We start from the raw sequence: 40,792 nt of genomic DNA, 5'->3' as shown, positions 1-40,792 counted from the left end.
GATGCCTCTGAGACGAAGAGGTTGATAGGTCCGGTGTGGAAGCGTGGCGACACGTGCAGCAGACGGATACTAATCCATCGAGATCTTCTCTATACAGTTGGTCGACTGTTTCTTATCCAGTTTTGAAGGGTCACCCTTCATTCGATGTGGTGGCGATAGCGAAGAGGTCACACCTGTTCCCATGCCGAACACAGCAGTTAAGCTCTTCCGCGCCGATGGTAGTCGGGGTTACCCCCCGCGAGAGTAGGGCGCTGCCACATTGTGAGAGCCCAGAGGCCACCCCCTCTGGGCTTTTTTTGTGTATTTTTTTCTGTGCACGAGACCCTGAGCGTCCTTTTCTTTGGTATGATTAAGTCACATAAGAAAGGAAGATACGGTATGAGTAGACAACACATCGCTCCTCTATGGAACGCTCTGGATGCGTACAGACGTAAAGATGAAGGAAGCTATCATGTGCCGGGACATAAAAATGGAACGATTTTTGAATCAAAAGCACAGGGAACTTTCCGTTCAACTCTCGAAATCGATGCCACAGAAATACAGAGGCTCGATGATCTACATTTTGCTACGGGGGTGATCAAGGAAGCAGAACAATTGGCAAGTCTCCATTTTGGCAGTGGTAAAACTCATTTTCTCGTAAATGGAAGTACGTCCGGAAACCTTGCTATGATTCTTGCTGTATGCCGGAGGGGGGAGCGGGTGCTTGTCCAAAGAAATGTTCACAAGTCCATCATTCACGGGCTGGAACTTGCCGGGGCCGAGCCCGTCTTTTTGGCTCCGGAGCAGGGAGTGGAGACAGAAAGGTTCGACACTCTCACTGTCGATCGTGTACGGGAAGGATTTCACCAGTATCCGGATGCCACTGCGCTCCTTCTGACTTATCCGGACTATTTCGGACATACTTTCGATCTTTCTTCCATCACTTCTTTTGCCCATGAGAAAGGGCTTCCGGTACTCGTCGACGAAGCGCATGGTGTTCATTTTTCGCTGGATGATCACTTTCCTGATTCAGCACTGAGTTGCGGGGCGGATGTAGTCGTTCAGTCTGCCCATAAAATGGCTCCTGCGATGACGATGGGCGCATACTTACATATGAAGGGGGACCTCGTTTCTCGGGAGCGTCTGACTTATATGCTTCAGGTTGTTCAGTCGAGCAGCCCTTCTTATCCGATTATGGCGAGTCTTGACCTATGTCGGAAATATTTAGCTGAATGGAAAGACGAGGGGCTTTTTTCTTTTCTTGCTGAACTCAGGGAAGAAATGGACTCTTTTACCGAGGCATGGGAGGTCCTTCCTTCTTCTCTTGGAGATGACCCTCTGAAGGTTTGTCTCCGCCCGCGTGCGACGGATGGATTCACGCTGGCCGCTATGTTCGAAGAGCGGGGAATATCTCCTGAAATGGCTACGAGTGAAGACGTGTTGCTTACATTCGGACTTGAAATACCGGACTCGTGGGAGACGGATAAAAGACTCTTCTATGACGTGGCAGGTTCGTTACAAAAAAAGAAAAACCATGATAAAATAAAAAGGACAGAGATTCCCTTCCCTGCAGTGCAACAGCTCGATGCAGGCTTCGAACACATGAAGGATCTTAAACGGAAAAAAGTTCCTCTTGAAAAGTCTGTCGGGTCGATAGCTGGTGAAGCGATCATTCCATATCCGCCCGGCATACCTCTTGTATTGAAAGGGGAAAGGATCCGGAGAGAACAAGTGGAAAAGATCCGGGTTTTGATGAAGGAAGGCGCAATGTTTCAAAATGAAAATTTGAACGAAGAAGTAACTATATTTTTGGAAGAATGGTCGTGACTACGTATGTTTATAACGTTTGAAGGAGGAGAAGGAGCAGGAAAAACAACCATCCTCCGCCTTCTCCATGAAGAGCTTGAAAATCAGGGCTACGAGGTTCTCGCTACGAGAGAACCGGGCGGTATACGTATTTCGGAAAAAATCCGTCATCTCATTCTCGACCCCGATCATAAAGAGATGGATGCACGGACGGAAGCTCTTCTATACGCTGCTGCTAGACGTCAACATCTCGTGGAAAAAGTGATCCCCGCTCTTGAAGAAGGGAAAATAGTGTTGTGCGACCGTTTTGTCGACTCCAGTCTCGTGTATCAGGGCGTGGGACGCGGTATCGGGATTTCGGAGGTGATGGCTATCAATGAGTTCGCCATCGAAAACTGGATGCCGGACGTTACGCTTTTCTTCGATATTACGCCGGAACGGGGACTTGCCAGAATAAATGCCAACGATGAACGAGAAAAGAATCGTCTCGACCTGGAAAACATCGATTTTCACCGGAAGGTATACGAAGCGTATCTGGAGCTTACAGCCCGGTACCCGGACCGGGTGGAGAGAATCGACGCAGATCAGCCTCTCTGCGAAGTGAGAGAGGAAGTACGTCAGGCAATACGGCGTCATACGGATCATTAGATCGGTCGATTTGATATAATGGAAGTAAGAATAGTTAGAGGAGGCACAAGAGATGAAACTTATTGTTGCGGTTGTCCAGGACAAAGACACCAATCGGTTGACCGATGCCCTCTCTGAGCACGATTATAAAACCACGAAACTGGCGACACGTGGAGGGTTTTTGAAAGAGGGGAACACGACGTTGATGATTGGTGTAGATGATGAACAGGTGGACCATGTGCTTGAAATCATCGAGGAGAACTGTTCGAAACGTGATCAGATGGTGGCACCTATTTCTCCTATGGGAGGAAACGCGGATTCCTATATTCCGAAGCCGGTGAAGGTGGAAGTCGGTGGAGCTAACGTGTTTGTCCTGCCAGTCGATTCATTTTTCCATTTTTAACGGTGTAAGGGAGTATCTCTATGAAAATTAGTCAGGAAATGCGTACCCAGATGGAGGCGCAGCAAAAGCAGAATCCTCAGCAGACGGCCAAAGCGAAATCCTTCGATTCTATGGTCCGTGCCCAATCCAATCAACTGCAGCAGCAGCAGTTGAACCGGCTGATGACGAATATCACAGCTCAAGGGGAGAGGTTGGCCCGCTTTCGCTCCTTTCGGGATCTTGCAAAATACAAGAGGCTGATACGTGATTTTGTAAAGGAATCCGTACAGTATGGTATGAACCTGAAGCACTCCCACAGCTGGAGCCGAATGGGACAAAACCGTAAGTTGACGATCGTGGAGGAAGTGGATGAGAAGCTCGCTGAACTTACAGAAGCTGTAATGGATCAGGAAAAACGTTCGGTGGATCTCCTCGGACTGGTAGGAGAAATCAAAGGGTTATTAATTAACTTATATACGTAAGGGCGGACGGAGATGGAACGTTGGGAACAATTGAAAGAAACGCAGCCGCTTGCGGCACAGATGCTGACGAACAGCTATGAGAAAGACAGGATGGCTCATGCTTATCTTTTCTATGGACACCGGGGGACGGGAAAGCGGGAAGCTGCCCGTCTTTTGGCAAAGACATTGTTCTGTCCGAATGTAAAGGACAGTGAACCCTGTCAGGAGTGCAGAGAATGCAGAAGAATCGATTCCGGGAATCATCCGGATCTGCACTGGATTGAGCCGGATGGGGCTTCTATCAAGAAAGAACAGGTGCTCAATCTGCAGAAAGAATTCACATATACGGGGCTTGAGTCCGACCGGAAAGTATACGTGATCGAAGCGGCCGACCTGATGACGGTCAATGCAGCAAACCGTCTTCTGAAATTTCTGGAGGAGCCGAGCAGGGATGCTACAGCGATTCTTCTTACGGAAAACAGTGAAGCGATTATACAGACGATACGTTCGAGATGCCAGCAGATCGCCTTTCAGCCTTTGAATCAAAACAAGATGAGGGATTATCTTATTGCGGAGGGAGTGTCCCGCTCCAACGCCTTTTTGTTGAGTGCTTTGACGAACAATGTGGAAGAAGCCCTTGAAATGCTTGAAGGAGACTGGTTTGCCAATGTCCGAAAATTAGTGATACAATTGACGGAAGTACTTCAGTCGAAACCGAATGAAGCACTATTGTTTGTCAATCATCAGTGGATGCCTCATTTTTCCGAAAAAGATACGCTGCAGCGTGGGCTCGATGTTCTGATGCTTTGGTATAAAGACATGCTTTATGAACATCTTGGCCGGGAAGAATCGATCGTGTTTATCCAAGAGAAAGATAAAAGGGAACATGCGATGATGCGATGGTCCAGAGCACAGGTAACCGCCTGCATGTCGGGAATTATGGAGGCGAAACGTCACATAAACCAGAACGTTCACCCCACACTCGTGATGGAACAACTTACACTTCAATTGCAAAGGTGTTGATCCGTAATGGTCGAAGTAGTAGGTGTGCGCTTTAAGCAGGCAGGAAAGGTTTACTTTTTCAGTCCTGGGAACTTGAAGTTGACGACGAGTGATTACGTCATTGTCGAAACGGTGAGAGGAATAGAATTTGCAAAAGTTGCTATCTCCAACCGCATGGTCGACGAAGAAGATGTAGTTCTTCCGTTAAAACAAGTGATTCGGGAAGCCGATGAGAAAGATAAGCTTACTGTCCAGGAAAATAAAGACCAAGCACAGGAAGCCTATGAGACATGTGAGAAGAAGATCAAGGAACATAAGCTGGATATGAATCTGGTCGAAGTTGAATATACATTTGACCGCAATAAAGTGATTTTTTACTTTACGGCGGATGGACGGGTCGATTTCCGTACACTCGTCAAGGATCTGGCTTCTGTATTCCGGACGCGTATCGAACTGCGTCAGATCGGTGTCAGAGATGAAGCCAAGATGCTTGGAGGAATCGGTCCGTGTGGACGGATGCTTTGCTGTTCCACATTTCTTGGAGATTTTGAACCTGTTTCCATCAAAATGGCGAAGGATCAGAACCTCTCCCTGAATCCGGCAAAAATTTCCGGCCTTTGTGGTCGTCTGATGTGCTGTCTGAAGTATGAAAATGACGATTATGAAGAAGCCAAGCGTGATTTACCGGATCTTGGAGATCATATTTCCACGTCCTTTGGAGATGGCAAGGTCGTAGGTCTGAATATGCTCGAACGTGTCGTACAGATCGAGTTCAAAGAAGAGGACCGGACTCTGGAATATTCCCTTCAGGAACTTATTGATGAAGGAGTGCTGGAGATTGATGGTGCAAAGTAGCAAGGAGAGAGGGAAGTTGAATAAAAAAAATGTGATTGAGCAGTTCACTCATTTAGAATCACAGGTTGGGGATCTTCACCGACAGCTTGGGGACCTGAAGGAACAGCTGGCTATGCTGATTGAAGAGAACCAGCACCTCTCGATCGAAAACCACCATCTGCGTCAGCGTCTCGATCAGGAAAATGCTGAAAGAGAAGCAGCAGATGGAGAAGGTACCTCTGGTCGACCAGTCGTCGGCGAGGGGTACGATAATCTGGCACGTCTCTATGAAGAAGGTTTCCACATCTGTAACCTGCATTTTGGAAGTCCGAGAGATGAAGATTGTCTATTTTGTCTGTCATTTTTAAATCGCAGTTCATGATTTAGGACCTCCCTGGTTTCAGGGAGGTCCTCTTTTCGGTAACAGGAACAGCGGAGACTTCTGGAAGTAGCAGTTGGACAACAGGAAAAACGGAGGCTTCCGTTTGAAGGGAAGGAGGAAACATAACGTGGTTCATTTGTATGGAGACGAACGTATCGATTATTTACTGGCCGAAGAAGACAGAAGGATCATCCAGAGTCCGAGTGTATTCGCTTTTTCCCTTGATGCGGCTCTTCTGGCGAGGTTTACATATCTTCCGAAAACCAGAGGGAAGATTCTTGATTTGTGTACCGGGAACGGCGTCCTTCCGCTTTTCTTTTTGAATTATTCCCGCGTTCCCATTACCGGGGTCGAAATCCAGGAGAGGCTGTATGACATGGCTCTCAGGAACGTAGAGCTCAATGAAGCCGGAGATCAGGTTTCGCTTGTGCACGGGGATCTTAGGGATATGCCGGACTATTTCAAGAATAATAAGTTCGATCTTGTGACGGTGAATCCTCCGTATTTCAAAACGACAGATGAAATAATGAGGAATGACAATGAGCATTTGACGATCGCCCGGCACGAAGTGTATTGCACGCTCGAGGAAGTGGTAGTCTCCGCTTCCAGACTGGTGAAATCCGGGGGGAAAGTATCGATGGTCCATCGCCCGGAGCGTTTCATTGAAATTATAGAGTCCTTCCGCAAACATAAACTGGAGCCGAAACGGGTGCAGTTTGTTTATCCGAAAGCACATAAAGAAGCGAACATGCTGCTCATTGAAGGATTGCGGGACGGGAAGCCCGGTCTGAGTATACTTCCTCCTCTTTATATCTATGAAGAAAACGGAGAGTATACGAAGGAAGCGGAAAAGATGCTTTATGGGTGATCACGTCGTTTATATGCTGAAATGCAGAGATGGTACGTTTTACACCGGCTACACGAATAATCTGAGCATGCGTCTAAGAAAACATGAATCAGGTCAGGGGGCGAAATATACTAGAGGCCGGGGGCCTTTTCAGGTGGTTTTCACAAAGCATTTTCCGACGAAAAGCAGTGCTCTGAAAGAAGAATATCGGATAAAAAGACTGAACCGCCCTGGCAAGGAAGAACTTATAAGAGAGGGGACGAACGATGAAGATACAAAAGAGTTTTCGGGGGAATGAAGAATCGGGCACATTGTATATCGTACCGACACCGATTGGGAACCTGCAGGATATGACGTACCGGGGTGTGAGTACGCTGCAGGCGGTGGATAAAATCGCAGCAGAGGATACGAGGAATACAAAAAAGCTGACCCGGCATTTTGAAATTACGACCCCGCTCATCAGCTATCATGAACATAACCAGAAGAGCCGTGCAGAAGAACTGATCGGTGACCTCCGCGATGGGAAATCAGTGGCCCTGGTGAGTGATGCCGGGATGCCGGGAATCTCTGACCCAGGGGAAGAGATTATCAGTCAGGCGGTGGATCAGGACATACCGGTCGTAGTTCTGCCCGGAGCCAATGCTGCGCTCGTAGCGCTTGTCGGCTCAGGACTGCCGACGGAGCACTTTTTTTATTACGGTTTCCTTCCCCGAAAAAAGAAAGAGAGAGTGGCTGAACTGGAGAGGTGGAAATCCTTTACCAAAACTCTTGTGTTCTATGAATCCCCTCATCGATTGAAGCAGGTCATCCAGGACATGTATGACGTGCTCGGAGCACGCCGGGTGACGCTAGCCCGGGAACTGACGAAGCAATATGAAGAATTTCTGCGCGGGGAGCTTTCTGAAGCGCTCGCCTGGGTGGAGGAAACCGAACTCAAAGGGGAATTCTGTATCGTCCTCGAGGGTGGCGTTCCGGAAAAGGGAGTCTCCTGGTGGGAGGATCTCACCGTGATCGAACATGTGGAGACATATGAGGAAGAAGGAATGAAGAACAAAGAAGCGATCAAGAAGGCTGCTGTGGACCGCGGCGTCCCGAAGCGGGAGGTTTACCGGGTATATCACGTAGAAGAGTGAGAAGCCGTTCATGTGAGCTTTATATCTATCCATAAAAAAAACACTTTTACCTTTTTTTTATCTTGGTAAAAGTGTTTTTCTTTTTAAAAAGAGGTGATGTTCTTAAAGTTTGCCTTGAATCTCTTTGATGAGTTGTTCGGCTCCTTCTTTGCTAAGAACCAGATTACCACCTGCAAGCTTCATGTTGTTGTCAGACACTTCCCCGGTGACCTGACAAGTCATGGAAGGCATGTACTTCTTGAGAACGATGCGATCGTCGTCTACGTAAATCTCTAACGCATCTTTCTCATTAATGTCGAGGGTACGGCGCAATTCGATAGGAATTACGACGCGGCCCAGTTCGTCTACTTTACGAACAATACCAGTAGATTTCATAGTTGAAACTCCCCTTAACTCAAAAGTTTGTCGTCAGATGGCGACGATGTTTCGGATACATAGTACCAAAGTTTCCCAGTCATGTCAATTGCTTTTAACTCTAAAAGGCCAAAAAGTTTAGACAAATTTATTTACCTATGTATATACATTATATCATAGAAAAAAATTCCATCAAGATAGAGGGCCATACCCCTTCGTCGTCTGATATTTTTGACAGAGGCGTTCTGTTTTCGGTATATTTTAAAGTTAGGAATAACTATTTATCAGTAATCTCGTAATTATAGGGAGGGACCAGTATGCCTGAAGAAAAAAATACATTTTACATTACGACACCGATCTATTACCCGAGCGGTAATCTCCATATCGGACATGCCTATACAACCGTGGCCGGGGATGCGATGGCCCGCTACAAACGTTTGCGTGGATACGACGTCATGTATTTGACGGGGACGGATGAGCATGGTCAGAAAATCCAGCGGAAAGCGGAAGAACAGGGGGTAAGCCCGAATGAGTACGTCGACGAGATCGTGGAAGGTATCCAGGATCTATGGGATAAGCTCGATATATCCTACGACGATTTCATTCGTACCACCCAGGACCGTCATAAACAGGTCGTTGCAAAAATCTTCGACTATCTTATGGCCAAAGGGGATATCTACCTCGGAGAATATGAAGGCTGGTACTGTACGTCCTGCGAGTCGTTCTTCACGGAGCGTCAGCTTGATGAGGGACACTGCCCGGACTGTGGCGGCCCGGTCGAGAAAGTGAAAGAAGAATCCTACTTCTTTGAAATGAGCAAGTACGTCGATCGTCTTCTGAAATTCTATGACGACAATCCGAAATTCATTCAGCCGGAAAGCCGTAAGAATGAAATGATCAATAATTTCATCAATCCCGGTCTCGAAGATCTGGCTATTTCCCGTACGACGTTCGATTGGGGTATCGGAGTACCCGGCAATGAGAAGCACGTCATCTATGTGTGGATCGACGCTCTCAGTAACTACATTACAGCGCTCGGTTACGATACGGATGATGATGAACGTTTCCGTAAATACTGGCCTGCGGATGTACAGCTGGTCGGGAAAGAGATCGTACGTTTCCACACGATTTATTGGCCGATTATGCTGATGGCACTCGATCTCCCTCTTCCAAAGCAGGTGTTTGCTCACGGCTGGATTCTGATGAAGGATGGAAAAATGTCCAAATCCAAAGGCAACGTGGTAGACCCTGTACAATTGAGTGAACGATACGGCCTGGACGCTCTTCGCTATTATCTTCTGCGCGAAGTACCGTTCGGTTCCGACGGCGTATTCACTCCGGAAGCCTTCGTGGAGCGTACCAACTATGACTTGGCGAACGACCTCGGGAATCTGTTGAATCGTACGGTAGCGATGATCGACAAGTATTTCGATGGCCAAATTCCTGAACTCGTTCCAGGCGAGACCGGCGTTGATGAAGATCTTGAAAAAATGGCTTCCGAAACGAAGCACAAAGTGGAGGAGAATCTCGAACAGATGGAATTCTCCGTAGCTCTCAGTGAGCTGTGGCGCTTTGTAAGCCGTACGAATAAGTATATCGATGAGACGACTCCGTGGGTGCTTGCCAAAGACGAGAGTCAAAAGGATCGCCTCGGAAACGTAATGGCTCACCTTGCAGCGTCTCTTCGTCAAATATCCATTATGCTCCGCCCATTCATGACCCGTACGCCGGAGCATATCTTTGCCCAGCTCGGTATTTCGGAGCAGGAAGGGAAAGAATGGGATAGCCTGGAGGACTTCAGTTACATCAAGGCAGGTACGCAGGTACAACGGGCAGAGCCGATTTTCCCGAGACTTGATGTGGAAGAAGAGACACAAGTCATCAAGGATATGATGAGAAAACCGGCGGCTGGTCCGGAAAAACCGGAAGATCTTCCGGAAGTCACAATCGATGATTTCCAGCAGCTGGATTTCCGGGTGGCTGAAGTGACGAAAGCAGTACCGGTTAAAAAAGCGAATAAACTTCTGAAGATTCAGCTCGATCTTGGCTATGAAGAGCGCCAGGTCGTCTCAGGGATAGCGGAACATTACACTCCGGAAGACTTGAAAGGTCGGAAGGTCATCTGTATCCGCAACCTGAAGCCCGTGAAGCTTCGCGGGGAACTGTCGGAAGGGATGATTCTCGCAGGAGAGGACGAGGCCGGTAATTTGTCTCTCGCTTCTGTGGATCAGACGCTTGCGAATGGAGCAAAAGTAACGTAAGGAAAAGGGGAAGCTTCAGGGCTTCCTTTTTTCATGACATTTATCGGGGAGGTAATGAATAATGTTGTTTGATACACACGTACATTTGAATGCCGATCAGTTCGAGGAAGACCGGGAGGAGACGATTCGCCGGGCAAGAGAAGCCGGGGTCGAATACATGACGGTCGTCGGTTTTGACCGGAAAACGATACCGAAAGCGCTGGATATCGCTGAAAAGGATGAAAAGATTTATGCAGCAGTGGGCTGGCACCCTGTAGATGCCATTGATATGACAGAAGAGGATCTGAAGTGGATCGAAGAGCTTGCGGATCATCCGAAAGTCGTGGCCATCGGAGAGATGGGTCTGGATTATCATTGGGATAAATCACCGAAAGACATCCAGAAAGAAGTGTTCCGGAAACAGATAGCCCTTGCCAAAAGAGTCCAGCTTCCGATCATCATTCATAACAGAGAAGCGACCGAAGATATTATCGAACTTCTCGAAGAAGAAAAGGCGGAAGAAGTGGGAGGCATCATGCATTGTTATAACGGACCGGTCGAGCTGGCCGAACGCGCGATTGAGATGAATTTCATGATCTCTCTCGGAGGACCGGTCACATTCAAAAACGCCAAATTGCCGAAAGAAGTCGCGAAAGCGGTGGGTATGGAGCATCTGCTGGTGGAGACGGACAGTCCTTTCCTCGCCCCTCATCCGAACCGGGGAAAAAGAAACGAACCGGCCTGGGTGACACTGGTCGCCGAGCAGATTGCGGAGTTGAAAGAGCTCTCCTATGAAGAAGTCGCCAGAGAGACCACGGCGAATGCCAAGAGATTTTTCGGTATAAATCCGTAATATGTCATGAATGTTACAGGTATTCAGTAATTGTTCAGGGATTGTAATGTTCTTGTTATGTTAAAAAACTAGGTAAATATGCATAATGGAGGAGTCAGGTTGATAGGGACCGGCTCCTATTTATTTTGAAGCAATTCCTTTGACGGGGTATAACGTCCTTATTACAATCTGGTGCACAGTGTTTAAGAAAAGAAGGGAGGCTTACGAAGATGAAAAATATTTTTACTTCTAAGCTCGTATGGATCTCAGCAGCATCCTTGGTCACAATCGCATTTATATCTATCATTTTATTTCATTCTACTAAAACAAGTGTCCAGGTTTCCGCCAATGGAGACAAAGAACTGGTGCGTACACATGCTGATACAATCGACGAACTATTAACCGAACTCCATATTGAAAAAGGTGAACATGACGAATTATCCCATGCGATGTCCGATACCCTCGAGTACGGCATGGACATCGAGTACAGTCAAGCTAAAACGATCGAGGTAGCCGACGGAGCATCAGAGGAGAAGGTATACACTACAGCTTCTACCGTAGGTGCGCTGATGAAGGAGAAAGGGATTGAAGTGAAAGAGCACGACGAGCTTTCTCACAAGAAGAACGAATCCCTGAAAAACGGAATGACCCTATCCATCGATCGTGCTTTCCAGGTAACGCTCGAGGACGGGACAGATGAAGAAAAAGTCTGGACGACAGCTGCTACAGTCGATGAACTTTTGAAAGAGCAATCTATAGCTGTAGATGAAGATGATCGTCTCGAACCGAAAGCGACAGCTTCTCTCGACGCTTCTACACCAGTATCAATCACCCGTGTGGAAAAAGTCGTAGAGACAAAAGAAGAAGAAATGGAATATCCTACTGTCACGAAGCAGGACGGCAGTCTTCTTGAAGGGAAAGAAAAGGTCGTTTCAAAAGGAAAAGCAGGTCTTATAGAACGCGAATACGAAGTCACGAAGGTCAACGGCGAAGTGGAGGACCGGGTCATCACTAAAGAGACCGTCAAACAGGAAAGTCAGGACCGGGTCGTCGCTGTAGGCACGAAAGAACCGGAGCCTGAACGTCAAACAGCGGTCGCTTCTGCTTCAGCGAGTAACACTTCTTCCTCTTCCTCCTCCGGTAGTGCGAGCAGCACACTGCAGATGGAAGCTACGGCCTATACAGCGGATTGTGCGGGCTGTTCCGGCGTTACTGCTACCGGCGTCAACCTGAATACGAATCCGAATAAAAAGGTGGTAGCTGTTGATCCAAGCGTCATCCCTCTCGGCTCCCGTGTGTGGGTAGAAGGATATGGCACGGCAGTCGCTGCGGATACAGGTGGAGCAATCAACGGAAACCGTATCGATCTTCACGTGCCGAATAAGAGTGAAGCATTCGGGTTTGGCCGTCGCAGTGTAGAGGTCAGGGTTCTGGACTAAATCAACAACAAACGATAACAGAACAAAAAATAACAAAAAGAAGCAGAGGGCTCCTCTGCTTCTTTTTGTATGGGTCGGAGAAACGCTTCAGGATAAATGGATCAAAAAGAGAGTCGTACTTGTGCCGGGGAGGGATTCCTCTTTTTAATAGCTCGGCACCCATGGTATGCTAACAGAAGTAAATGAACGGAGGGGCCTTGAGGTGAAAGTCAAAGAAATTATCGTTGTCGAAGGGAAAGATGATACACAGAAAATAAAGCAGGCTGTCATGGCGGACACGATTGAAACGAGCGGTTCGGCGATAGGGGAAGAGGTGCTGACAAGAATCAGGCACGCTCAAGAAAAGCGGGGCGTCATCATCTTCACGGATCCGGATTACCCGGGGAAGCGGATACGTCATATCATTTCGGAATGCGTTCCTGGATGTAAGCATGCCTTCCTCCCGAAACATGTAGCGATCGCCAAGCATGACAAAGGGGTAGGGGTGGAACACGCCTCTATCGAAGATATAAGGGATGCTCTGGCACGCGTGTACGAGGTGACGACGGAAGTCGCCGATCCTTTGGAAAAGAAGGATCTCCTCCCTTATGGGTTGATCGGTGGACCGATGGCGAACAGAAGACGCGAAATGCTGGGGGAACGTCTGCATATCGGGCACACCAATGCGAAACAACTGGTGCGTCGTTTGAACATGTTCCAGATTACAAGGGAAGAAGTGGAACGGACGATGAATGAAATTATTCAGGAGGAGAGAGATGGAAAATAAAGCGATTGCGACACCTGGTCGCACGAAAGAAATTTTAGCGAAGGCCGGTTTTTCTTTTAAGAAAAGTCTTGGTCAGAATTTCCTCGTCGATGTAAATATTTTAAAAAATATGCTTCACCACGCCGGAATCACTGAAGATACCGCAGCTATCGAGATCGGCCCCGGTATCGGAGCGCTGACGGAACAATTGGCGATTCATGCCCACTCCGTAACGGCACTTGAAATCGATCAGCGCCTCGTGCCCATTTTGAAGAAAGAGCTGGGTTCATATGAAAATGTTACGGTCCTCAACGAAGATGTGTTGAAGGCTGATATGGAAAGGATCGTACATGAGCTGAAGAATAGGAGCAAAGAAGTGAGAGTAGTGGCGAACCTTCCTTACTATATTACGACTCCTATCCTGATGAAACTGCTGATGGACCGTCTTCCGTTCCAGAGCATTACGGTCATGATCCAGAAAGAAGTGGCGGAGCGGATGTCCGCTTCGCCGAACACGAAAAGCTACGGCTCTCTTTCTATTGCTGTTCAGTACTACACCGAAGCCAGTATACCGATGATAGTACCGAAATCCGTCTTTGTTCCGCAGCCGAACGTAGATTCAGCTGTGCTTCATTTGGAAAGAAGGGAAAAGCCTCCTGTAGACGTGAAGAATGAGGACTTCTTCTTCGAGATCGTCAGGGCTTCTTTTAAACAGCGCAGAAAAACGCTGATGAATAATTTGGGCAGTTTCTTTAAAGGTTCTCTTGAAAAACCGGAAATTCGTGAGGTGCTCGAGGGAATCGGGATAGACCCGGGGCGCCGTGGGGAATCGTTGACCATGGAGGAGTTTGCGACGTTGGCGAATGCCTTCACTTATCAAAAATGAGGGAGCTTTTTTCGGGAGAAGCTTTCAGAAAGGCTCTGTTAAAGCCAGTTGTTGATTTTAAGGACGAAGGGTGGAGACGCCTGCCTAGAATGGCATGAACGGAAAATCCCCGGAATCGACAACAGGGAGATTCCGGAAGCCCGCGTCATGCCCGCGGCAAACTTCCACCCGAAGAGACGAAAATCAATAATGAACGATAACAGAGTCTTTAGAAAAAAACATCTCTCCTGCTTACGCCAGAACTTATAAGCGGGGTGCTTCCGCTTTTCATGGTCCAGCTCCACCACCCATAAGTCCATGTCCTAAGCAGTGATTTCTTTTTCAGGAAAAAGCACCTGAAAAGAGAACTCCCTGCTTATGCCAGAACTTATAAGCGGGGTGATTCCGCTTTTCTTTGTTGACATTGATAATGGACTATTGCTATAATATATTGATTATTTGACCATTTCCTGATTCTGTGATATACTTCATTTTAGTGAGGTGGAGTCTAGTGGCTAAAACATTGGTAGAAATCAAGGAAACGCTAGAAGAACAGATCGGGAATCGTCTGACGTTAAAAGCGAACGGCGGTCGACGCAAAACGATTGAACGCACAGGGACTCTTTCTGATACGTACCCTTCTGTGTTCATTGTGGAACTGGACCAGGAAGAAAATTCCTACGAAAGAGTATCTTACAGTTACGCAGATGTTTTGACTGAAACCGTGGAACTCAGTTTCGAAGAACAACCACCAGTGGCCGTAGCAGAGCAGTAAACATTTCGTTTGCTGCTTTTTGTTTTGTTTTTTTGTGATACAATGCGGTCAGAATATACGTTTAAGTGGGTGTTGGTATGTACATAATGGAGAAAGCGCCGGCGAAGATCAATCTGTCGCTCGACGTGTTACATAAAAGAGAAGACGGGTTTCATGAAGTGGAAATGGTGATGACTACTATAGACCTTGCTGACCGTGTCGAATTGTCTTATCTGGAAGAGGATAAGATTCTACTGGAAGCGGAAAGCCGGTATGTTCCCAATGATGAACGGAATCTCGCATATTTGGCCGCTAAGAAAATGAAAGAGTACTTCTCGGTCACCGGGGGTGTTCACATAAAGCTTACGAAACACGTGCCGGTGGCAGCAGGACTTGCCGGAGGGAGCAGTGACGCGGCTGCTGTGCTCAGAGGGATGGCCAGGTTATTCGAACTGGATACGACGCCCGGGGAGCTGGCGCAGATCGGCGCACAAATCGGCTCAGATGTTTCTTTCTGTGTCCACGGGGGCACGGCTTTAGCGACCGGACGCGGAGAAAAAATCGAAGAACTTCCAGCCCCCCCACCATGTTGGGTCGTCCTCGCGAAGCCTCCTATCGGGGTGTCGACGAAGACGATTTATCAGGCTCTGGATATAAAGGAGGCGCATCACCCGGACACAGAAGCTATGGTGATGGCTCTTCGGGAAGAAGATTATGAGAAGATATGCAGGCATACTGGAAATACTCTCGAAGGAGTGACCGTGCAGTTCCACCCGGAAGTTGCTCAGTTGAAAGAGCATATGCTCCAGGCCGGAGCGGATGCTTCTCTGATGAGTGGGAGTGGTCCGACGGTGTTTTCTTTAGTGGAACAGGATGTTAAAGCGCGGAGGATATATAATCATCTGAAGGGTTTCTGTGAAGAAGTGTATATGGTCCGGGTGTTAGGTGCAAAAGAAACACTTGATTGAATCCGTACATTTTTGATATATTTAAATAAAATATTCGGATTTAAGAGGAGTTTCTACGTATGAAAAGAAGTAAACGTTTAGTTTCTATGACACGATTTATAATGGAACGGCCCTGTACACTTATTTCGTTGCCGTTTTTCGCGGAACAGTTCGATTCGGCCAAATCTTCCATCAGTGAAGATTTAACGATCATTGATGAGCGGTTTCGCCAGGAAGGGACGGGATATCTCGAATCGATAGCGGGCGCTTCCGGAGGGGTGAAGTATATCCCCGCTTACTCTAAGGATTATGGTACCCCGTTTGTGGAGCAGCTATGCGAGAAACTTTCCGACACGGAACGTCTTCTGCCGGGAGGGTATTTATTTATGAGTGACATTCTCGGAGACCCTCATACGGTGGACACGATCGGAAAGATGTTCGCTTCGGTATTTGTAGACAGGGAAATAGATGCTGTGATGACAGTCGCGACGAAGGGGATACCTTTGGCTTATGCTGTTGCAGCCCATTTGAATGTACCTGTCGTTATCGCCCGAAGAGACCCGAAAGTCACTGAAGGTTCCACCGTCAGCATCAATTACGTCTCCGGCTCAACAAGGAAAATCCAGACGATGGTTCTGACCAAACGTTCGCTCGAAGCAGGATCGAGGGTTTGTATTATTGATGATTTCATGAAAGCCGGAGGAACGATCAACGGGATGAAAAGTCTTTTGAAAGAGTTTGAAGCGGAAGTCGCGGGTATCGGCGTGCTCGCCGAAGCAGAGGATGAAGAAGAGGAAAGAGTCGTGGATGATTATGTATCATTGACGCAAATACTTCATGCAGATGATCGCACAAAAAAAATAGAAGTCGAGCCTGGGAATTTACTTAATAGGCTTTCTTAAGAAGGATTTACCATATTGGATAGAAAATAGTGATTTTTTTCTTTATAAAGCAGGAATCTTTGTTCTAGAGTAGAAATAGTATAACAAGTTCTGTATAAACAAAGGTGGTGATGGATAATGGAAGTAACTGACGTGAGACTGCGTCGAGTAAACACAGAAGGAAGAATGCGAGCAATTGCTTCTATCACTTTTGATCAGGAATTCGTGGTCCATGACATTCGTGTCATAGATGGGAAGAATGGACTGTTCGTTGCTATGCCAAGCAAACGCACGCCGGACGGGGAATTCCGGGACATTGCTCATCCGATCAATTCCGGAACAAGAGCTAAGATCCAGGAAGCGGTGCTTGGAGCGTATGAAAAAGCTGAAGAGCCGCAACAAATGGAATATGAGGGAGCAGGCGCTTCATGAATGGAGAGAAGAGAATCTAACCTGATTTCAGGTTAGGTTCTTTTTTAGCTCTTTTACGCCTTCTGTACCCCGGAAATAATTAGGCCGCGCTTTTGAACGGGGCGTTCAATTTTTTTTCGTCAGGATACAAAAGAGAGCCATCGCCTGCTATAGTATTACTATACCCACTTCTGCAATTTTATAATCAGTCGTTAGTGTAATGTTGAAATTAATTCTGTTTTAAGATAATATTCATAGTGGATAACTATGATGGGGGTAACTTCATGGCAAATCGTTTTGCAGTAGTGCTTGCAGCTGGTCAGGGTACACGGATGAAATCAAAGCTTTATAAAGTTCTTCATCCTGTATGCGGAAAGCCGATGGTGCAGCACGTAACAGATCAACTTAATCAATTGGAACTGTCGGAAATCATTACTGTGGTCGGTTTCGGAGCAGAAACTGTCCAGAACCAGCTTGGAGACAGTAGTGAATATGTCATTCAGAAGGAACAGTTGGGCACAGGTCACGCTGTCCTTCAGGCAGGGGAGTACCTTGCCGATAAAAAGGGAACGACCGTCGTCGTTTGTGGAGATACTCCCCTACTGACGAGTGAAACACTCGAAGCATTGCTTTCGCACCATGAAGAAAAGGGAGCGAAAGCGACAGTGCTTACCGCGCATGCAGAGGACCCTCACGGTTACGGACGCGTTCTCCGCAGTGGTAACGGGGATGTGGAGCGTGTCGTGGAGCAGAAGGATGCCTCCCGTGAAGAAGCGGAAGTGCGGGAAATCAATACAGGCACGTACTGTTTCGATAATGAACTTCTTTTCAAAGCTCTGTCGAACGTATCGAACGATAACGCTCAAGGGGAGTATTACTTGCCGGATGTGATGGAAATTCTTCAAAAAGAAGGAGAGCCCATCAGTGCCTATCAGATGGACGATCTGAAAGAAGCTCTCGGCGTCAATGACCGTGTAGCTTTGTCCAAGGCGGAAACGTTTATGCGTGAAAGAATCAATGATAGACATATGCGTAATGGTGTAACTATTATCGATCCTTCTCATACGTATATTGGAGCGGACGCAGTGATCGGCCAGGATGTCACAATCCATCCCGGAACGACGATCACGGACGGGACGGTTGTTGAAAATGACGCAGAGCTCGGCCCTAATTCTACTGTGGAACGCAGTTTCATCGGAGAAGGTACCGTGGTGAAACAGAGTTTCGTCTCTGATAGTCATGTAGGGAAACGCGTTAACATCGGTCCATTCGCGCACATCCGTCCTGATTCCGAACTCGGTGATGGAGCGAAAGTAGGCAATTTCGTAGAAGTGAAAAAAGCGAAATTCGGCCAGAACAGCAAAGTCTCCCACTTGAGTTATATCGGAGATGCTGATGTAGGAGAAGGCGTGAATATCGGTTGTGGAACGATCACCGTGAACTATGACGGAAAAGACAAGCACCTGACGACGATCGAAGATGAAGCGTTCATCGGTTGCAATTCGAACCTCATCGCCCCGGTGACTGTCGGTAAAGGCTCTTATGTAGCGGCCGGCTCGACAATAAACCAGGATGTTCCGGCTGAATCTCTGTCTATCGCAAGAGCGAGACAGACCAACAAAGAAGGCTATGCGCAAAAAATGAAGAAAAAAGATTAATGGAGGGTTCGTTCCATGGCGGCTAAGGACTATCGAAATTCGGAGTTAAAGGTTTTCACTCTTAATTCCAACCCTGCGCTGGCAGAAGAGATTGTCAGCAATATTGGTATTGAGCTTGGTAAGTGTACGGTAACCACATTCAGCGATGGAGAAGTTCAGATTAACATTGATGAGAGTATTCGTGGTTGCGATGTGTATGTTGTACAATCGACGAGTGCCCCGGTCAATCAGCATCTCATGGAGCTTTTGATTATGATTGACGCATTGAAGCGGGCATCCGCCAATTCCATCAACATCGTCATGCCTTATTATGGGTATGCACGTCAGGATAGAAAGGCTCGTTCGCGTGAACCGATCACAGCCAAACTTGTGGCGAACCTGCTCCAGACCGCAGGAGCGGACCGGGTCATCATGATGGACCTTCACGCTCCGCAAATCCAGGGTTTCTTCGATATTCCGATTGATAACCTTGTAGGGGTTCCGAGTCTATCCGAGTACTTCGAGGAGAAGAACCTTGATGATATCGTCGTCGTGTCCCCTGATCACGGGGGCGTGACCCGTGCAAGGAAAATGGCTGATCGTCTGGAAGCTCCGATTGCTATTATAGACAAACGTCGCCCACTACCGAACGTAGCGGAAGTCATGAACATCGTCGGGAATATTGAAGGCAAAACCGCCATTCTCATCGACGACATCATTGATACAGCCGGTACGATCACTCTCGCAGCGAACGCTCTTGTGGAGAACGGAGCCAAAGAGGTATACGCCTGTTGTACGCACCCTGTGCTGTCAGGGCCTGCAATTCAGCGTATCAACGATTCCAAAATCAAAGAACTGGTCGTCACGAACACGATTCCGCTTGGGGAAGATAAAAAGATCGATAAGGTCAACCAGCTTTCCGTCGCTCCTTTGATCAGCGAAGCGATTATCCGTGTCCATGAACGTAAATCTGTAAGCATTTTGTTCGATTAATCAGTTTGCCTGATTGAACAAAAGGGTATATACTAACGATAAATATTTGGAGGTAGATGAAATTGGCTATTAAACTAAAAGCAAGTAAAAGAGATAATCTGCAAACATCAAACACGAAGGAAATCCGTCAACGCGGCGATGTTCCTGGTGTCGTTTACGGAAAAGAGAAAGATCCTGTAACTCTTTCAGTAAACAGCATCGAGCTGTTGAAAACTGTCCGTGACAACGGTAAAAACGCAATCATTTCCCTTGATGTTGAAGGTGGAGACACCCTTAACGTCATGCTTCACGAGCATCAGATCGACCCGCTTAAGGACGAACTGATCCACGCGGACTTCTATGCAGTCAACATGAAAGAAGACGTGGACGTTGAAGTATCTATCCATACGGAAGGGGAAGCAGAAGGCGTGCGCGAAGGCGGCGTATTGCAGCAGCCTCTATACGAACTCGCAATTCGTGCGAAGCCGGGTGAAATCCCTGAGGAAATCAAAGTCGACGTATCTGAACTTCAGATCGGGGACAGTATCATGGTCAGCGATTTGAAAGAAGGTCGTAACTACGAGATTCTTGAAGATGAGAATGCAACAATCGTTTCTGTTACGCCACCGGAAGAAATGCCTGAAGAGCCTGAAGAAGCTACTGACGAACAGCCGGAAGCTCTCAGAGAAGATGACGATGATGAGAATGAGGACGAGAACAAGTAAGTGCAACATTAATAAAGAAAAAAGGGCGTAGCCGAGAGGGCACGCCCTTTCTTTTCGTCTGTATCCTTGCTTTTGCTATGCTATAATAATCGTAATTACTTAAGAGAAAAGGAAGTTCAGCTTATGAAATGTATTGTCGGATTAGGGAACCCGGGGAAGAAGTATGAGGCTACAAGACATAACATCGGTTTCCAGGTGATCGATGAACTTGCAAAGCGCAATCACTGGACGGTGGAGAAGAAGAAATTCAACAGTCTGTTTACGACTGAACATGTAGGCAAAGAGAAAATCATTCTACTGAAACCCCAAACGTATATGAATCTTTCCGGGGAAGCGGTACGTGCTTTTCTGGATTATTTCGGCCTCGGAGAAGAAGACGTTCTGGTAATTTATGATGACCTCGATCTCGAACCGGGAAAAATACGTCTTCGACAAAAAGGCGGGCACGGGGGTCATAATGGCATCCGTGATATCATTGATCAACTGGGTACGAAGGAGTTCAAGCGGCTTCGTGTCGGGATCGGTAAACCGGGAAATGCTTCTGTTATCAATCACGTCCTCGATTCCTTCAGCAAGGAAGAGAAAAAGTGGATGACAGAAAGTGTGGACCGGGCCGTGCATGCCTGTGAAGCATGGATGTCGCAGTCTTTTGACGAAGTGATGAACGAATACAACAAATGAGCCGGAACTTCCTGAAGCGGTTTCGGATATATTTCGATCTATAGAGGAGAGAAAGCTGTGATGGCGGAGGGTAAGTTAATATGAATGGAATAAAAGAATTTTTACGGCCTTATGATGATATAGCTTCGGTTATTGACGGCGTGAACAACGGCATAAAGGAACAAGTCGTTGCGGGGGTTTCCGGTACGTCACGGAGTATGCTCGTGTCTATCGTCCAGGAAGCGGTGAATCGCCCGATACTTCTGGTCACGCACCAGCTGAACCAGGCTCAGCAGCTGTATGAAGATCTACAGGAATGGTCGGAAGATTGTCCGGTTCATCTCTATCCGGTCAATGAATTGATCGCCTCTGAAATAGCCTTTGCCAGTCCGGAGCTTAGGAGTCAGCGAATCGATGCCTTGGATGAATGGATTCATGAAGACGCCGGTATATGTATAGCTCCTGTGGCGGCCCTGAAAAGAATGATGCCGCCTATTTCGTATTGGCAGGAAGCTCAGATCACTTTCGAGACGGGAATGGAGATTGACCTTGATCACTACCTTGCTAAGCTCATAAGGGTCGGATACGAACGCACAGGTATGGTCTCTTCCCCGGGGGAGTTTTCGATGCGCGGAGGAATATTGGATATATACCCGCTGACAGAAGATCATCCGCTCCGGATCGAACTGTTTGATACCGAAGTCGACTCGATCCGCACCTTCGACGTCGAGTCCCAGAGATCGAAGGAAAAATGGGAACGAGCCGTCATCAAACCGGCTACAGAAATGCTCCTGAAACCGGAGGATTACGCTAGAGCTCTTCATCAGCTGGATGATGCTTACCAGGTGACGATCGGTAAGTGGTCGGACCAGGAAGCGAAACAGACATTATATGAAGAGATTTCCCATGATAAAGAGCGTCTCGAACAGCAGGAACGCTTCGAAAATATGTATAAATACATGAATTTTTTCTATGAAAATAAAAACAGCCTCCTCGATTACCTTTCGGAGCGCGGACTGGTCATTTTTGATGAAATGAGCAGAATCCAGGAAACGGCCCAGCGTCTGGATGAAGAAGAAGCGGAATGGCACCAGAATTTACTGGAAAACGGCCGGACGGTAAAGGATCTGCAGATTTCCCACGACTGGCATGATATTTGGGCACGCACCACCCATCAGCGTATTTATCTTTCTGTATTTATGAGGCATATACCTTCTACTCATCCAGGGAATGTCATCAACATTACAGGACGGCAGATGCAGGAATTTCACGGCCAGATGAATTTGTTGAAGAACGAGATGGAACGCTGGAACAAACAGGGTTTCTCAGTCGTCATTGCTGCTCCGAATAAGCAGCGGAAAGAGAAAGTTCAGGCGGTTCTCGATGACTATGACATGGAGGCGGTCGTCGGAGGAGGAGATGCCACGCTTCCGGTGAGCACTCCCGTCATCATAGACAGTTCGCTTCGTGCCGGTTTCGAATGGCCGCTTCACAAAATAGCGGTGCTCACAGAGCGGGAACTTTTCAAAAAACGTGCCCCTCAAAGGAAAAAGAAAGAGAAGATGTCGAATGCCGAACGGATAAAAAGCTATCAGGAACTGAAGACCGGGGACTACGTCGTCCATTCCCATCACGGTATCGGAAAATACTTAGGAATCGAAACGATGGAGTCGGGGGGCACCCACAACGACTTCCTCATGGTGCAATATTCGGGGAATGATAAGTTGTTCGTTCCGGTTGAACAGATCGATCTTATTCAAAAATACGTAGGCTCCGAAGGCAAAGAGCCGAAAATCTATAAGCTCGGCGGTTCTGAATGGGCAAAGGTGAAACGCAGGGTCCAGTCTTCTGTCGAGGATATCGCCGATGAGCTGATAGAGATTTATGCGGAGCGGGAAGCTTCGAAAGGGCACGCGTTTGAACAGGACGGGGAAATGCAGAAGGAATTCGAAGAAGCGTTTCCTTACGAAGAAACACCGGATCAACTGCGTTGTATCGACGAGATCAAGCATGACATGGAACGTGTGCGTCCTATGGACAGGCTTTTGTGCGGAGATGTTGGGTACGGAAAGACGGAAGTTGCTCTCCGTGCCGCGTTCAAAGCGATTGCCGAGGGCAAACAGGTGGCGATTCTGGTACCTACGACGATTCTTGCTCAACAGCACTACGAGACTCTCACGGAACGGATGCAGGATTTCGGTGTGAACATCGGTCTGATGAGCCGCTTCCGTACGAGGAAGCAGCTCAAGGAAAATTCGGAAGGCTTACGGAAAGGTCTCGTGGACATCGTGGTCGGGACGCATCGACTGTTGTCGAAAGATGTGGAATTCAAAGATCTCGGGTTGCTCATCGTGGATGAAGAACAGCGTTTTGGAGTGAAGCATAAGGAGAAAATCAAGCAGCTGAAAGCGGATGTCGACGTGCTGACGCTTACGGCTACCCCGATTCCCCGTACGCTTCATATGTCGATGCTCGGTGTGCGCGACTTGTCTGTCATCGAAACTCCTCCGGAAAACAGATTCCCGATCCAGACGTATGTGATCGAATATAATCCGGTGTTCATACGGGAGTCGGTGGAGAGGGAGATGGCGAGAAACGGTCAGGTCTTTTTCCTGTTTAACCGGATCGATAATATTGACCGGATGGCTGCCCATATAGCTGAGCTCGTCCCCGATGCGCGGGTGGCATTAGCTCATGGACGGATGAATGAAACCGAACTCGAAAATGCGATGTTCTCTTTCCTCGAAGGGGAGTACGACGTTCTCGTGAGCACGACGATCATTGAAACCGGGGTGGATATCCCGAATGTGAACACGCTCATCGTTTACGATGCGGACAGGATGGGCCTCAGCCAGCTCTATCAGATCCGTGGCCGTGTCGGTCGTTCCAATCGTGTCGCTTATGCCTATTTCACGTACCAGCAGAACAAGGTGCTGACGGAAATCGCGGAAAAGCGGCTTGAAGCGATCAAGGAATTCACAGAGCTCGGCTCCGGCTTTAAGATCGCGATGAGGGATTTGTCGATTCGGGGAGCCGGGAATCTTCTCGGTTCCCAGCAGCACGGGTTCATCGATTCGGTCGGTTTCGATATGTATTCCCAGATGCTATCCGACGCCATCGAAGCGAAGCGGCAGGGTAAGAGTCCGGAAGCGGTCCAGCCTTTTCAGCCTGAACTTCAACTCGACATCGACGCCTATCTCCCGGGTAATTATATTGAGGATGAGAAGCAGAAGATCGATATGTATAAACGCTTCCAGACCGTCGAATCGGAGGAAGACATCCGTGACTTACGGGATGAACTGATCGACCGTTTCGGGGATTATCCGGAACAGGTGGAAAAATTATTCACGGTCGCTATGCTGAAGCATCAGGCAAAGCAGACACGTATCGAAGAAATAACAGAGAAGAAACATATCATTGACATGGTCATGGAGAAAGAGCAGAGCCAGGTGATTGATGGCTCCAAGCTTTTTGATATGGCTAATCAATACGGACGGATGATTCAGCTTAGTACGGACGAGAATCAGTTGAAGATTCGCTTCCGTCTGGATAAAAACACACAGCCGCGAAGATATGAGTTGATTGAAGAATTTCTACGCCGGCTTCCTTCGATGATGCTTCAGGAAAGTTGAAGCTGATTTCCAGAACGATACTTCCAGAAGATGAACAGACCGGGGTTGCTGCGGAGGCGGACCCGGTCTGTTTTGTTTTTGAAATAGGAATGGCTCCGCTTTTATATGATATAATGGGTGTACTATTATAAGAGTTGAAGGGTTTAGGTATGAAGAATAACTGGATGAGAGGTACGGCCTGGCTGATTATGGCAGGTATCATCGGAAAAATATTAAGTGCCGGCTATCGCATCCCTCTGCAAAATTTCGGGGGCGATATCGGCTTCTATGTGTATCAGCAAATATACCCGGTTGTAGGGATAGGTATCGTTTTTGCCTTGCAGGGGGTTCCGGCAGCCGTTTCCCGGGTTGTAGCGGAAGATAGACAGTTATCGGTACCTTTTTTTTATCGGCCGGTGCTCATCTGGCTTTCGGCTTTTTTCTTTGTTTTCGCTGTGACCGGATACATCCAAGCATCATCGATCGCCCTTTTTATGGGCGACGGACGATTGACCGCTTCCTTGAAAGTCGCTTTTCTTGCCTTATTGCTCGTTCCCTTTCTGGCCGTCCTGCGCGGTGGTTTCCAAGGGTATGAGGATATGAAGACCACTGCTATTTCTCAACTACTCGAACAGTTTGTGCGGGTAGGAGGCATCCTGGTTGTAAGTATCGCAGTCTACCTTTCGGGAAATGTCTATACTATTGGAACAGGCACCGCTGTCGCAGCGGCGGCAGGGATGGTTATCGCTATCGTTTACCTGGCGGGGAAATGGAGGAAAAATCCTCCCAGGCCTTCATTCAAACCTGCAGGCACCTCCTTTTATTACGTGAAGCGCGTTCTTTTTTACAGTGTGCTGATGAGTGTGAATTATATGCTGCTTCTGTTTTTACAGCTTGCAGATGCGTTCACTTTCGTCCCGCTTCTCGTTCAGGAAGGGATGCCGGTGATGGATGCGCGGGAATGGAAAGGGATCTATGACCGTGCACAGCCGCTTATTCAGCTTGTTATTGTTCTTGCCTCCTCAGTCGCCCTGTCGCTGCTTCCTGCAATCGTAAGGGCGGATCGTTCACAGCAGGCGATACGTCAGGCGATGACTGTTACGCTTTTGATAAGTCTCGCGGCCTGTGTGGGCCTCCTCGTCCTGTTTCCGGACATAAACAGATTATTCTATCTGAATGAAGCGGGTACCGGCGTGTTACGACTACAGATGCTCAATGTCGTCTTCGTCTCCCTCGTTCTGACTTCCGCCTCCGCTCTTCAGGGGCTGGGGTACGCTACCGTAACAGCAGGTACGATTGGGGCGGGCTTGCTCATCAAAGTAGTACTGAACGTGACACTTATTCCGGTCTTTCATGTGTACGGAGCAGCTCTTGCTTCCGTAGCAGCTATAGCTGTTATCGGTTTGATCAATTTATCGGTCTTGAAAAGAAAGATACATAGGGGGCTGTTTGCGTGGAACAAGGGAGGCCTCCTCCCTTCTCTTGCAGGAATGGCTTTATGCGTTCTGTTCTTCAGGTGGTTGTACGTTCCGGAGAGCCGCGTCCTGCTTCTTTTGTGGGTCCTGCTCCTTTCCGGAGGCGGAGCTTTCGTTTATGGATTTTTCCTTCGTCAGTTCCGTGTGCTTCCGGGGGAGATGGTCCCTGAACAGTGGAGAAAATGGTTGATAAAGGGGAATGAATGAAATGGGAAAAATACGTATTATCGGACTGGGCGCAGGGGATCTTGCCCAGATGTCTCTCGGAACTTACCGCGCTCTGACTTCTGTAAACGATGAAATATTCACAAGGACGCTCGATCATCCGGCCGTGGCAGCCCTTCACCAGGAAGGTGTCCACTTCGAGAGCTTTGACGCTCTGTATGAGCGTTTCGATACTTTTGAAGAAGTGTATCATGCTATTACAGATGAATTGCTGCACGCTTCTCTGGAACGGGATATCTTCTATACGGTGCCAGGACATCCTATGGTTGCAGAAAAAACCGTACAGCTCCTGCTCGAGCAGCAGCAACGGGAAGTGGAGATAGACGGAGGTCAGAGTTTCCTGGATGAGACGTTCCGGGCTCTCCGGATCGATCCGGTCGAAGGTCTTCAATTCATAGATGCTACCGGCTTTGAGAGAAAGAACCTTACTTATCGTCAGCACACGCTTTTCTGTCAGGTGTATGATACGATGATTGCTTCAGAAGTGAAGCTAACGTTACTGGAGGATCTGCCGGAAGATTACCCGGTCACGATTGTGACGGCAGCCGGAAGCATAGGAGAGCGTATCGAAACGGTGGCGCTCGAGGATCTCGACCGTGAAGTCGAGGTGAACAATCTTACCAGCATCTATGTTCCGCCCGCTTCCGCTGATACATTGACGCATCAGTTTGAAGAATTGCGCCATGTGATCCGTCGACTTCGGGGACCGGGGGGATGTCCATGGGATCAGAAACAGACGCACGCCTCCCTGAAAAAATATTTGATTGAAGAAGCGTATGAAGTAGTGGAAGCGATTGACGAGGAAGATGATGAACATCTGGCCGATGAACTCGGGGACGTACTTCTGCAGGTCATGCTTCACAGCCAGATAGGAGAGGACGAAGGGTATTTCACCGTTGATGACGTGATCCGTTCCGTTACGGAGAAGATGGTGCGGCGTCACCCTCATGTTTTCGGGGATGTCGACGTCGATGATGCGGACGAGGTGAACCGGAACTGGGAAGCCATTAAACAGGAAGAGAAGCACAGCGCGGATCGTGAGTCCCTTCTCGATGGTGTGCTGAAACACTCTCCGGCGCTGTTACAGGCTATCGATCTGCAGAAAAAAGCGTCCAAAGTCGGGTTTGACTGGGATGACAAGGCAGCAGTTCTTGAGAAAATGAAAGAAGAATGGGAGGAGTATACCTCGGCTGCATCGAAGCGGGAACGAGAGAAGGAACTGGGAGACTTCCTTTTCACAGTTGCGAATCTCGCCCGGCATGACCGGATTGATGCGGAACTCGTCCTGCAGGAGACCAACCGGAAATTCCGGAGACGTTTCGCCTTCCTTGAAGAAGAAGCCGAGCGTCAAGATAAGAACCTGGAAGCGATGGACCTGGAAGAATTGGAACAGTGGTGGAATAAAGCAAAAGAGAAGGAGAGAATCGATTTATGAGACTGGATAAATTTCTTAAAAATGCCCGTTTGATCAAACGTAGAACCCTTGCTAAGGAAGTTGCGGATCAGGGAAGGATACAAATAAATGGACACGCTGGAAAATCCTCAAGCAAACTGAAAGTTGGAGACGAACTCCGGATTCAGTTCGGTCAGAAAGTGTTGACGATCGAAGTGAAGGAACTGAAAGAGACTGTAAAAAAAGATGAAGCAGCCGATCTGTATATAATCAAAAGTGAAGAACCTGTAAACAAAGATTGAATTCTTATATGCCTTCTCGCCGGAGGGAACCGGTGGAGGAGGCGCAGGTTTACCAAATTCAAAAAAAGGGAAAATTCTCATAAATAGGTGTTCCTTTGTAAGAGTTCGGTAAGGGTCGTGTCGATTGTGAGAAAAATACTACGCAAATTAAAGGATTTATAGGTTACAATGGAAAAAAAACATGTATAATGAGTCAAAGGAGGCTTGTAAAGCATGAAAGAAAAGAAATCGGTGACTCGGTTAGATTCTACATACATGAATCAGTACGATGCTCATGTAGAGCGACAGGGAAGAAAGAAGAAAAGGCTTTTCCGTCGGCTGGCACTGTTTGCACTGGTCATGCTGCTCGTAACAAGCACACTCGCTGTTTATCACGTCCAGCAACGTATGGTATACGCTGAAAAAGAAGCGGAATATGAACAACTTCAGGAAGAAATGGCAACGCTTGAAGAAACGGAATCGGAGTTGCGGGAAGAGGTGGAACTCCTCCAGCAGGAAGAGTATGTTCTTGAAATTGCCAGAAGTAATTATTTCTTCTCGAAAGAAGGGGAAATAATCTTCAAAATTCCAAATCAGGAACCTTCATATTGACACTTTTTTCATAGCTTATATATAATAATAAAGTAGGAAATTCTTTTATCGAACTTTTAAGGAGGAGCATTTTTTTTATGGCCATTGAAGTAGGCAGCAAGTTGCAGGGTAAGGTAACAGGTATCACTAATTTCGGAGCGTTTGTGGAGCTCCCGGAGGGGCAGACCGGTTTGGTTCACATTAGTGAAGTTGCCGACAACTATGTAAAAGACATTAATGAGCATTTGAGTCGCGGTGACGAAGTACAAGTGAAAGTCATTAATGTAGGGGATGACGGTAAGATCGGGCTTTCCATCAAGAAAGCGAAGGAAGCTCCGAAACGTCCTCAGCCGCAGAAACCTCGTAAGCCGGAAGAATCTTTTGAACAAAAGATGAGTCGCTTCATGAAAGACAGTGATGATCGACTGACTTCACTGAAAAAGCATACAGAATCGAAACGCGGAGGCCGCGGCTCTAAAAGAGGGTAGCTTGCTGTCTATGACAATCGATGAACGATGCAAGGTGAGGCAAGAAACAACCGTTATTTAAATGAAGGCTCTGTTAGCGTTTATTGTTGGTTTTATCTCTACGGGTAGCAGCTTGCCGCGGGTATGACGTCAACTTCCCGAATCTCCTAGTATTCGATTCGGGTGATTTTCCGTTCATGCTTATCCCGCAGGCGTCTCCCCCCTTCGTTCTAAAATCAACAACTAGCTTTAACAGAGCTAAATGAAAAAGCGTGGAACCAGTAAAAAGTACTGGCTCCACGCTTTTTTTGCTTATAAAAAAACCGCCTGCAACAGGCGGTTTCTGAAATAAATGACCCGTACGGGATTCGAACCCGTGTTACCGCCGTGAAAGGGCGGTGTCTTAACCACTTGACCAACGGGCCTGGGATGGCGGCGGAGGGAATCGAACCCACGACCTCACGGGTATGAACCGTACGCTCTAGCCAGCTGAGCTACGCCGCCGTTGTTTTAAGCACAAGGATTATAATACACAATACAGAAAAGAGTGTCAACGGTTATGCAGGAAATTTTCATAGTCAGAAAATTCCGCTCTTCTTTTGGCTTGATTCAAACGCTTACCGATAAGCTGTTCGTTCCGATTGCAGGCAGGAAGCCTCCGGTGGTACGATGAAACAAGAATCGAAATGGGAGTGACGCACGTGCACAACACAGATGATTTCGTCCGTAAGCATCAGCTGCTCAACGAGGGAGATACGATCATCGTCGCTGTCTCCGGAGGGCCTGATTCACTTGCTCTGCTTTACTATTTATACGAACATAAACAGGAGTTTTCTCTGGAAATCATTGCGGCCACCATCGATCACGGACTGCGGGGAGAAGAGTCCCGGGAAGATACGGCTTACGTGCGCACGGTATGCGAAACCCTTTCGCTACCTTTGAAGGAGATTTTTGTCGATGTTGCCCGCTATAAACAAAAAGAAGGAAAAGGAACCCAGGAGGCTGCCCGTAAGCTCAGGTATGAAGCATTGGAAACATTGATGCGTACACACCAGGCGGACAGTCTTGCTCTTGGCCATCATGGAGACGATCAGGTGGAAACGTTGTTTATGCAGTTGGCGCGGGGAGTGAGTCCATCGAGCGTAACCGGTATGCCGGTTTCACGGAAGTTTGCAAGCGGCCGGATCATCCGCCCTTTTCTCACTGTTACAAAGGAGGAACTTGAACGTTTCTGTGACCGCCGCATGATCACCCCGCGTTATGACCCTTCCAATAACGAAACGCAATATACGAGAAACGCTTTCCGCCATCAGCTTCTTCCTTTTCTGAAACAACAGAACCCGAAGCTTCATGAACATATACAGGGTTATAGTGAGCGAAGGTATGAGGAGGAGGAATTCCTTTCTGAAAAAGCCTGGGAGATGATGAAGGAAGTGGTTTTTTCAAAGGGAGAGGTCACCCTATCCATCAAATCATGGAAACGTTACCCGATTGCTTTACAAAGAAGAGCCTTTCATCTAATATTAAACTATCTGTACAATGAGCAAGTAGAAGATATTACTTACATTCATGAAGATTTATTTTTACAATTGATGGATGGTGATCGAGTAAACAGCACCCTGGATTTTCCGGATGGTCTGAATGTGGTAAGAGCGTATGATCAAGTATCGTTCACATTTTCAGAATCACACGACTCTCCTTTCTATTATGAGGAACTATATCCGGGAGGATGTGTTTCCTTAGCCGGGGGAGCGATGATTTATGCGCAAAGTACCAAAGATGTGACCGGTACTTCTTTGTATGAATTCATATGTGATACGACTCACGTGAAATTCCCGCTGATAGTAAGAAATCGCCGGGATGGAGATCGTATGAAACCTAAAGGAATGAAGGGAACGAAAAAGATAAAGGATATTTTTATCGACCGGAAGATTCCTTTGGCAGAAAGGAATACCTGGCCGATTGTTACAGATGGTGATGGCGTTGTTCTATGGGTTCCTGGAATAAAGAAAGCCGCAGTGGAATGTGAGTCAACTTCACTGGTGCGAGTGACGTATAACAGATCGGGTAGGAGGAACGAGGATGCATAATGAAATCGAACGGGTTTTGATCACTGAAGAAGAAATACAGAATAAATGCAGAGCGATAGGTGAAGAACTGTCGGAGGAATACAGGGATCAGTTCCCTTTGGCTGTATGTGTACTAAAAGGTGCCATGCCTTTTATGTCCGACCTTGTGAAGCGCATGGATATCCACCTGGAGATGGATTTCATGGACGTGTCGAGTTACGCGGGGATGCGCTCTACGGGTGAAGTGAAAATCGAAAAAGACCTGGATACACAAGTGGAAGGCCGGGATCTTTTGATTATTGAAGATATCATCGATAGCGGTCGCACGCTCAGTTATCTGGTAGACCTGTTTAAATACAGAAAAGCGAACTCCATCAAGATCGTGACACTTCTTGATAAACCTTCAGGCCGCCACGCACAAATAAAAGCGGATACGGTAGGTTTCGAAGTACCGGATGAGTTCGTCGTCGGTTATGGCCTTGATTATAATGAAAAATATAGAAACTTGCCGTACATCGGTGTTTTGAAACCGGAAATATATAGTGGAGAAGATCAATAAACTGTCGATAGTAATCATTTGTAGGAAGTGAATGCAATATGATAGTATTTACTGTAGTTTTCTCTCACAGGAGGAGGTAGGCAATGAATCGGATATTCAGAAATACAATTTTTTACTTACTTATCTTCCTCGTTGTTATAGGCATTTTAAGCCTGTTCCGAGGTCAAGGTGAGCCACAGGAAACACTTTCTGTGAACCAGTTTTTAGATAGACTTGATAATGGAGAAATACAGGAGTTGACATTACAACCTGTAAATAATGTGTATGTTGCGAAAGGTCAGCTTGAAGGGGGAGGAGAAGATAACTCCTTCAGCGTTCATCTTCCTGCGAACGAACAGTTCATTTCACAAGTGACGGAGACGGCGACAAGCCAGAGTATCCTTAACGTGGAAGAGGAAGAACAGCCTAGCGCATGGGTGACATTCCTGACAGGAATCATTCCTTTCGTCATTATCTTCATTTTATTCTTCTTCCTGCTGAACCAGTCTCAGGGTGGCGGAAGCAAAGTCATGAACTTTGGTAAGAGTAAGGCGAAAATGTACAGTGACGATAAACAGAAGGTCCGGTTCAAAGACGTGGCCGGTGCGGATGAGGAGAAACAGGAACTGGTCGAAGTCGTGGACTTCCTGAAAGATCCGCGGAAATTCGCGCAAGTGGGTGCCCGTATTCCAAAAGGGGTCCTGCTCGTTGGTCCTCCGGGTACAGGTAAAACACTTCTTGCCCGTGCAGTAGCCGGGGAAGCAGGCGTACCATTCTTCTCAATCAGTGGTTCCGACTTCGTTGAAATGTTCGTCGGTGTCGGTGCCTCCCGTGTGCGTGACTTGTTTGAAAATGCGAAGAAGAACGCACCATGTATCATTTTCATCGATGAAATGGACGCTGTAGGTCGTCAACGTGGCGCCGGACTCGGCGGAGGTCACGATGAGCGTGAGCAGACGTTGAACCAGCTCCTTGTAGAAATGGATGGGTTCGGAGCGAATGAAGGAATCATTATGATTGCAGCTACCAACCGCCCTGACATTCTCGACCCTGCCCTTCTTCGTCCAGGACGTTTCGACCGTCAGATTACAGTCAACCGTCCGGATGTCAAAGGCCGTGAAGCGGTACTTGCTGTTCACGTCAGAGAGAAGCCTCTCGGTACCGATGTGGACCTTAAGACGATCGCTCTTCGTACTCCAGGTTTCTCCGGAGCTGATCTTGAGAACCTTCTGAACGAAGCAGCTCTTGTAGCAGCACGTACAGATAAGCACCAGATTGAAATGGTCGACGTAGATGAGGCGATAGACCGTGTCATTGCCGGTCCAGCCAAGAAGAGTCGTGTCATTTCGAAAAAAGAACGCGACATCGTGGCTCACCACGAAAGTGGACATACCATTATCGGTATGGTGCTTGATGATGCGGATATGGTGCATAAAGTTACGATCGTTCCACGCGGTCAGGCAGGCGGTTACGCCGTCATGCTTCCGAGAGAAGATCGTTACTTCATGACGAAACCGGAACTGTTCGATAAGATCACCGGCCTGCTCGGTGGACGTGTAGCGGAAGAGGTTATGTTCGGCGAAGTGAGTACCGGCGCTCATAACGACTTCCAACGTGCTACCAGTATTGCCCGCAGTATGGTGACAGAGTACGGCATGAGTGAAAAACTCGGACCGCTCCAGTTCGGTTCCAATCAGGGTGGTCAAGTCTTCCTTGGACGTGACATCCAGAATGAACAGAACTACAGTGACCAGATTGCTTTTGAAATCGACAGGGAAGTCCAGAACTTCATCAACTACTGCTACGACCGTGCAAAACAGATTCTTACTGAAAACAAAGATAAGCTTGAACTTATGGCTCAGACACTCCTCGAAGTGGAGACGCTCGATGCCACAGAGATCAAGTACCTGTTTGAAGAAGGTCGTATGCCTACGGAAGAAGAATTGGAGGAACTGGCTCAAAAGAACAACTCCAATCTTCATAAAGCTTCTTCTCTTGACGAGAGCGACGACGCGAAAGAAAATGCGGGCGCTGAAGAAGAAGGAGAGGATCACTCTCACCCTTCCGACGAAAAGGAAGAAGGTCACGAGGATCCGAAAAAAGAAGAAAATGAAGAAGATAAGCGCAAAGAATAACTTACGATTTCGGGAAGCTGTGCCATCAAGGCGCAGCTTCCTTTTGTAGAATTTCAGGGCAATCCCTTCCTGAGAGTGGCGGGTCTCTACTTTACGCTCTTCTAATAGGCCACGCAGCCTTGCTTTAAGAGGGCCAGGCTTTTCTTGAAGCAACGGGGGCGGAAATGTGATATTATAAAAGCCGAAGGAAGAATGTGACGAATTTATGGAGGCTTTTTTGATGAATTTTGTACTCGATGTAGGTAATACAAACACAGTATTAGGTGTTTTTGACGAAGATGTTTTAAAATACCATTGGCGGATCAAGACCGATCGTTACAAAACAGAAGATGAATACGGCATGCTGATCCAATCGTTGTTTTCATATGAGGGACTCCAGTTTTCTGACATTGAAGGAGTGACCATCTCCTCAGTGGTGCCGCCGATTATGTATTCGCTCGAACGTGTGGCGGAAAAATATTTTCACAAAAAGCCGATTATTATAGGAACCGAGCACGTGGAAGAAGGCCTGGAGATGGCGTATCCGAACCCTTCCGAAATAGGCGCAGACAGAATAGTGAATGCTGTCGGTGTCATTGAAGATTATTCCACTCCGGCTGTAATCATTGATTTTGGTACGGCGACCACTTATTGTTATGTCGATAGTGAAAATCGATATGTCGGAGGAGCGATTGCTCCCGGTATAAACATTTCCATGGAGGCTCTTTATGCCAAAGCAGCTAAACTTCCGAAGATTGAAATAAAACAACCGGAGGATGTCGTAGGTCAATCCACTGTGGAAGCGATGCAGTCGGGCGTGTTTTATGGATATGTAGGACAAGTCGACGAGCTGGTCCGGAGAATGAAAGAGAAGGCGGAAGGAGAAGAGCCGGTGGTAATCGCGACCGGAGGGCTGTCCAACCTTATCGCCAACGAATCCCGCACAATCGACCATGTCGATCCTTTCCTGACTCTGAGAGGGTTGAACGTTATTTATCAGAGAAATAAAGATAAAGATATATTTCAAGGAGGTACAACATGAAAGATCATTTAATTCGGGCGACAGCATTTGACGGCCAAGTACGAGCTTATGCGGTTCAGTCGACGGATATCGTAGAAGAAGCAAGAAGACGTCATGACGTTTGGGCCACCACTTCTGCTGCTCTCGGGCGTACGATGACTATCGGTTCCATGATGGGTGCGATGATGAAAGGCGACGACAAAATGACGATTAAAGTAGAAGGGGACGGGCCGGCCGGTGCTATTGTCGTAGATACGGCATCGAATGGGAATGTGCGGGGGTACATTCAGAACCCGCACGTGGATTTCGATTCCAATGAACATGGCAAACTGGATGTCGCACGGGCAGTCGGCCAGAACGGCTCCATCAGTGTGGTGAAGGATCTGGGCTTGAAAGACTATTTTACCGGCCAGGTGCCGATCGTCTCCGGAGAAATAGCTGAAGATTTCACGTATTACTTCACAAATTCAGAACAGGTTCCATCGGCAGTAGGTGCTGGTGTACTCGTTGATACCGACTATACGATTATGGCCGCCGGTGGATTCATCATCCAAATGATGCCCGGAGCCACGGATGAAACAATCAGTGAAATTGAACGGAGACTTTCTGAGATGAAGGCTGTGTCGACACTGGTGCGTGAAGGGAAGACTCCGGAAGAATTGCTGAATACGATTCTTGGAGCCGAAAACGTGAAAGTTCTTGATTCTCTTCCTGTCGCATTTGAATGTCATTGCTCCAGGGAGCGGATTGAAACAGCGATTGCGAGTCTTGGTAATGAAGAAATAGATCGTATGATCGAAGAGGACGGCGGAGCTGAAGCGACATGCCATTTCTGTAATGAAGTGTATCAGCTGGATGAAGAAGATCTGAAAAGCCTGCAGTCTTCCTAGAAAATAAAATGAAAAATAGAAAACCCGGGCCTTTTTATCGTTAAGAGGTCCGGGTTTTCTATATCAGAATAGGAAGTTTCCGCTTTTTATGCAATATAAGCGGCCAGCCCCTGTTTCGGGGAAGACCACCCGAAGCCAGGAACGTCCACTTATCTTAGAGCTTCTAGGCGAATGGCTCCGCTTTTCTTGATCCAGCTGCAGCACCCAGAAATTCGTGTCATAAGCAGTCCGGACCAGAGAAAGGAAAGAACGCCTTTCGTCTGGCCGTTCTACTTATGCCAGTATTTCTGAATGGGTGCTTCCGCTTTTCTTTGTCCAGCTACGCCACCCATAAGTCCATGTCCTAAGCAGTGATTTCTTTTTCAGGAAAAAGCACCTGAAAAGAGAACCCCCTGCTTACGCCAGAACTTATAAGCGGGTTGGATCCGCTTTTCTAATTGACATTTTTCCAATTTTTCTTTACATTAGAATCAAACCCTATTAAAATACTGGGAATTAGGAGTGATCAGATGAGAATTGCTAATGACGTAACGGAGCTTGTAGGAAACACCCCTATAGTCAAGTTGAATGGGAGTGCAGAAAAGAACCATGCGGACATTTACCTTAAGCTTGAGTACATGAATCCGGGGAGTTCTGTGAAAGACAGAATAGCTCTCTCAATGGTTGAAGCTGCTGAAAAAGAAGGGAAGCTTAAAGAAGGTGACGTCATTGTGGAGCCGACAAGTGGCAATACGGGTATCGGTATTGCTATGATCGCTGCTGCCAAAGGCTACCAGACGAAACTTGTTATGCCCGACACGATGAGTCAAGAAAGAAGGAACCTTTTGAAGGCTTACGGCGCAGAACTTGTATTGACCCCTGGCCCGGAAGGAATGAAGGGTGCTATTAAAAAAGCTTCCGAGTTAAGTGAAGCTCACGGTTACTTCATGCCCCAGCAATTTGATAATCAGGCGAACGTAGATGTGCATGCGAAGACAACCGGTCCGGAAATCATCGAACAAATGGGAGATGCACTGGATGCTTTCGTCTCAGGTATCGGCACAGGAGGTACAATCACAGGTGCCGGAAAAGTTCTTAAAGATAAATATAAAGATATTGAAATCGTTGCTGTAGAACCGGAAGACAGTCCTATTTTATCAGGAGGAAATCCGGGTCCTCACAAAATCCAGGGTATTGGAGCCGGATTTGTTCCGTCTATTCTGGATAGGGGCATATATAACGAAGTGATAAAAGTGACGACTGAGCAAGCGTTTGAAGAAGCGCGTGCGGCCGCTCGTAAAGACGGAATTCTCGGCGGAATCTCTTCGGGTGCCGCCATCTATGCTGCTAAACAGGTAGCGGAGCGTCTTGGAAAAGGGAAGAAGGTGCTGGCAGTAATCCCTAGTAATGGAGAACGTTACCTTTCTACTCCTCTTTATCAGTTCGATGACGAATAATGACGAATAATGAGACTGCATCTCCTTTGAGGGGGATGCAGTTTTCTTTTGCTTCTGAATCGGTTATTATCGGTATAGAAAATGGTAAAGTCAGGTGAATGAAAATGATAGAATTAACAATACGGAACAAAGAGTATCGTCTGGATAAAGAGACGCTTGTCATGGGGATTCTGAATGTCACGCCGGACTCTTTTTCTGACGGCGGGCGCTATAACGAGGTTTCAAATGCAATAGCCCATGCAGTTCGTATGGAGGAAGAAGGGGCTCATATTATTGATATCGGGGGCGAATCCACCCGGCCCGGGCATGAACCTGTATCGGAAAAAGAAGAGATGGAGCGGGTTATTCCGATGATTCGGGAAGTGAAAAAGCATATCTCTCTTCCGATCTCTGTAGATACATACAAATCAGAGGTAGCGGAGAGAGCGGTTGAAGCAGGCGCCGATCTGATCAACGATGTGTGGGGAGCGAGATATGATGAACGGATAGCTCAAGTTGCTGCAGCAACAGGTGTACCTATCGTGCTGATGCACAATCGCAAGGAGCGAAACTATACTTCTCTTGTCGAGGATATGAAAGCCGATTTGGAAAAAAGTGTTGGAATTGCCCGTGAAGCGGGAGTCCCGGAGAATCACATCATTCTCGACCCGGGCGTCGGGTTTGCGAAAACGAAGGAGGAGAACCTTATAGTTATGCGCAATCTCGGAGAATTCCGGAATCTCGGGTATCCGCTTCTTCTGGGTACTTCAAGAAAACGATTCATCGGGGAAGTGCTCGGATTGGGGACAGAGGAACGTATGGAAGGAACGGGAGCTACCGTCTGTTACGGAGTTGCACAGGGAGTTGAAATTGTAAGAGTGCATGATGTGAAAGAAATAGTCCGCATGACGAAAATGATGGATGCGATGATGGAGAGGAGTGATTGTAATGGATAAAATATATTTGAACAGTATGAAGTTCTATGGTTATCACGGGTTGTTTCCCGAGGAGAACAAACTGGGTCAACATTTCACGGTGGATCTCCAGCTGGAAGCTGAATTGAAAGAAGCGGCGGCTACGGACGACATGACGAAATCGATTGATTACGGAGCAGTGCATGAAGTTACAAAAAAAATTGTGGAGGGTCCTGCCCGGAATCTGGTGGAAACGGTCGCTGAAGAATTGGCGGAGACCCTATTCAAAGAGTTTGCTCTCTTGGAAGGGTGTCTCGTCCGGGTCAACAAACTCCACCCACCGATCCCTGGACACTATGATTCGGTGTCTGTTGAAATTTATCGGAGTCGCTCTGAATGAACACGGCTTACATTGCGCTCGGTTCAAATATTTCGCCGAGGGAGAAGTTTTTGCAAGAATCGATTCAGCAGCTGGAAGAAAATCCTTACATCGACGTCCTTAGGAAATCATCTATCTATGAAACGGATCCAATAGGATATGTGGAACAGGATGATTTTCTTAACATGGTGATTATGATGAGGACTTCCCTGCAACCTCTGGAACTTCTGGATGTATGCCAGGAGGTAGAAAAAAACTTTGGCAGAGAACGTCTTATGAAGTGGGGACCGAGAACAATAGATCTCGACATATTGGCATTGAACCAGGTCGATATGAAGACGGAGCGGTTGATTCTCCCTCACCCCCACCTTCATGAACGTGCCTTTGCACTGATTCCGTTGGCTGATGTGAATAACGATCTTATTCTTTATCCTGATGGAAAAACGATTAAAGAGCTGGTAGAAGAATTATCAGATGAGGAGTCAGCGGCTGTACGAAAGGTCCGGTAGCGTCGCCGAGGCGGAAGAATCAAAAGTGACCAAATCGTTGACACCTCGGAAGGTCTTTTCTATACTAATCAGTAGTGTAATACTGCCAGTGTGTATGCTGGCAGTTTTCTTTATTGAAGCGGTAAAACTAAACATAGAACGGAGTGAATACACATGGCTGAAGAGATAAATGAATACATGCAGGTCCGTATGGATAAAATGAACAGCTATAGAGAACAGGGAATCGACCCTTTCGGTGATAAGTTTGAAAGAACACATCTTGCGGAAGATCTTCATGAAGCGTATGGAGAGGTTTCCAAAGAAGAACTTGAAGAGAAGCAGGCTTCCGCAGTTGTAGCGGGGAGGATCATGACAAAACGCGGGAAAGGGAAAACGGGTTTTGCTCATATCCAGGACCTGAGCGGTCAAATTCAACTGTACGTAAGAAAAGATGAAATAGGGGAAGAGAACTACGAACTTTTCAAATCAGCAGACATGGGGGATATCGTAGGTGTGGAAGGAATTATGTTCAAAACGAACGTCGGCGAACTCTCTGTCAAAGCCCAGAAGTTCCATATGCTTACGAAGTCGCTTCGTCCCCTCCCGGAAAAATTCCATGGACTGAAAGACGTAGAGCAACGCTACCGTCAGCGCTATCTGGATCTGATTACCAACCCGGAGAGCAAAGAAGCTTTCATAACACGCAGTAAGATTCTCCAGTCCATGCGCCGATATCTGGATGATTTAGGATTTCTTGAAGTCGAAACTCCGATGATGCACGGAATCCCAGGCGGGGCAGCAGCCCGTCCATTCGTCACTCATCATAATGCTCTTGATACAGAGCTTTACATGCGGATTGCCATTGAACTTCACCTCAAGCGCCTGGTTGTCGGTGGCTTGGAGAAAGTTTATGAAATAGGGCGGGTGTTCCGTAATGAAGGGATCTCCACCCGTCATAACCCGGAATTCACAATGCTTGAACTTTATGAGGCGTATGCGGATTACCATGATGTCATGGATCTCACAGAAGAGCTGATAGCTCATATTGCCAAAGATGTGCTTGGAACGACAAAAGTAACCTATGAGGAAACGGAAATCGACCTTGATCCGAAATGGACACGTCTCCATATGGCTGATGCGATCAAAGAGGAAACAGGTGTCGATTTCTGGAAGGAGATGACGGACCAGGAAGCTCGACAACTGGCTGAAGATCATGGTGTCGAGGTCGATAATAATATGACGTTCGGTCATATCATGAATGAATTCTTTGAACAGAAAGTCGAGGAAAAACTGATCCAGCCTACGTTCGTTTATGGACATCCGATAGAGATTTCTCCACTAGCGAAACAGAACCAGGAAGATGAAAGGTTCACGGATCGGTTTGAACTCTTCATTGTAGGGAGAGAGCATGCCAACGCCTTTTCGGAATTGAATGATCCGATTGATCAGCGCAGAAGATTCGAAGCGCAAGTGAAAGAAAGGGAAGCCGGTAATGATGAAGCTCATCTGATGGATGAGGACTTCCTCGAATCCCTGGAATACGGAATGCCACCTACAGGAGGGCTAGGAATCGGTATCGATCGTCTGGTTATGCTGCTTACGAATTCTTCATCAATCCGCGACGTACTGCTTTTCCCTCAAATGAAACAAAAGTAAATGCATCAATAAGTCGTCCTGGTCCAGGGCGGCTTTTTCTAATTACACTCCATTTATGAAAAGGTGTATTTTTTTCAGAAAAAACTTTTATTTTCAAACCTATTGCACACCTCAGATAATCATGGTAAATTGTTATTTGTCGCGTTAAGGAAAGCCGTTCACGGCAACCGGCGCACACAAAAAAATATACATTGTTGTTGACGGAATACGCACAACATGGTATATTGATTAAGTCGCTGTTTTGAGAGCGACACCGTAGATCTTTGAAAACTGAACAATGTTTTATGCCATGCGTCAATTTTTAAAGCAAGACAACATGAGCTAATCAATCGCTCTTTTATGGAGAGTTT

The 40,792-nt window shown here is 47.3% G+C and carries 40 protein-coding genes, 2 tRNA genes and 2 rRNA genes; 41 read left to right on the top strand and 3 right to left on the bottom strand.

What is annotated here, in order from left to right:
* From BW944_RS13505 to rsmI, 12 genes are all read left to right on the top strand, one after another.
* A 23S ribosomal RNA gene (locus tag BW944_RS13505) occupies positions 1–93 on the top strand; the annotation flags it as partial.
* Positions 94–145: 52 nt separating this feature from the next.
* Positions 146–260: ribosomal RNA gene (rrf, locus tag BW944_RS13500) — 5S ribosomal RNA — on the top strand.
* Between the two features lie 118 nt (positions 261–378).
* Positions 379–1,806 (top strand): aminotransferase class I/II-fold pyridoxal phosphate-dependent enzyme, encoded by a 1,428-nt coding sequence (locus BW944_RS13495; RefSeq protein WP_076560572.1) that lies wholly within the window; start codon positions 379–381, stop codon positions 1,804–1,806.
* A 6-nt stretch (positions 1,807–1,812) separates the two neighbouring features.
* Positions 1,813–2,433 (top strand): dTMP kinase, encoded by a 621-nt coding sequence (gene tmk, locus BW944_RS13490; RefSeq protein WP_076560571.1) that lies wholly within the window; start codon positions 1,813–1,815, stop codon positions 2,431–2,433.
* A gap of 52 nt (positions 2,434–2,485) precedes the next feature.
* Positions 2,486–2,815, top strand: coding sequence for a cyclic-di-AMP receptor (locus BW944_RS13485; protein WP_076560569.1), 330 nt, complete (start codon positions 2,486–2,488; stop codon positions 2,813–2,815).
* Positions 2,816–2,835: 20 nt separating this feature from the next.
* Positions 2,836–3,276, top strand: coding sequence for a YaaR family protein (locus BW944_RS13480; RefSeq protein WP_076560567.1), 441 nt, complete (start codon positions 2,836–2,838; stop codon positions 3,274–3,276).
* 12 nt (positions 3,277–3,288) lie between these two features.
* Complete coding sequence (gene holB / locus BW944_RS13475) at positions 3,289–4,278, top strand: DNA polymerase III subunit delta' (protein ID WP_076560565.1); 990 nt, start codon at positions 3,289–3,291, stop codon at positions 4,276–4,278.
* Positions 4,279–4,284: 6 nt separating this feature from the next.
* Positions 4,285–5,112 (top strand): PSP1 domain-containing protein, encoded by an 828-nt coding sequence (locus tag BW944_RS13470; RefSeq protein WP_076560563.1) that lies wholly within the window; start codon positions 4,285–4,287, stop codon positions 5,110–5,112.
* 16 nt (positions 5,113–5,128) lie between these two features.
* Positions 5,129–5,473, top strand: a complete 345-nt coding sequence (gene yabA / locus BW944_RS13465; protein WP_076560575.1) for a DNA replication initiation control protein YabA — start codon at positions 5,129–5,131, stop codon at positions 5,471–5,473.
* Between the two features lie 127 nt (positions 5,474–5,600).
* Positions 5,601–6,341 (top strand): tRNA1(Val) (adenine(37)-N6)-methyltransferase, encoded by a 741-nt coding sequence (locus BW944_RS13460; RefSeq protein ID WP_076560562.1) that lies wholly within the window; start codon positions 5,601–5,603, stop codon positions 6,339–6,341.
* On the top strand, positions 6,334–6,618 hold the full coding sequence (locus tag BW944_RS13455) for a GIY-YIG nuclease family protein (protein ID WP_076560560.1): 285 nt from the start codon (positions 6,334–6,336) through the stop codon (positions 6,616–6,618). The genes BW944_RS13460 and BW944_RS13455 overlap by 8 nt, the downstream gene beginning before the upstream one ends.
* Complete coding sequence (gene rsmI, locus BW944_RS13450) at positions 6,587–7,453, top strand: 16S rRNA (cytidine(1402)-2'-O)-methyltransferase (RefSeq protein ID WP_076560558.1); 867 nt, start codon at positions 6,587–6,589, stop codon at positions 7,451–7,453. The genes BW944_RS13455 and rsmI overlap by 32 nt, the downstream gene beginning before the upstream one ends.
* Before the next feature lie 102 nt (positions 7,454–7,555).
* Here the strand turns inward: rsmI and BW944_RS13445 are convergent, their stop codons facing one another.
* Positions 7,556–7,828: an AbrB/MazE/SpoVT family DNA-binding domain-containing protein gene (locus BW944_RS13445; RefSeq protein WP_076560556.1), complete on the bottom strand. Its 273-nt coding sequence runs from the start codon at positions 7,826–7,828 to the stop codon at positions 7,556–7,558.
* Positions 7,829–8,124: 296 nt separating this feature from the next.
* Here BW944_RS13445 and metG point away from each other — a divergent pair, with 296 nt between their 5' ends.
* The 19 genes from metG to BW944_RS13350 all read left to right on the top strand — a co-directional run bounded on the left by metG (position 8,125) and on the right by BW944_RS13350 (position 28,979).
* Positions 8,125–10,068: a methionine--tRNA ligase gene (gene metG, locus BW944_RS13440; RefSeq protein ID WP_076560554.1), complete on the top strand. Its 1,944-nt coding sequence runs from the start codon at positions 8,125–8,127 to the stop codon at positions 10,066–10,068.
* A 61-nt stretch (positions 10,069–10,129) separates the two neighbouring features.
* The gene (locus tag BW944_RS13435; RefSeq protein ID WP_076560552.1) at positions 10,130–10,900 is read left to right on the top strand and encodes a TatD family hydrolase; all 771 of its coding nucleotides are present in this window, start codon (positions 10,130–10,132) and stop codon (positions 10,898–10,900) included.
* Positions 10,901–11,109: 209 nt separating this feature from the next.
* Positions 11,110–12,318 (top strand): G5 and 3D domain-containing protein, encoded by a 1,209-nt coding sequence (locus BW944_RS13430; RefSeq protein ID WP_076560550.1) that lies wholly within the window; start codon positions 11,110–11,112, stop codon positions 12,316–12,318.
* A 202-nt stretch (positions 12,319–12,520) separates the two neighbouring features.
* On the top strand, positions 12,521–13,084 hold the full coding sequence (gene rnmV / locus BW944_RS13425) for a ribonuclease M5 (protein ID WP_076560574.1): 564 nt from the start codon (positions 12,521–12,523) through the stop codon (positions 13,082–13,084).
* Entirely contained in the window at positions 13,074–13,949 is an 876-nt protein-coding gene (gene rsmA / locus BW944_RS13420) for a 16S rRNA (adenine(1518)-N(6)/adenine(1519)-N(6))-dimethyltransferase RsmA (RefSeq protein ID WP_076560548.1), read from the top strand. The genes rnmV and rsmA overlap by 11 nt, the downstream gene beginning before the upstream one ends.
* 490 nt (positions 13,950–14,439) lie before the next feature.
* Positions 14,440–14,703, top strand: coding sequence for a biofilm formation stimulator Veg (gene veg / locus BW944_RS13415; RefSeq protein WP_076560546.1), 264 nt, complete (start codon positions 14,440–14,442; stop codon positions 14,701–14,703).
* Positions 14,704–14,780: 77 nt separating this feature from the next.
* Positions 14,781–15,650: a 4-(cytidine 5'-diphospho)-2-C-methyl-D-erythritol kinase gene (gene ispE / locus BW944_RS13410; protein WP_076560544.1), complete on the top strand. Its 870-nt coding sequence runs from the start codon at positions 14,781–14,783 to the stop codon at positions 15,648–15,650.
* A gap of 59 nt (positions 15,651–15,709) precedes the next feature.
* Positions 15,710–16,531 carry a pur operon repressor gene (gene purR / locus BW944_RS13405; protein ID WP_076560542.1) on the top strand — a complete coding sequence of 274 codons (822 nt, stop codon included), beginning with the start codon at positions 15,710–15,712 and terminating at the stop codon, positions 16,529–16,531.
* A 117-nt stretch (positions 16,532–16,648) separates the two neighbouring features.
* Complete coding sequence (gene spoVG / locus BW944_RS13400) at positions 16,649–16,942, top strand: septation regulator SpoVG (RefSeq protein WP_076560540.1); 294 nt, start codon at positions 16,649–16,651, stop codon at positions 16,940–16,942.
* 263 nt (positions 16,943–17,205) lie between these two features.
* Positions 17,206–18,579 (top strand): bifunctional UDP-N-acetylglucosamine diphosphorylase/glucosamine-1-phosphate N-acetyltransferase GlmU, encoded by a 1,374-nt coding sequence (gene glmU, locus BW944_RS13395; RefSeq protein ID WP_076560538.1) that lies wholly within the window; start codon positions 17,206–17,208, stop codon positions 18,577–18,579.
* A 15-nt stretch (positions 18,580–18,594) separates the two neighbouring features.
* Positions 18,595–19,551, top strand: coding sequence for a ribose-phosphate diphosphokinase (locus BW944_RS13390; protein WP_076560536.1), 957 nt, complete (start codon positions 18,595–18,597; stop codon positions 19,549–19,551).
* 62 nt (positions 19,552–19,613) lie between these two features.
* The gene (locus tag BW944_RS13385; protein ID WP_076560573.1) at positions 19,614–20,255 is read left to right on the top strand and encodes a 50S ribosomal protein L25/general stress protein Ctc; all 642 of its coding nucleotides are present in this window, start codon (positions 19,614–19,616) and stop codon (positions 20,253–20,255) included.
* Between the two features lie 123 nt (positions 20,256–20,378).
* Positions 20,379–20,936 (top strand): aminoacyl-tRNA hydrolase, encoded by a 558-nt coding sequence (gene pth / locus BW944_RS13380; RefSeq protein ID WP_076560534.1) that lies wholly within the window; start codon positions 20,379–20,381, stop codon positions 20,934–20,936.
* Between the two features lie 80 nt (positions 20,937–21,016).
* Positions 21,017–24,547 (top strand): transcription-repair coupling factor, encoded by a 3,531-nt coding sequence (gene mfd / locus BW944_RS13375; RefSeq protein ID WP_076560532.1) that lies wholly within the window; start codon positions 21,017–21,019, stop codon positions 24,545–24,547.
* A gap of 149 nt (positions 24,548–24,696) precedes the next feature.
* Positions 24,697–26,208, top strand: coding sequence for a putative polysaccharide biosynthesis protein (locus BW944_RS13370; protein ID WP_076560530.1), 1,512 nt, complete (start codon positions 24,697–24,699; stop codon positions 26,206–26,208).
* A gap of 1 nt (position 26,209) precedes the next feature.
* The gene (yabN, locus tag BW944_RS13365; protein WP_076560528.1) at positions 26,210–27,661 is read left to right on the top strand and encodes a bifunctional methyltransferase/pyrophosphohydrolase YabN; all 1,452 of its coding nucleotides are present in this window, start codon (positions 26,210–26,212) and stop codon (positions 27,659–27,661) included.
* Complete coding sequence (locus tag BW944_RS13360) at positions 27,658–27,921, top strand: RNA-binding S4 domain-containing protein (RefSeq protein WP_076560526.1); 264 nt, start codon at positions 27,658–27,660, stop codon at positions 27,919–27,921. The genes yabN and BW944_RS13360 overlap by 4 nt, the downstream gene beginning before the upstream one ends.
* A gap of 213 nt (positions 27,922–28,134) precedes the next feature.
* Complete coding sequence (locus BW944_RS13355; protein ID WP_076560524.1) at positions 28,135–28,512, top strand: FtsB family cell division protein; 378 nt, start codon at positions 28,135–28,137, stop codon at positions 28,510–28,512.
* Between the two features lie 77 nt (positions 28,513–28,589).
* Positions 28,590–28,979 (top strand): S1 domain-containing RNA-binding protein, encoded by a 390-nt coding sequence (locus BW944_RS13350; RefSeq protein ID WP_076560522.1) that lies wholly within the window; start codon positions 28,590–28,592, stop codon positions 28,977–28,979.
* Between the two features lie 332 nt (positions 28,980–29,311).
* Here the strand turns inward: BW944_RS13350 and BW944_RS13345 are convergent.
* Positions 29,312–29,383: transfer RNA gene (locus tag BW944_RS13345), tRNA-Glu, on the bottom strand.
* Between the two features lie 5 nt (positions 29,384–29,388).
* Positions 29,389–29,462: transfer RNA gene (locus BW944_RS13340), tRNA-Met, on the bottom strand.
* A gap of 197 nt (positions 29,463–29,659) precedes the next feature.
* On the opposite strand from BW944_RS13340, the gene tilS reads away from it, so the two are divergent.
* From tilS to lysS, 10 genes are all read left to right on the top strand, one after another.
* Positions 29,660–31,048, top strand: a complete 1,389-nt coding sequence (tilS, locus tag BW944_RS13335) for a tRNA lysidine(34) synthetase TilS (protein ID WP_234983185.1) — start codon at positions 29,660–29,662, stop codon at positions 31,046–31,048.
* Complete coding sequence (hpt, locus tag BW944_RS13330) at positions 31,041–31,586, top strand: hypoxanthine phosphoribosyltransferase (protein WP_076560519.1); 546 nt, start codon at positions 31,041–31,043, stop codon at positions 31,584–31,586. The genes tilS and hpt overlap by 8 nt, the downstream gene beginning before the upstream one ends.
* Positions 31,587–31,669: 83 nt before the next feature.
* Complete coding sequence (ftsH, locus tag BW944_RS13325) at positions 31,670–33,700, top strand: ATP-dependent zinc metalloprotease FtsH (protein WP_076560516.1); 2,031 nt, start codon at positions 31,670–31,672, stop codon at positions 33,698–33,700.
* A gap of 220 nt (positions 33,701–33,920) precedes the next feature.
* Complete coding sequence (locus tag BW944_RS13320) at positions 33,921–34,721, top strand: type III pantothenate kinase (RefSeq protein ID WP_076560514.1); 801 nt, start codon at positions 33,921–33,923, stop codon at positions 34,719–34,721.
* On the top strand, positions 34,718–35,590 hold the full coding sequence (hslO, locus tag BW944_RS13315; RefSeq protein ID WP_076560512.1) for an Hsp33 family molecular chaperone HslO: 873 nt from the start codon (positions 34,718–34,720) through the stop codon (positions 35,588–35,590). The genes BW944_RS13320 and hslO overlap by 4 nt, the downstream gene beginning before the upstream one ends.
* Before the next feature lie 509 nt (positions 35,591–36,099).
* The gene (gene cysK / locus BW944_RS13310) at positions 36,100–37,026 is read left to right on the top strand and encodes a cysteine synthase A (protein ID WP_076560510.1); all 927 of its coding nucleotides are present in this window, start codon (positions 36,100–36,102) and stop codon (positions 37,024–37,026) included.
* Positions 37,027–37,130: 104 nt separating this feature from the next.
* Positions 37,131–37,961: a dihydropteroate synthase gene (folP, locus tag BW944_RS13305; RefSeq protein ID WP_407690089.1), complete on the top strand. Its 831-nt coding sequence runs from the start codon at positions 37,131–37,133 to the stop codon at positions 37,959–37,961.
* The gene (gene folB, locus BW944_RS13300; RefSeq protein ID WP_076560505.1) at positions 37,954–38,319 is read left to right on the top strand and encodes a dihydroneopterin aldolase; all 366 of its coding nucleotides are present in this window, start codon (positions 37,954–37,956) and stop codon (positions 38,317–38,319) included. Before folP ends, folB begins: the two co-directional genes overlap by 8 nt.
* Entirely contained in the window at positions 38,316–38,807 is a 492-nt protein-coding gene (folK, locus tag BW944_RS13295; protein ID WP_076560503.1) for a 2-amino-4-hydroxy-6-hydroxymethyldihydropteridine diphosphokinase, read from the top strand. Before folB ends, folK begins: the two co-directional genes overlap by 4 nt.
* 153 nt (positions 38,808–38,960) lie before the next feature.
* Positions 38,961–40,442, top strand: coding sequence for a lysine--tRNA ligase (gene lysS / locus BW944_RS13290; protein WP_076560501.1), 1,482 nt, complete (start codon positions 38,961–38,963; stop codon positions 40,440–40,442).
* Positions 40,443–40,792: the final 350 nt, after the last annotated feature.

The organism is Salimicrobium flavidum (genome assembly GCF_900156645.1).
Classification (GTDB): domain Bacteria; phylum Bacillota; class Bacilli; order Bacillales; family Halobacillaceae; genus Salimicrobium; species Salimicrobium flavidum.
Note: the sequence above shows the minus strand (reverse complement) of the source record. Positions and strands in the feature narration are given on the sequence as shown.

Excerpts from the sequence above, each read along its gene's own strand:
- spoVG (WP_076560540.1), top strand. The coding sequence starts at position 16,649 with ATGGAAGTAACTGACGTGAGACTGCGTCGAGTAAACACAGAAGGAAGA.
- BW944_RS13495 (WP_076560572.1), top strand. The coding sequence starts at position 379 with ATGAGTAGACAACACATCGCTCCTCTATGGAACGCTCTGGATGCGTAC.
- BW944_RS13480 (WP_076560567.1), top strand. The coding sequence starts at position 2,836 with ATGAAAATTAGTCAGGAAATGCGTACCCAGATGGAGGCGCAGCAAAAG.
- cysK (WP_076560510.1), top strand. The coding sequence starts at position 36,100 with ATGAGAATTGCTAATGACGTAACGGAGCTTGTAGGAAACACCCCTATA.
- ispE (WP_076560544.1), top strand. The coding sequence starts at position 14,781 with ATGTACATAATGGAGAAAGCGCCGGCGAAGATCAATCTGTCGCTCGAC.
- rsmA (WP_076560548.1), top strand. The coding sequence starts at position 13,074 with ATGGAAAATAAAGCGATTGCGACACCTGGTCGCACGAAAGAAATTTTA.
- glmU (WP_076560538.1), top strand. The coding sequence starts at position 17,206 with ATGGCAAATCGTTTTGCAGTAGTGCTTGCAGCTGGTCAGGGTACACGG.
- folK (WP_076560503.1), top strand. The coding sequence starts at position 38,316 with ATGAACACGGCTTACATTGCGCTCGGTTCAAATATTTCGCCGAGGGAG.
- BW944_RS13360 (WP_076560526.1), top strand. The coding sequence starts at position 27,658 with ATGAGACTGGATAAATTTCTTAAAAATGCCCGTTTGATCAAACGTAGA.
- BW944_RS13435 (WP_076560552.1), top strand. The coding sequence starts at position 10,130 with ATGTTGTTTGATACACACGTACATTTGAATGCCGATCAGTTCGAGGAA.
- BW944_RS13445 (WP_076560556.1), bottom strand. The coding sequence starts at position 7,828 with ATGAAATCTACTGGTATTGTTCGTAAAGTAGACGAACTGGGCCGCGTC.
- BW944_RS13350 (WP_076560522.1), top strand. The coding sequence starts at position 28,590 with ATGGCCATTGAAGTAGGCAGCAAGTTGCAGGGTAAGGTAACAGGTATC.
- BW944_RS13455 (WP_076560560.1), top strand. The coding sequence starts at position 6,334 with ATGGGTGATCACGTCGTTTATATGCTGAAATGCAGAGATGGTACGTTT.
- BW944_RS13370 (WP_076560530.1), top strand. The coding sequence starts at position 24,697 with ATGAAGAATAACTGGATGAGAGGTACGGCCTGGCTGATTATGGCAGGT.
- yabN (WP_076560528.1), top strand. The coding sequence starts at position 26,210 with ATGGGAAAAATACGTATTATCGGACTGGGCGCAGGGGATCTTGCCCAG.
- folP (WP_407690089.1), top strand. The coding sequence starts at position 37,131 with ATGATAGAATTAACAATACGGAACAAAGAGTATCGTCTGGATAAAGAG.
- rsmI (WP_076560558.1), top strand. The coding sequence starts at position 6,587 with ATGAAGATACAAAAGAGTTTTCGGGGGAATGAAGAATCGGGCACATTG.
- lysS (WP_076560501.1), top strand. The coding sequence starts at position 38,961 with ATGGCTGAAGAGATAAATGAATACATGCAGGTCCGTATGGATAAAATG.
- BW944_RS13430 (WP_076560550.1), top strand. The coding sequence starts at position 11,110 with ATGAAAAATATTTTTACTTCTAAGCTCGTATGGATCTCAGCAGCATCC.
- BW944_RS13470 (WP_076560563.1), top strand. The coding sequence starts at position 4,285 with ATGGTCGAAGTAGTAGGTGTGCGCTTTAAGCAGGCAGGAAAGGTTTAC.
- hslO (WP_076560512.1), top strand. The coding sequence starts at position 34,718 with ATGAAAGATCATTTAATTCGGGCGACAGCATTTGACGGCCAAGTACGA.
- ftsH (WP_076560516.1), top strand. The coding sequence starts at position 31,670 with ATGAATCGGATATTCAGAAATACAATTTTTTACTTACTTATCTTCCTC.
- holB (WP_076560565.1), top strand. The coding sequence starts at position 3,289 with ATGGAACGTTGGGAACAATTGAAAGAAACGCAGCCGCTTGCGGCACAG.
- hpt (WP_076560519.1), top strand. The coding sequence starts at position 31,041 with ATGCATAATGAAATCGAACGGGTTTTGATCACTGAAGAAGAAATACAG.
- mfd (WP_076560532.1), top strand. The coding sequence starts at position 21,017 with ATGAATGGAATAAAAGAATTTTTACGGCCTTATGATGATATAGCTTCG.
- metG (WP_076560554.1), top strand. The coding sequence starts at position 8,125 with ATGCCTGAAGAAAAAAATACATTTTACATTACGACACCGATCTATTAC.
- folB (WP_076560505.1), top strand. The coding sequence starts at position 37,954 with ATGGATAAAATATATTTGAACAGTATGAAGTTCTATGGTTATCACGGG.
- BW944_RS13355 (WP_076560524.1), top strand. The coding sequence starts at position 28,135 with ATGAAAGAAAAGAAATCGGTGACTCGGTTAGATTCTACATACATGAAT.
- tmk (WP_076560571.1), top strand. The coding sequence starts at position 1,813 with ATGTTTATAACGTTTGAAGGAGGAGAAGGAGCAGGAAAAACAACCATC.
- BW944_RS13390 (WP_076560536.1), top strand. The coding sequence starts at position 18,595 with ATGGCGGCTAAGGACTATCGAAATTCGGAGTTAAAGGTTTTCACTCTT.
- BW944_RS13320 (WP_076560514.1), top strand. The coding sequence starts at position 33,921 with ATGAATTTTGTACTCGATGTAGGTAATACAAACACAGTATTAGGTGTT.
- BW944_RS13485 (WP_076560569.1), top strand. The coding sequence starts at position 2,486 with ATGAAACTTATTGTTGCGGTTGTCCAGGACAAAGACACCAATCGGTTG.
- purR (WP_076560542.1), top strand. The coding sequence starts at position 15,710 with ATGAAAAGAAGTAAACGTTTAGTTTCTATGACACGATTTATAATGGAA.
- pth (WP_076560534.1), top strand. The coding sequence starts at position 20,379 with ATGAAATGTATTGTCGGATTAGGGAACCCGGGGAAGAAGTATGAGGCT.